This window comes from Mycobacterium sp. TY815 (genome assembly GCF_030755135.1).
Taxonomy (GTDB): Bacteria; Actinomycetota; Actinomycetes; order Mycobacteriales; family Mycobacteriaceae; genus Mycobacterium.
Genome location: NZ_JAUFRX010000003.1, coordinates 686981 through 743495, shown reverse-complemented (window position 1 = coordinate 743495; position 56515 = coordinate 686981). Strand labels below are relative to the sequence as shown.

Sequence of the window (56515 nt, the reverse complement as noted above, 5' to 3'; positions counted from 1 at the left end):
GTGTCGGGCGCGTCGGCGGCACCGAAGCGGAGCTGGTCCATGACCGCGACCGGCCGGGCACCCATGGCCATGATGTCGCGGACGATGCCGCCGACGCCGGTGGCCGCGCCCTGGTAGGGCTCCACGTAGGACGGGTGGTTGTGCGATTCGACCTTGAAGGTGACCGCCCAGCCGTCGCCGATGTCGACGACGCCCGCGTTCTCGCCGATGCCGGCCAGCATGCCGGTGCGCATCTCCTCGGTGGTGGTCTCACCGAAATAGCGCAGGTGGACCTTGGAAGACTTGTAGGAGCAGTGCTCGCTCCACATCACCGAGTACATCGCGAGCTCGGTGTCGGTGGGCCGGCGGCCGAGAATCTCGCGGATCCGCTGGTACTCGTCGTCTTTGAGGCCCAGTTCGTGGAACGGTTGCGGCTGGTCGGGGCTGGTTGCGGCGTGCTCGACGGTGTCAGTCACGTGGGGGCTCGTCACCCCGACAGTCTAGGTTCCCGCCTCAGGTGCCGGCGACGCAGAACTGGTTGCCCTCCGGATCGGCGAGCACCACCCAGTGGAAGTTGTCGCCGAAGCTGTGCCGCTCGACCTCGCTGGCGCCGGCGGCGGTCAGTCGGGCGACTTCGGCGTCCATATCCTCGGCGCCGAAATCCAGATGGACCCGGTTCTTCCCGGGGGTCGGTTCGGCCACCTTCTGAAAGGCGAGCCGCGGCCCCTCCGGACGTATCACGGCGATGAACTCACCGGGCATCAACTCGTGCGTCTTTCCGCCGAAGTGCTCGGCCCACCAGCCGGCCAGCGTCACCGGATCGGCGCAGTCGAAAGTGACCATCTCCACATTGAGTGCCATGCAGCCGACTTTATGCCTCGGGCGCCAGAAATGCCTGCAGTGCAGCCGCATACGCACCGACATCGTGCGCGCCCATCAACTCCCGCGCCGAGTGCATGGCCAACTGGGCGGCGCCGACGTCCACCGTCGGAATACCGGTTTGCGCCGAAGCCATCGGTCCGATCGTCGATCCGCACGGCAGGTCCGCCCGGTGCTCGTAGCGTTGTAGGGGTACCCCCGCCTGCTCGCAGGCAATGGCGAATGCCGCGGCGGTGCGGCTGTCGGTGGCATAGCGCAGGTTCGGGTGCACCTTCAGCACCGGGCCCGCGTTGACCGCGATCTGGTGTCCCGGCTCGTGGCGCTCCGGGTAGTTGGGGTGCGTCGCGTGCGCCATGTCGGCGGACGCCAGCATCGAGGCGGTCAGTAACCGCAGGAAGTCTTCGCGGTTGCCGCCGGCGGCCAGCACGATTCGTTCCAGGACGGTGCTCAACAGGTTGGACTGTGCGCCGTGGTCGGACGTCGAGCCCACCTCTTCGTGGTCGAAGAGCACCAGCACCGGGCAGAACGCGTCCGGCGTCTGGGCCAGCAGGGCTTCCAGTCCCGCATAACAGCTGGCCTGGTTGTCCAGCCGCGGTGCGCTGAGCAGGCTGCCGTCGGCGCCGACCACGGTCGACGGTGTCAGGTCATGGGTCATCAGGTCCGCGGACAACACCTCGTCCGGATCCACTCCGGCCTGCTCAGCGACATACCTGACGAACGACGCGTCACCGACGCCCCACACCGCGTTGAGGTGCCGCTGCGGGTCCAGCGTCACCGACTTGCGGTCCTCAGCCAGGTGGATGGCCAGCTGGGGAACCCGCAGAATCGGCTCGTCGATCCGGACCAGGCGGTGGCTGACCCCGCTGCCGTCGCGCACCGACAACCGCCCACTGATGCCGAGGTCGCGGTCCAGCCAGGAGTTCAGCCACGCACCGCCGTAGGGCTCCAGCGCCACGACCTTCCAGCCGGCCACGCTGCGGTCAGGGTGCTGCTTGACCCGGAGGTTCGGGCTGTCCGTGTGGGCGCCGACGATCCGGAACGGCATCAGACTCGCGGGCGCACACCAGGCGATCAGCGAGCCGGCCCGCACGGTGAAGTAGCGGCCCGGCTGATCGGGCCAGCGATCCACCTCGCTGAGTTCGGTGTATCCGGCGTCGATCAACCGGGCGGCCGCCGTGGCGCACGCGTGGAACGGCGACGGGGACGCATCGATGAATTCACCCAGACCCGAGGCGGTGGCCACCATACAGCCAGGTTAAGCACCGCTCCTCGCGCAAGGGCGTTAGGGTCTTGCCTGTGCCCGCCGTGCAGCCGCAGCCCATACTGGCTCCGTTGACGCCAGCCGCGATATTTCTGGTAGCCACCATCAACGACGGCGGCGAGGAGGCGGTACACGATGCGCTGCCCGACATCTCCGGGTTGGTGCGGGCGATAGGGTTTCGCGACCCGACCAAGAGACTGTCGGCGATCACCTCGATCGGCTCCGACGCCTGGGACCGGTTGTTCTCCGGCCCACGTCCCGCCGAGTTGCATCCCTTCACCGAATTGACGGGGCCGCGCCACACCGCGCCAGCCACCCCCGGCGATCTGTTGTTCCATCTCCGCGCGGAGTCCATGGATGTGTGCTTCGAACTGGCCGGGCGCATCCTCAAGGGGATGGCCGGCGCCGTGACGGTGGTCGACGAGGTCCACGGCTTCCGGTTCTTCGACAACCGCGACCTCCTCGGGTTCGTGGACGGCACCGAGAATCCCGACGGCCCGATCGCCGTCAGCTCGACCACCGTCGGAGACGAGGACCCCGATTTCACCGGCTCGTGCTACGTGCACGTGCAGAAGTACGTCCACGACATGACGTCCTGGGATTCGCTCTCGGTGACCGAGCAGGAGCGGGTGATCGGACGCACCAAGCTGGAAGACATCGAGTTGGGTGACGACGTCAAACCCGCCAACTCCCACATCGCGCTCAACGTGATCACCGACGAGGACGGCACCGAACTGAAGATCGTGCGGCACAACATGCCCTTCGGTGAGGTGGGCAAGAGTGAGTACGGCACCTACTTCATCGGATATTCGCGTACCCCGTCGGTCACCGAACGTCTGCTGCGCAACATGTTCCTCGGTGATCCACCCGGCAACACCGACCGCGTCCTGGATTTCTCCACCGCGGTGACCGGCGGGCTGTTCTTCTCCCCCACCGTCGACTTCCTCGACGATCCGCCGCCCCTGCCGCAAACCCCGGCCCCGGCCCCGGCCGCGACTCCGGCCTCACATGACGGCTCACTTTCGATCGGCAGCCTGAAAGGACCCTCTCGATGAACAACCTGTACCGCGACCTGGCGCCGATCACTGAAGCCGCCTGGGCGGAGATCGAAGTAGAGGCAGCACGGACATTCAAGCGGCACATCGCCGGCCGGCGCGTGGTGGACGTCAGCGAGCCCGGCGGCCCGGTGACGGCAGCCGTCAGCACCGGCCGCCTGATCGACCTGGAATCGCCTACCGACGGCGTGATCGCGCACCTGCGCGACAGCCGCCCGCTGGTCCGGCTACGGGTCCCGTTCACCTTGTCTCGCAACGAGATCGACGACGTCGAGCGCGGCTCCAACGACTCGGATTGGGAGCCGGTGAAGGTGGCCGCCAAGAAGCTGGCGTTCGTGGAGGACCGCGGCATCTTCGAGGGCTACGCCCCGGCGTCGATCCAGGGCATCCGCAGTGCCAGCTCCAACCCGCCCCTGACCCTGCCAAACGACCCGCGCCATATCCCGGACGTGATCACCCAGGCGCTGACCGAACTCCGGCTGGCCGGCGTCGACGGACCGTATGCGGTGCTGCTGTCGGCCGAGGCATACACGAAGGTGAGCGAGACCACCGAACACGGATATCCGATCCTCGAGCACTTGAACCGGCTGGTCGACGGCGACATCATCTGGGCGCCGGCCATCGACGGCGCCTTCGTGTTGACCACTCGCGGTGGTGATTTCGATCTGCAGCTGGGCACCGACGTGTCGATCGGCTACCTCAGTCACGACGCCGACACCGTGCAGCTCTACCTGCAGGAGACGCTGACCTTCCTGTGCTACACGGCCGAGGCATCGGTCGCGCTCACCGCGCCCCGAGACTGAACCCCGTGACCTCGTTCGGCGGCTACCGGGCCCTGGTCACCGGCGCCACGTCCGGAATCGGCCGGGCCATAGCGCTGCAGCTCGCGCAGCGTGGGGCCGAGGTGGTGGTGCATGGGCGCAGTGCGGAGCGTGGCGACGAGGTGGTGCGGCAGATCGAAAGCGGCGGCGCTACCGCACGTTTCGTCGCCGCTGAGCTCAGCGATGCCGCCCAGGTGCGTCGACTGGCGGCCGAAGCCGGTCCCGTCGACATTCTGATCAACAACGCCGGCGTCTTCATTTTCGGGGACACGGTCGACACCGATGACGACGTCTTCGACGAGCACGTCAACGTCAACATGCGCGCCCCGTACATCCTGGTGCAGGAATTGGCGCCGGGCATGGCCGATCGGGGCCGCGGTGCCATCGTCAACATCAGCACCCTCGCCGCCTAGGCACCCAAGCGCAAAGGCGGAATTTATGGCGCCACGAAGGCCGCCCTGGAGCTGCTGACCAAGGTGTGGGCCGACGAGTTCGGCGAATCGGGCGTTCGGGTCAACGCCGTGGCAGCCGGCCCCACCGACACTCCCGGAACGGAGGCCACTCCGGGCCTCCTGGAGAAGCTGGCCGGGGTGACCGCATTGCGCCGTATCGCCGACGCCGACGAAATCGCCAGTGCGGTGGTCTTTCTCGTCTCGCCGGACGCCAGCTACGTCAACGGCTCGATCTTCAATGTCACCGGCGGCGAGACCTCGTTCGCGCGGTAGTTACAGGTCCAGCACCAGGTCGCTCGCCGGGGCGGCCGAGCAGACCAGCACCTCGCCGGGTCCGGGCGACTCCAAGGGAGGCTGGATATACGTCGTCGTGCCCGCGACCACGCTGGTGACGCAGACGTGGCATACCCCGCTGCGGCACGAAAAACGCGTTGGCACGTCACATGCTTCGGCGATCTCCAGGATCGAGCCGTACCGCGCTGACCAGTTGACCGTCAACCCGCTGCGGGCGAAGGTGATGGCCGGCCCGGCGCCGGGTTCGCCGGCCGGTTGGTGCGGCGGCCGGCCCGCCGCATCGACCACGCCAGGGCTGATCGGCGTCCGGGCGCCGAACAGTTCGCTGTGGATATTGCCCGGTGCGAACCCGGTCGCTATCAGCGCAGCCCGCATATCGGCCATGAACGATGCCGGCCCACAGAGATATGCGGTGCCGTCGAGCGGCAAGTCCAGCTCGGCGAGCGCCCGCGCGTCGAGCCGCTGCCGCGTTTCGGTGTAAAACACCCGATAAGACGCGTTCGGCAGCCCGTCGATCAGGTTCGCGACTTCCGCCGCGAACGCCTCGGTCGCTCGATTCCTTGTGGTGTGCAGCCACCAGAGGCGGGCGCCGCTGCCAGACAGCGCATGCAGCATGGCCAGGACCGGAGTCGCGCCGATGCCGGCAGAGATCAACAGCACCGGCTTGTCATCGGCAATGAGGCAGAATTCGCCCCGGGGCGCGGCGACTTCGAGGACAACACCCGGCTCGACGTGACTGTGCAACCATCGGCTCACCGCTCCGTGTTCCTCGCGTTTGACGCTGATGCGGTAATCGGCGGCGCCCGGGTCACCGGACAGGGAGTAGTTGCGCACCTGCGGTGTCTCACCGGGTATACGCACGGTCAGATACTGACCCGGAAGCGCAGGGGGAAGCGGAGTTCCGTCCTCGGCGGTCAACCGAATCGAGAGGACGGAAGACGTTTCCCGTCTTGTGGCAGTGACTTTCAGTCGGCGGAAACCACCCGGCGCGGCCTTCGCCACGGAGCTTGCACCGTCTTGCGCAGCCAGCATCTCGGCGAAGGATTGTTGCCATCCGGGACTCAGCTCAGGGACGTCGACGGCGTTGCGCAAGTGCTCGATGTTGCGGTTCGGCAGGTAGAGCAGCGCATCGACGTCGGCCACACTGAGCCGGTGGCGGCCGCGACGGGTCAGCACGATGTCATCGCCGGCCTGCACGTCGCCTTCTGTGATGACCCGGCAGTAGAAGCCCGGACGACGCTGTGCGACGAGAAGATTCGGAATTCGCTCGTCACCCAGTCGAATGCCCACCCGGAAACAGGTGACGCGCGGCTGGGTAACCTCGAATTCCGCATGCCCGATGCGGTAGCGGTCACCGATGCACACCTCGTGGTCGGCGAGGCCGGAGACCGTGAGGTTTTCACCGAAGTGGCCCGGCCGCAAGTCATCTCGGGCCAGATAGTCCGCCCAGTAGTCGTACGACTCGGTCTGGTACACGAGTACGGCGCGCTGCTCGCCGCCGTGACCACCGAGATCACCCTGGCCGTCGCCGTCGAGATTGAGACGGCGCGCCATCACCGGCCCGGCGACCGGACTCTTCCAGATACCGGTGTGAACGGTTTTGTCGTTCCACTGCACATCGCGGGGCATGCCGACGTTGACAGACACCAGCTTGCCCATCCGTGCCTCCTCGTGGCCTCAGCGCGGCATCAAAGAGTGGGTTGATCAACCCATAATAGGGGTTACCTAGCCGCGCGATCAATGGTTGCATCTGAGATCCGCAGGTGCATAATGGGTTATATAACCCAAAACTGCTTCAGGGAGCGCGCCATGCCGACCGTTCACCACCGTTACCGCACCGTCGACGGTCACCGTCTGTTCTACCGCGAGGCCGGCGACCCGGATCAGCCCACAGTTGTTCTGCTGCATGGCTTTCCGACCAGCTCGTACATGTTCCGCAATCTCATCCCGGAACTTGCCGACCGCTTCCACGTGGTGGCACCGGACCATCTGGGCTTCGGACTGTCCGACGCGCCCGCCGTCGACGAGTTCGACTACACCTTCGACGCCCTCGCCGATCTCACCGAAGGACTGCTGCACACCCTGGGTATCGACCGATACGCCATGTACGTGCAGGACTACGGCGCACCGATCGGGTGGCGCCTGGCACTGCGCAATCCGTCCGCGATCACAGCGATCATCAGCCAGAACGGCAACGGCTACGACGCGGGTTTCGTCGAGAGCTTCTGGCGGACGGTCTGGGCGTATCAAGAGGACCCGAATCCGGACAACGAGGCGGCGGTGCGGCAGTTTCTCACCCTGGAAGCCACCCGTTGGCAGTACCTGACCGGGGTGCCTGACGAGACGCTGGTGGATCCCGAATCGTGGCATCACGATTTCGCGCTGATCTCCCGGCCGGGCAACGATCTGGTGCAGCTCAAGCTTTTCCGCGACTATGCGACCAACGCACCGATGTACCCGCGCCTGCACGAGTACTTCCGCGCCTCGGGTGTTCCGCTGCTCGCGGTGTGGGGGCGCGGGGATGAGATATTCGGGCCGGCGGGCGCAACGGCCTTCACCACGGATCTGCCGCACGCCGAAGTCCACCTGCTCGACGGCGGCCACTTCCTGCTCGAGTCGGCGCAAGCCGAGGTTGCCGAACTGATCCAGACGTTCCTGTCCGGACACCGCATGGCCGCGTGAGGCGATCAATGGGCTGAATATCCCATAACCGTCACCTGTTGCGGGTTAGCCTGTCGCGATGGCCGATCCGGACGTCGAACAGCGGTTGACCGCCAAGGGCCGCGCCACCCGCGACCGGATCGTCCTGGCGACGGCCGAGTTGATCGTCGCGGAGGGCCTGGCGGCATTCAACATGGACAACGTGCGCAAGGCCGCCTCGGTGAGCGGTTCCCAACTGGCGCACTACTTCACCGACAAGCGTGCGTTGATCCGGGCCGTGATCAGCCGGCAGATCGGCGTCGTGCTCGACTTCCACCGCCAACCCAAGCTCGGGGACCTGGACACGTTCGACGATTACGAGCGCTGGCTGGATCTCAACATGCGCTACCTGCGCCGTATCGAGTACACCGGCACGCCTACGTATCACGCTCTCGCCGCACAACTGGCCAAGTCCGACGACGCCACGCGCGCGGCCCTGGCCGACGGATACCGGCAGTGGATCGCGCTCTTCGAGCAGGCCATCGCGCGCATGAAGGACAACCGCCTCCTGGTCCGCGGAGCCGAACCCCACGCGCTGGCAGCGGTGATGGTCTGCGCTCATCAGGGCGGCGGCACGCTGGCCTTTACATATCGAGCGGAGTGGCCGCACGCCGATGCGACGCGATTCGCCGTCAACTATCTACGGATGTTCGCCACCGATCCCGCCGAACGCGCACTCCGGCCGCCCCGGCGGGTGCGCACCCGGCGCATGTCCCCGCCGACCGGCGACGCACAGGCGCCACGGTTGACACAGAAGGGTCTGGCCACCCGAAGCCGCATCGTCGACACGGCGGCCGCTGTCGTCTTCGAACGCGGAGTGGCCAATGCCAGCATCGACGAGGTGCGCACCCGCGCCGAAGTGAGCGGATCGCAGATCACCCACTATTTCCACGACAAGCGCGATCTCATCCGCCAGGTCATCGCCAGTCGTCGTCGCGACGTGCGAACGTTTCACACCCAGGCCCGCATGGGCGCGCTCGACAGCGTCGATGCCCTGCATGCATGGGCCGATGCGTGCCTGGACGACATCGACACCGTCTACCGACTCGGCGGGTGCGTCTACGGCTCGCTGGCCGGGGAACTGATCGACGCCGACAGCGAGATTCATGACGACGTCGCCCGCGGTTACGACGAGTGGATCGAGATCTTCACCGATGGACTGACTTCCATGCGCCGGCGGGGTGCGCTGCGTTCCGACGCCGACCCGCGGCACTTGGCGGCGTCTCTGGTCATCGCCCACCAGGGCGGCGCCATGATCACCCACGCCACGGGCGAACCGGAGCCGATGCGCGCCGCGCTGACTGCCGCGGTCGAGTATGTCGCCGCGTTCGTCCCGAAGGGGCGACGCGGGTCCGCGCGGCCCCAGTCCACAGCCTGACCCCCCGCCACACTGGACATCTCTGGGATGCGTAGCCCATAATAGTGGGATATACAACCCATTCAGCCTGGGAGGGGACGCCGTGGATACCATCGCGAGGGACGTCGGCAAGATACCTAGCGCCCCGGCCGTGGTGCGCGAGACGGCTGGCGAAAACACGATGCGCGCAATCATTTTGCAGCGATTCGGGGGACTCGACAGCTTGGTCTACACCGATATCCCCAAGCCGGTGCCCAGAGACGGCGAGGTGGTGATCCGGGTCAAGGGATTCGGCATCAACCACGCCGAAATGCACATGCGGCGGGGTGAATGGGCGGAGGCCGCCGAAGTCAGCGGCATCGAGTGCGTCGGCATCGTCGATGCCTGCCCCGGCGGGGAATTTCCGGTCGGCGCCAAGGTTGCCGCGCTGATGGGCGGCCTGGGACGGACGATCAACGGCAGCTATGCCGAATTCACCCGCGTACGCGCGGCCAACGTCGCGCTGATCGAGTCCGGCCTGCCCTGGTCGCAGTTGGCGGCTCTGCCCGAGACGTACGCGACGGCCTGGACATGCCTGTTCCGCAACCTCGCCCTGGCGTCAGGGCAGACCTTGCTGATCCGCGGTGCGACATCGTCTTTCGGGCAGGCAGCGCTGAAGATGGCGGTGGCGGACGGAGCGCGTGTCATCGCGACGACGCGCAGCCGCGGACGTATCCCCATGCTGGAGGCACTCGGTGCCGACCGCGTCGAGCTGGAAAGAACCGACCTGGCCGCCCGCCTACCGGAAGCCAAACAGCTGGACGCCGTCCTCGATCTGGTGGGCAACAGCACCATCCTCGACTCCCTCGACATGCTGCGCCGCGGTGGCACCGCGTGCCTGGCGGGATGGCTGGGGGGCCTGGATCCCATCGGGGATTTCAACCCGCTGCTGCGGATGGCCAGCGGCGTGAACTTGAACTTCTTCGGCAGCTTTGTGTTCGGCACGCCCGGCTTCCCGGTGGCAGACGTGCCTCTGCAGGCCATCGCACAACAGGTTGCCGACGGCACGCTGGACGCGAGGCCGTCCCGCATCTTTTCCTTCGATCAGATTCGCGAGGCCCACCGGGTGATGGAGGCCGGGCAGGCCGGCGGCAAGATGGTGGTGGTCATGGATCGCGAATGACGTGGGGAGGCTGATCAGTGGCCATACCGTCCGTGCTGGTCTTCGATGTCAACGAGACTCTGATCGATATCGAATCGCTGGCGCCGTTGTTCGGGGAGCTTTTCGGCGACCGGCGGGTCCTGCGGGAGTGGTTCAACCAGCTCGTCATGTATTCGATGGCCGCGACGTTGTCCGACGACTACGTCGACTTCGCCCAACTCGCCGCCGGGGTGCTGCGGATGCTCGCCGACATCCACCGGGTGCGCGTGACCGACGACGACGCCCGGCGCCTCACCGCGGGCATGCGACGCATGCCCGCCTACCCCGACAGCGCCGACGGGCTTGCGCAGTTGCGTGACAACGGCTTTCGACTCGTCACCCTGACCAATTCGCCGCATCCGCCCGGTGCGCCTACTGCCCTCGAAAACGCCGGCCTGGCAGGCTTTTTCGAGCACCGGTTCACCGTCGACAGCTGCCGGGCGTTCAAGCCGGCACCATCGGTCTACCAGTACGTGTGCGACGAGATCGAGGTGGCACCCGCCGAATGCATGATGGTCGCCTCGCACGTGTGGGACCTGCTGGGCGCCCACAACGCCGGCTTCGGCACGGCGCTCATCACCCGGCCAGGCAATGCACCGCTGCCCGTCGACGCCCTACCACAACCAGATTTGCTCGCCGGCAGCCTGATTGACCTCGCCCGGCAGCTGCGACCCACAACGAAGGGAACGGATTGACCATGCCAATAACAGAATTCGACGTCGTGGTGCTCGGCGCCGGACCGGTCGGACAGAACGCCGCCGACCGGGCCCGGGCCGCGGGGCTGTCCGTCGCGGTCGTCGAACGCGAACTCGTCGGTGGTGAATGCTCGTACTGGGCCTGCGTCCCGAGCAAGGCGCTACTGCGCCCCGTCCTGGCGGTCGCCGACGCCCGTCGAGTGGACGGCGCCCGCCAGGCGATCGGCGGTTCGCTCGATCCCGCCGGTGTGTTCGGCCGCCGCAACCACTACGTAAGCGACTGGGACGATTCGGGCCAGGCCGACTGGGTGGACGGCATCGGCGCCACGCTGATCCGCGGACACGGGCGACTGGATGGTCCGCGACGGGTAGTGGTCACGCCGTCCGGCGGTGATCAGGTCACGCTGACAGCGCGGCACGCGATCGTCATCTGCACCGGCAGCCGCCCGGCACTGCCCGACCTGCCCGGAATCCGCGAAGCAAAGCCGTGGACCAACCGCCAGGCCACCGACAGCAGCGCGGTCCCGGGCCGACTCGCGGTCGTCGGCGCCGGCGGCGTGGGTGTCGAGATGGCCACGGCCTGGCAAGGTCTGGGCTCGGCGGTGACCCTGCTGGTCAGGGGCTCGCGGTTGCTGCCGCGAATGGAGCCCTTCGTCGGCGAATTCCTCCGGCGTGGACTCGACGAGGGCGGAGTCGACGTCCGCACCGGGGTGTCGGTGCGGACGCTGCACCGGCCGGACCCGGACGGCCCGGTCCGCCTGACCCTCGACGACGAAAGCGAACTGGAGGTCGACGAGATCCTGTTTGCGACCGGGCGCGCACCCCTCACCGATGACATCGGCTTGGAGACAATCGGATTGACGCCGGGCAGCTGGCTCGACGTCGACGACACCTGCCTCGTGCAGGGCGTCGACGGCGGCTGGCTCTACGCCGCCGGCGACGTCAACCACCGCGCGCTGCTGACCCACCAGGGCAAGTACCAGGCGCGCATCGCCGGCGCCGCCATCGGCGCCCGTGCCGCGGGACGACCGCTCGACACGGCGCCGTGGGGCGAACACGCCACCACAGCCGACCATCACGCCGTACCGCAGGCATTCTTCACCGACCCCGAGGTGGCCGCCGTCGGACTGACCGCCGAACAGGCCGCGCAGGCCAATCATCGCGCCAAAATCATCGACGTCGAGATCGGCGAGGTCGTGACGGGTGCGAAATTGTTCGCCGACGGCTACACCGGCCGGGCCCGGATGGTGGTCGACGTCGATACCCGCCGCGTGCTCGGCGTGACCATGGCGGGGCCGGGGGTGACCGAACTGCTGCACGCGGCCACCATCGCCGTAGCCGGCCAGGTTCCGGTCGAGCGGCTGTGGCACGCCGTGCCGTGCTTTCCTACCATCAGTGAACTGTGGTTGAGACTGCTTGAAGCCTATCGCGATTCGTTCAGCGTGGTCGTCTGAACCGTGGCTGCCTGAAAGGAGCACTGATGGACGGATTTCACCCAGACTTCGACGCGAACGACGTCGATGTGCGCCGCACGCGCGTTCATCACATCCGGGCGTCCGAACTGGACTCCGGCACCGCCCAGACCGAGGGGCTGCAACGGTTCGCCGCGATCAGCGGCAAGTCCGTCGGCGCGCAGCAACTCTGGATGGGTGAGACATACATCGAGCCCGATACGGCATCGGGCAATCATCATCACGGGGACTCCGAGACGGCGATCTATGTGCGCAGTGGCAACCCGGAATTCGTCTTTCATGACGGCGTGCAAGAGGTGCGGATCAAGACCGAACCCGGTGACTACATCTTCGTCCCGCCGTTCGTGCCCCACCGTGAGGAGAACCCGGATCCGACGACGCCGGCCGAGGTGGTCATCGCCCGCAACAGCCAGGAGGCGATCGTGGTGAACCTGCCGGAGCTGTATCCGCTCTGAAAGACGATCAGTAGACGGCGATTTCGATCAGATTGCCGTCGAGGTCGCGGCAGTAGTGGGATGTCATCGGGCCCAGCGCGCCCGTTCGCGTCACCGGTCCGGCGACGATCTCGACCCCGCACGCCATCAGGTGCGCGCGCACCTCGCCCGGGGTCGCCCGGGTGATCAGGCACAGGTCCTCGGACCCGGCCGCTTCGACCGAACCGGTGGCCCACTCCGGGTCATCGGCGAGCGCGCCAATCGGGCGCAGGTTGATCTTCTGCTCCCCGAAACGCAGCGCGGTTCTGTTGGACTCCCCGAACGTCTCGCGCGTCATGCCCAATACCCGCTCGTACCAGTCCGCAGTGGCGTCGACGTCGCGGCAGTTGATCACCACATGGTCGAAGCGTTCGACGGTCAGGCCCACTCTGCCATTACACCACTTGACGCGAACCGGCATAAGACGTTTTAATACGTCCTATGACCTCTGGCGTCCCCGAGCTCGACTTGGATGCCGCTGAACTGCGGATATCGCGGGGCAGCGTGCCGGCTACTACTCAGCTCGCCGAAGCACTGAAGGCACAGATCGTCGCTCAAGGCCTACCGGAGGGCGGACGACTGCCCAGCGAGAAGGCGTTGATGGACCGAACCGGGTTGAGCCGGGTGACGGTGCGGGCGGCGGTCGGCATGCTCGAAAGCCAGGGGTGGCTGGTGCGGCGGCAGGGCCTGGGCACCTTCGTTGCCGAACCCGTCAGGCAGGAACTCACCTCCGGCGTCCGCACCATCACCGAGGTGCTGCTGGAATCCGGCATCACACCCGAGGTGGATGTGCTGTCACACGAGACAACCACCGCACCACAACACATTTCCAGGGTTCTGGGCATCTCCGACGTGCTGTGCATACGTCGGCGCTTCCGCGCCGGAGAGGAACCGCTCGCCCTCGTCACCGCATACCTCCCGGCGGGATTGGGTCCGGCCGTCGAGCCTCTGCTCACGGGCACGCCGGCCACCGCAACCACCTACACCATGTGGGAACAGGGCATGGGCGTGCGGATCGGGCGGGCCACCTACGAAATTCGTGCGGACAGCGCTACCCCCGACGTCGCCGGCGACCTCGGTCTCACCGCCGGTGCACCGGTGTTGATCGTCGAGCGGATCAGCTACACCGACGACGACAAACCTCTCGAGGTGGTGGTGTTCCACCATCGGCCGGAGCGATACAAGTTCTCCGTCACACTGCCCCGCACAGTCGCCGGGCCGGGCGTCGGACTCACTGAAAGTGGTTCATAGACAATGAATTCCGATGCCCGATTCGGCCTCATCCTGGCACTCACCGTCAACGGCCTGGCGGTGAGCGCGTATCGCGACATGGTCGCCGTCTCACAGAAGGCGGAGCAGTACGGCTTCGACTCGGTGTGGCTGTGCGACCACTTCCTGACAATCAGCCCCGACGACTACGTCAAAGACGCCGGCATCGCCGCCGAATCAGGCGGAACCGGCTCCGCTGCGCCGCCCTCCTCGCTTCCCTTGCTGGAGTGCTGGACGGCGCTCAGCGCGCTGGCACGGGACACCACCCGGCTGCGCCTGGGCACCAGCGTGCTGTGCAATTCCTACCGCCACCCCTCGGTGCTGGCGAAGATGGCCGCCACGCTCGATGTCATCTCGGAGGGACGCCTCGATCTGGGAATGGGAGCCGGCTGGTTCCAACGCGAGTTCGACGCCTACGGGATTCCTTTCCCTCCGGTTCGCGAACGGGTTTCGGCGCTGGCCGAGTCGCTGGAGGTGATGAAGGCGGTCTGGACCGAGCCGAACCCCACCTACCGGGGCGAGTTCTACACCCTGGACGGCGCGATCTGTGATCCGCCACCGGTGCAGCGGCCACACCCGCCGTTGTGGATCGGCGGCGAAGGCGACCGGGTGCAACGGATCGCCGCCAGGTCCGCCCAGGGGCTCAACGTGCGCTGGTGGTCGCCGCAGCAGGTCACGCAGCGTCGCGACTTCCTCAACCGCGCGTGCGAGTCGGCCGGCCGCGATCCGGAGTCGCTGCGGCTGTCGGTCACGGTCCTGCTCGCGCCCACCGACTCCGCTGATCAGGAGGCCGCGATCCGCGCCGAGTTCGCGTCCATCCCTGAGCCGGGGTTGATCGTCGGATCACCCGCGCGCTGCGTGGAGCGGATCCGGGAGTACCAGCGTTGCGGTGTCGACCAGTTCCTGTTCACGATTCCCCACCTCGCCCGGTCGGAGTACCTCGATATCGTTGGACGCGAGATCATTCCATCGTTCGGCGGGGCCTGACGCTCAGCAAATTCTCAACTGATTCTTTGCAATCCCTGGCCCTGGCTCAAGGGTCCGCTCACGCACGTACCGGAGCATGGCCTTATGTCTGAGCGCGTGGGCGAACCGTTGAGCACAAATCTGATCGAACGCTACCTGTGCACCAGGGCGCGGCGATACTTTCGCGGCCGGCACGACGGCGAGTTCTTCTTCGTCCTCAACACCGCCCACCGCCTGCACGTGCACCTCGAGATTCCCCCTATGCACCCCGACGTGTTCACGATCCGCATCACCCCGGCATGCTTCTTTCCGGCCTCTGACCAGGCCCGATTGACGGCGCTGGCCACCGCGTGGAACGAGCAGCATCGCGACGTCACGGCGATCGTGCATGGCTCGTCCGACCCGCAACGCATCGGGGTCATGGCCGAGCAGTCCCGCTGGATCGGCGACCGGGTCCGCTTCGACGATCTCGCGGCTTTCGCCGACCGCGCCACCGCCGCCGCCATCGACCTGTTCAGCCGCCTGACGCCGGCCGCCGAACTGTCGCCACCGTTGCTGCTTGACGCGAGCTGATCCGGGCGGCGGGCCGGCGCTGACGGACGACCGGACTTTCGGCGAACTACGCAGTGCGCCAGCGCCTTACGTCGGCCCGACGGCTCAGACGGCCAGGACCGCGTCTAGCGCGGAATAGAACAGGCCCAGCCCGTCGTCGGAAGGGCCGGTTAATGCCTCGATGGCATGCTCGGGGTGCGGCATCAAGCCCACGACGCGTCCGTTGGCGGAGCTGACGCCGGCGATGTCATGCTGTGAGCCGTTGATGTTGTCGCGGTAGCGGAACACCACCCGGCCCTCGCCTTCGAGCTGTTCGAGCACCTCCTTGGGCGCCACGTAGCGGCCTTCGCCCGACTTCAGCGGGATCAGCAGGTCGGCATCGGACTCGAATCGCGAGGTCCAGGCCGTCGATGTGGAGGTGACCCGCAGCCACACGTCGCGACAGATGAAATGCAGCCCGATATTGCGGGTCAGGGCGCCAGGCAGCAGACCGGCCTCGCAGAGCACCTGAAAGCCGTTGCAGATTCCTAGCACCGGCATGCCCCGACCGGCCGCCGCAACCACTTCACCCATGACCGGCGCGAACCTGGCGATCGCGCCTGCCCGCAGGTAGTCACCGTAGGAGAAGCCGCCCGGGACCACCACGGCATCCACGCCCTTGAGGTCGGCGTCGGCGTGCCACAGGCTGACCGCTTCGGCGCCCACCATGCGTGCCGCGCGTGCGGCATCGACGTCGTCGAGGGTGCCCGGGAAGGTGATGACGCCGATCCGTGCTGTCACTGCGAGTCCCGGCTGATGGTCCAGTCCTCGATCACGGTGTTCGCCAGCAACGATTCCGCGATCTCGGCGAGCTGGGCATCGTCAACCGTGTCGTCGACCTCCAACTCAAATCTCTTGCCCTGACGGACATCTGAGATTCCGGGATGGCCCAGCCGCCCCAGGGCGCCGACAATCGCCTGGCCCTGCGGGTCAAGAATCTCGGCTTTAGGCATCACATGCACGACCACGCGGGCCACTGCGTTCCTCCTCAGCTATGACAGACCGCGCCAACTCTACCGACCCCGGCAGCGACTAGGCGACCAGAACCAATCCGTCGCCGCCCAGCTCGGCGAGGCGACGCTGCGCGTCCCCGCCCGGGTCCAGGGCGGCGTCGCTCAGAGCGGTCCACGCGTTGACCTCGAAAGGGCGTCCGGCCAGTTCAGACGCGGCACGTGCAGCACGGGCCGCGGCGATGAACTCACTGATCCGGGGGTGGTTCAGCGCAATGTTCATGGCGTCGCAGCGGGTCCCGGCGATCCTGGCCAGCCCCAGGCTGTTGACGCCGAGCAGCGTCGGCGGCCGGGGTGAGGGGTGCGGGAAACCCGCCCAATGGTCCGCTCGCTCCGGGTCCCACTGCGCGTCGCAGAGGTCCAGGACGTGAATCAGGCGCCGATGACGCTCCCGTATCGAGTCACGAAGCGGAATGTTCAGCAGATCGTGTTCGCGAGACCAGGAGCTGCCCGGTGCCGCGCCGGCGCCGAGGCCGAACACGAAGCGCCCGCCGCTGATCTCCTGCACCGACGCGGCCGCCGCGACCGCCACCCCGGGCGGCCGGTTGGCCGCGTTGACCACCAGGGTGCCGATGCCGATGGTGGACGTGGCGGCGGCCAGCGCGCCGGCCAGCGTGAAGCACTCCAGCATCCGCGTACCGGATAGCATCGCCCCGGACAGGTGATCGAAAACCCATGCTCGGCCGAAACCGTCGGCTTCAGCCCGCAACACGTGGTCACGGAGCTGCGGCCAGGGGTGGTTGGCGGCGCTGTAGAGGACGTCGAGTCTCATTGTCTCCCCGTGCTTTTCGACTAAGGGCACGAGGCTATGTAGGCCTCGCACAGTGGGGCGATCAGCGCGTCCAGGACGTCGGTATCGCTGAGCGACGGCCACGAAATCTCCGGGGGCGCGGCGGCCCACAGCGTGAGTTCGCTGATCGTGCTGCTCGCCACATGCGCGACGAGGTAGGTGTGCACCACGATCGGGCCGCTGATCACGGCCGCCATCCGGGTCGGTTCGTCGTCGGTGACCGAGGGGGACTGCGCGGGGGCGCCCAGCTGGCATCCCCGCAGGGCGGCGACGGCGGTGCCGAACACCGAGGCGGCAAGTGCGCCGCCGCGGGCGGTATCCCCTCGCCAGTGCACGATCTGGGCCTGCAGCTGCCACTGCCCGTCCGGGTGGGCCACCAACGCCCGTGCCGCCACCGCCGAGTTGCGGCTGTCCTGCGGGAACGTCATGGTGTTGCACACCTGCTCGAACTTGAACCGGGGAGTTGCGCCGCCCGTCAGCGCAATGCTGATGCCCGCCGGCGCCGGCCAGTTGTACACCGAATGCAGAGGTATCGACCGCGGGGCGATCCACGCGGCGCCCGGGATCTGATCGCACACCGGCGGGCAGGTTTCCGGTTCGGCCAGCCCGGGAGCTGCGGCGACGAGCGCGATCGCGAAGCTACCCGCGACCATCATCGTCGCCAGAAACACTCTCAGCTGCACGGCCCGCATCAAGGCACAATCGTAGACATGCAACTGACGCATTTCGGACATTCCTGTTTACTCGCCGAGTTCGGTCAGACCAGGATCCTTTTCGATCCCGGGACTTTCGCCCACGGCTTCGAGGGAATTACCGGGCTGTCGGCAATTCTGATCACGCACCAACACCCCGACCACATCGATGTGACGCGGCTACCCGCGCTGCTCGAGGGAAACTCGGAGGCGGTGCTGTATGCCGACCCGCAGACCACCGGGCAACTCGGTGAACCCTGCCGAGCGGTGCACGTCGGCGACGAACTCGAAGTCGGGCAGCTCACCATTCGGGCGGTGGGCGGACGCCACGCGGTCATTCATCCGGAAATCCCTGTGATCGAGAACATTTCGTTCCTGGTGGGCGATGGTGAGCACCGCGCCCGGTTGATGCATCCCGGTGACGCGTTGTTCGTTCCCGAGGAGCCGGTGGACGTGCTGGCCACGCCGGCCGCCGCTCCGTGGATGAAGATCTCGGAGGCCGTCGACTATCTGCGGGCCGTGGCGCCGCAACGGGCGGTACCTATCCATCAGGGTGTAGTGGCGCCGGAGGCGCGGGGAATCTATTACGGCCGCCTCACCGAAATGACCACCACCGATTTCCAGGTGTTGCCGGAGGAGGACGCGGTCACCTTCTAGCGCGGGCCGTGCCGGCTGGCGAGCGGACGCCAAATCGCACGATTTGGTGCCAGAGCGTGCGATTTGGCGTCTGCTCGCGCCACGGCCCGTCAGGTGATGTCGGCGGCGACACCGCGGCCGGCCGCGCGCCCGGAGAAGATGCAGCCGCCCAGAAAAGTTCCCTCCAGCGCCCGGTAGCCATGCACCCCGCCGCCACCGAAACCAGCGGCCTCACCTGCCGCGTACAACCCGGTGATCGGAGTGCCGTCGGACTTCAGCACCCGCGAATCCAGGTCGGTCTCGATGCCGCCCAACGTCTTTCGAGTCAGAATGTGCAGCTTGACGGCAATCAGCGGTCCGGCCTTCGGATCAACGAGCCGGTGCGGCGCCACCACTCGGCCCAGCCGGTCGCCGAGGTAGCCGCGGGCGGCCCGGATTGCGGTGATCTGACCGTCCTTGGTGAACTTGTTGGCCACCTCACGGTCGCGCGAGGTGACCGCGGCCTCCACGGTTTCGTAGTCCAAGGGCTCCACGTCGGGCAGCCCGTTCATCGCCTCCACCAGTTCCGGCAACGTCTCGGCGGTGACGAAGTCCGCGCCGCGGTCGATGAACGCCTGCACCGGACCCGGTGGACCCGACCGGGTCCGGGCGCGCACCAGCCGGCGCACGCTCTGCCCCGTCAGATCCGGATTCTGCTCCTGCCCGGACAGGGCGAACTCCTTCTCAATGATCCTGGCGTTCAACACAAACCAGGTGTAGTCATAGCCGCTGGCCGCGATGTACTCCAACGTGCCCAAGGTGTCGAAACCGGGAAACAAGGGCACCGGCAACCGGTTTCCCGCGCCATCCAGCCACAGCGACGAGGGGCCGGGGATGATCCGGATTCCGTGCTGCGGCCAGATCGGGTCGTAATTGGTGATGCCTTCGGTGTAGTGCCACATCCGGTCGGGGTTGATCACCCGCGCTCCGGCCTTCTGGGCGATACCGATCATCCTGCCGTCGACGTGTGCCGGCACACCGCTGAGCAACTGCTTGGGGGCGCGGCCCATCCGGCGCGGCCAGTTCTTGCGCACCAGGTCGTGGTTACCACCGATGCCGCCGCTCGTCACCACTATCGCCGAGGCGCGAAATTCGAACTTGCCCAACGCCTTCCGCGAAGAAGGCATGCCCCGCAGCTCATCCGAGGGTTCCAGGACGGTGCCCCGCACCCCGGTCACCGCATCGCCCTCCACGATCAGCCGGTCGACCTGGTGGCGGTGCACGAACCGCACGTTCGGCCGGTCACGCAGCTGCCGCGCGAAGATCTCCACCAACGCGGGCCCGGTTCCCCAGGTGATGTGGAAACGCGGCACCGAATTGCCGTGCCCCTGCGCGTCGTAACCGCCACGCTCGGCCCATCCGACCAGCGGGAAGATTTTGAGTCCGCGCGCCCGCAGCCAACTGCGCTTCTCCCCCGCCGCAAAATCGACGTAGGCGTGCGCCCACTGCTCGGGCCAGTAGTCCTCGGGACGGTCGAAGGCCGCGGTTCCCAGCCAATCCTGCAGGGCAAGTTCGTGACTGTCGCGGATTCCGAGCCGGCGCTGCTCGGGGCTGTCGACGAAGAACAGGCCGCCGAAGGACCAGTAGGCCTGACCGCCGACGTTCGCGCTGTTCTCCTGGTCGAGGATGAGCACGCGTAAGCCCCGGTCCACCAGCTCACAGGCCGCCACCAGCCCGGCCAGCCCGGCCCCGACGATGATCGCGTCAGCTGTGAAGTCGTCGGAAGCCGAATCCGCGTCGCTCATGTCGAAACAGGGTAATGCCCGCCACCGATGGGCATCGGTCGAGCGTTAAGCGGCGTCGAGCACCGCTTTGCCGGATTGCCAGCTGTACACGGTCGGCGTGCACTCCTGCAGCAGGGCCAGGTCGACGGCATCCAGCATGGCCTGCCGCGGGCCGGGCTTGCGCAGGTGCCGGGCGGCGACGGCGATGCGGACCACGCCGCCGCGCCGCGCGATCCGGTCGGCGGACAACACCACCATCCGGCACCACCAGGGCTCGGCCAGATACCCTTCGCCGATGCCGAGTACGCGGGCCCGCACGGTTTCCTTGCGGACCAGGTCGGTCATGCCGTAGGCGTCCGCGAGCAGCCGAAAACCGTTGTTCGGCAGTGCCTTCACCACGCCCGGGGAGACGAGCCAGCCCGGTGCGGCGAACAGCCGGGTGCGCAGCCCGAGATGTTCCAGCACCCGGTCGGCGGCCTTGATGCGCAGGTTGGCCTCGTGCGCGTGCAGCGTCGCGAACTCCCCACGACGCTTCTTGGTGGCGGCTTCGTTGTAGCCGTGCAGCACCAGGGCGTCGCCGCGGGCGCGCCGCTCGCTCAGCCAGTCCACGGTGCGCGGGTCGCGGTCGAGTCGATAGTCATTGCCCAGGCGCGGGGCTGCGAGCAGCGACACCGGGATCGAACGGGCATCCATCTGCGCGCAGAAGTCGGCCACGTCAGCCAGCGTTTGCTCGCCGATCCCAGAAACGGAGACGATCAGTTTTCCAGTCACGCTTGTCAGTTTGCCGACCGCAGGTGTCGAGGCGGTGAAGGACACACGGACGGCAGACGTATATCCGGCCGTGTGATCAGGTCGGACGGGCGTCCCCGTGAGGCATTGGTCACAATCGGTTAGATATGCTCAGCAACGCCATGGATAAGGCGCCCTCCGCACCGGCCGACGCCGCGCTGCCCGCCACCCCCACGGGAAAGTCGGCGCCGCACGACTTCCCCGACAAGCTCGATGCCGCGACGCTGAGGGTCGCCGGGGTCTGCATCCTGGCTTCGGTGATGTTGTCGGTGGACACCACAGTCGTCAGCGTCGCGCAGCGCACCTTCATCGTCCAGTTCGAATCGACGCAGTCCGTCGTCGGCTGGACCATGACCGGGTACACGCTCGCGCTGGCCACGGTGATCCCGCTGGCCGGTTGGGCGGCCGACCGCTTCGGCACCAAACGACTGTGGATGGGGTCGGTGGTGGCGTTCATGGCCGGCTCGCTGCTGTGCGCGATCGCGCCGAGCATCCTGCTGCTGAACGTCTTTCGGGCCGTGCAGGGCATGTGTGGCGGCATGCTGATGCCGCTGGGGTTCACCATCCTGACCCGGGTCGCCGGCCCGAAGCGCCTGGGCCGCCTGATGTCGGTCCTGGGCATCCCGATGCTGCTCGGGCCGATCGGCGGCCCGATCGTGGGCGGCTGGCTGATCAACGCGTTCAGTTGGCCCTGGATCTTCTTGATCAACCTGCCGATCGGGCTGTGCGCGTTCATCCTCGCCAAATTCGTGTTCCCGCGGGATGAACCGGCGCCCTCGGAGACGTTCGACGCGGTCGGCGTGCTGCTGCTGTCCCCCGGGCTGGCCACTTTCCTGTTCGGGGTGTCCTCCATCCCCGGGCGCGGCACGCTCGCCGATCGCCACGTGCTGATACCGGCGGTCATCGGCCTGGCGCTGATCGTCGCGTTCGTGCTGCATGCCTGGCTGCGGGCGGATCACCCGCTGATCGACCTGCGATTGTTCCGCATCCCGGTGGTCACCCACGCCAACATCACGGCGTTCATCTTCTCGATCGCCTTCTTCGGTTCGCTGTTGCTGCTGCCGAGCTACCTCCAGCAGGTGCTGCGGCAGACTCCGATGCAATCCGGGTTGCACCTGATTCCCCAGGGGCTCGGCGCCATGCTGACCATGCCATGGGCCGGAGTCTTCATGGACCGCAAAGGCCCGGGTAAATCGGTGTTATTCGGCATCTCGCTGATCACGGTGGGCCTGGCGATCTTCACCTTCGGCGTCGCCCGCCAGGCTGCCTTCTCACCGGTGCTGCTGATCGGGCTGGGCATCCTCGGTATGGGGATGGGCTGCACCATGATGCCGCTGTCCGGGGCGTCGGTGCAGTCGCTGAGTCCCCACGACATCGCCCGCGGTTCGACGCTGATCAGCGTCAACTTCCAGGTGGGCGGGTCGATCGGCACCGCGCTGATGTCGATGGTGCTGACCAGTCAGTTCAATCGCAGCGAGAACATCTCCGCGGCAAACGAACTCGCCCGCCGCCAGCAGGAAGCCGCGCGGCACGGGGTGCCGCTGGATCCGTCTGCAATACCGCCGCAGACCCTGGGACCCGACTACACCGCCAGCCTGCTGCATGACCTGTCGCACGCCTACACCGTGGTGTTGGTCATCGCTGTAGCGCTGGTCGCGAGCACGCTGGTCCCGGCGTCATTCCTGCCCCGCAAACCCGCCGCTTAACCCGCCCCCTGGTTGCCCTGGGCGGTCGCCAGCAACCACGAGTACTGGAACGCGGTTTCCTTCCAGCGTTCGTAGCGGCCGCTGATCCCCCCGTGGCCGGCATTCATCTGGGTCTTCAACAGCACCGGGCTTCCGTCGGTGTTGGCGTGCCGTAACGCGGCCACCCACTTGGCGGGTTCGACGTAGTAGACCCTCGTGTCGTTCAGCGACGTCATCGCCAGGATCGCCGGATACTTCTTGGCCTCGACGTTCTCGTACGGCGAATAGGACTTCATATATGCGTAGACGTCGCTGTCGGCCAACGGGTTTCCCCATTCATCCCATTCGGTGACGGTCAGCGGCAGCGACGGATCCAGGATCGTGGTCAACGGGTCGACGAACGGCACCTGCGCCAGGATTCCGGCGAAGAGGTCCGGCGCCATGTTGGCCACCGCACCCATCAACAGGCCGCCGGCGCTGCCCCCCAGCGCCACCAGTTGCTGCGGGCTGGTCAGACCGGTGTCGACGAGATGCTGTGCGACCGCGATGAAGTCGGTGAAAGTGTTCTTCTTCTGCAGCAGCTTGCCGTGCTCGTACCACAACCGGCCCATCTCCCCGCCGCCGCGGACATGGGCGATCACGAAAACCATGCCGCGGTCCAGCAACGACAGCCGCGCGATGGAGAACCGCGGATCTTCGCAGATCTCGTAGGCGCCGTAACCGTAAACCAATGCTGGAGCGGGGAATTCGGTGCCGGCCCGATAGACTATCGAGATCGGCACCCGGGTGCCGTCGGCGGTCTGCGCCCAGTCGCGCCGCTCCACGTAGTCCTCACGCCGGTAGTCGCCCAGCACCGGCTGCTCCTTGAGCAGGGTGCGTTCGCCGGTGGCCAGGTCGAGATCGTAGATCCGCACCGGCGTAACGAACGATCCGGCACCCACCCGCAGCTTCGGCGAGCTCCAGTTGGGGTTGGCACCCAAACCGGCCGACATCAGTTCGGAGTCGAAGGCGATCTCCTGCGGCTCACCGTAGCCGCCATCAGAACCGAACGGCCACAGTTGGATTCGCGGGAGCGCCGCCCGCCGATAACTGACCACGAGGTGATCGGCGAAGGCGTCCACGCCGTCGAGGCGAACGTCGTCGCGATGCTCGATCAGCGTGCGTTGCCGCGCAGGGTCCTCGACCGGCGCCTCCACCAGGGTGAAGTTGACCGCGCCGTCGTTGTGCAGGATGAGGAACCGCTCCTGCCCACCCACCGTGGCATGCTCCACCGAGTACTCGACACCCTCGCGGCGCGGCAGCACGACGGTGAACTCGGCCTCGGAGTCGGCGGCGTCGGCGTAGCGCACCTCCGAGGTCACCGACGATCCGGCCGCAATCAGGATGTAGGCGTTACTGCGGGTGCGGCCCACGCCGAGCCAGAACCGTTCGTCGGGTTCGTGATACACCCGCTCCGGCGACCCGCCGGAGCCCAGCCGGTAGCGCCACACCGTATCGGGACGCCACGCCTCGTCGACGGTGCTGTAGTAGACGGTGCGGTTATCGGCCGCCCAGGTGGCGCCGGCGCCGATATCTTTGATCTCGTCGGGATAACGCTCGCCGGTGCGTAAGTCCTTGAATCGCAGTGTGTATCGCTCGTCGCCCTTGACGTCGACGGAGTAGGCCAGCAGATTGGCGTCGAGGCTCACGCTGGCCGCACCCAGGGCGAAGAAGTCATGGCCTTCGGCTTCGACGTTCTCGTCGAGCAGGATCTGCTCACCCGGGATCTCGGTGTGCTCGTCGAGTTGCGGCGGGTCCCAGTCCTGCGGATCGGCGACCGGGCAACGACAGTGGACCCCGTACTGTTTGCCCTCGAAAGTGCGGGCGTAGTACCACCAGTCGCCGCGCCGGGTCGGCACCGAAAGATCGGTCTCCTTGGTGCGCGACTTGATCTCGTCGAAGATCTGCTGCCGCAACGACTCCAGGTGTGCGGTGCTGTGATCGGCGTAATCGTTCTCGGCCTCGAGGTACCCGATGACCTCGGGACTTTCCTTGTCCCGCAGCCACTCGTAGGGGTCGACGAAGACGTCGCTGTGGAATTCCCGGCGGGTCTCCACCCGCTTGGCGGCCGGCGGCACCACTGCGTCGGTCATGCACTGATCCAGTCGTCGAAGCGCAGGCCCGAGATCCGCTCGTAGGCATCGATGTACCGTGCGCGGGTGGCGTCGATGACGTCCTGCGGAAGTGGTGGCGGCGGCTCGGTACCGTGCCGGTCCCATCCGGATTCGGGGCTGGTGAGCCAGTTTCGGACGAACTGCTTGTCGAAGCTGTTCTGCACCACGCCGGGCCGGTATTCGTCGGCGGGCCAGTAGCGCGACGAGTCGGGGGTGAAAATCTCGTCGGCCAGCAACAGATTGCCCTCCCGGTCGGTCCCGAATTCGAATTTGGTGTCGGCGATGATGATTCCTTTGGTGAGGGCGTGGTCGGCGGCCTGCACGTAGATCTGCAGGGTGCGGTCGCGCAGCTGGTTGGCTGTCACCGCGCCGACCAGTTCGACGACCCGCTCGAACGAGATGTTCTCGTCGTGACTGCCGAGCTCCGCTTTGGTCGCCGGGGTGAACAACGGCTCGGCGAACTTGCTGGCCTCGACCAGCCCCGGCGGCAACGCGATACCGCAGACCTTCCCGGTCGCCTGGTAGTCCAGCAGGCCCGAGCCGGTCAGGTAGCCGCGCGCGACACACTCCACCTCGAGCATCTGCAGCCGGTGCACGACGAGCGCACGACCGAGTACCTCCTGCGGAATCCGTGGGTCGTCCGGTGGTCCGGCCAGGTGATTGGGTGCGTCGACGAGTCCGAAGAAGAACACGCTCATGGCGGTCAGAATGCGGCCCTTGTCCGGGATCACACTGTCGAGAATGAAGTCGTATGCGGAGATGCGGTCGCTGGCGACCAACAGCAGGTGGTCGTCGTCGACGCGGTAGATCTCGCGAACCTTGCCGCTGGCGACGTGCTGGTAATCGGACAATGGGGGTCGCATCGCGTCAGCCTATCGGGCGAGCCGGCACCATTCCGTGGCGAGCTGTGCTGGTATCGGGGTATGACGAGGTACCTGCCGTACTCCACCCGACCCTTCCGCCTGTTCGGTCAGCTGATCAGCGACATCACCATTTCGCTGTGGACGGTGATCTGGGTGTTCGTCGGTATGGCCGTGCACGATGCGATCGCGACGATCGCCGAGGCCGGCCGTCAAGTGGAAAGCGGCTCGAAAGACCTGGCCGGGAACCTGGCCTCGGCGGGCAACGGTGCGCACAACGTGCCGTTGCTGGGCGACGCGCTCGGCAAGCCGCTGGATGCCGCCAGCCGGGCGGCACTGGACGTGGCCGGCGCGGGGCACAGCCTCGATTACACGGCTAGCTGGCTGGCCTGGGTGCTGGCGCTGGCGGTCGCCTCGCCGCCGATCCTGGCGGTGACCGTGCCGTGGCTGTTGCTGCGGTGGCGGTTCTTTCGGCGCAAATGGGTGGTGACGGCGCTGGCCGCCACCGCGGCCGGGCAGCAACTGCTGGCGCTGCGGGCGCTGGCCAACCGGTCGCCGGCCAAGCTGGCCGCGGTCAGCGCCGACCCGGTCGGCGGGTGGCGACAGGAGGATCCGATGGTCATCCGCGGGCTGGCCGCGCTGGAACTGCGGGCGGCGGGAATCAGGTTGCGCATGCCCTGAGCGGCGGCCGCACTAGTCCTCGCGCAGTTCCACGACCAAATGCCGGATGCCGGTGTGCCGGTTGCTGCGCGTCCACTCCGGTGGCTCCACCACACGCACGGCGCCGAACCGAGAGAACAGCTCCTCGTAGAGCACCCGCAGTTCCAGCCGGGCCAGGTTCGCGCCCAGGCAGTAGTGCACACCCTGGCCGAAGCCCAAGTGCGGATTGGGTTTACGGGTGATGTCGAACTCTGACGCGCGTTCGAAGACAGCTTCGTCGCGATTGGCCGAGCCCTCCCAGATCTGCACCTTCTGCCCGGCCTCGATCGGCTGTCCCCCCAGGGTGACATCGCGGGTGGCGGTGCGGCGCTTGGACGGCGACGGCGAAGTCCAGCGGATGATCTCCTCGACCGCCGTCGGCAGCAACTCGAAATCAGCGCGGAGCGAACGCAATTGCTCGGGATGTTCGGCCAGCGCCAGCAGCCCGCCCGCGACCGCGTTGCGCGTCGTCTCCGCCCCGGCGCTGAACAGCAGACTGAAGAACAGGTACACCTCGAGATCGGACAAAGCCTGGGATGCTTCGTCTTCCACCATCGCGTTGGCAACCACCGAAAGCATGTCGTCGGTCGGCTGTGCGCGCTTGGCGGCGATCAGCTCCTGCCCGTAGGCATACATCCGCGACCCGGCCTCTTCGATCGACAGCTGCGACAGCGCCGCTTTGCGCGAGCCGCCGAAGTCGAACTGCGGCTCGATGGCCTCGAACAGCCAATGCCGTTCGGATTCAGGAACTCCCAACAGGATGCAGATCATCTGCATGGGCAGTTCGGCGGCAATGTCGATGAGGAAGTCGAACGGCCGCCCCGGCACCACATCATCGATCAGGCGCCGGGCCCTGCCCCGCAGATCGTCCTCGACCCGGCGGATCATCCGGGGCGTGAGGCCGGAACTGACCAGTCGCCGGATCTGTGAGTGCCGGGGGTCGTCCATCATGTTAAGCACCTGACCCGCGATGGCCAGATCCTGCAACAGGGTGCCGCCGAACGGCCGGGTACCGCCGGTGACCGAGGAGTACGTCCCCGGATCACGCAGCACCTCAAGGGTTTCGGCGTGGGTGGCCACCGACCAGAAGCCTTCGCCGTCGGGGGTGTTGTCGGTGGGCTCGTGCCAGAACACGGGCGCCTCGCGGCGGTGGAGGGCGAACAACTCGTGCGGGAACCCGTTGGCGAAGTTGTCCAGATCGGTGAAGTCGATGCTGGTGACAGCGGTGGTCACAGGATGGCCCCGGGCGTGTACTTGGCCGCCTCCGGATGGCGGCTCACCAGTTCGTCCACCTGGGCGGCCACCTCGTCGACCTGGTCGCCGGACGCACCGACGAAGGCCTCCTTGTCGGCCAGCGCGGCGTCGAGCGCCGCCCGGTCCAGCGGCAGCCGGTCGTCGGCGGCCAACCGGTCCAACAGATCCGGCTCGGCGCCGCGTTCCCGCATCGCCAGCGCCGTGGCCACCGCGTGTTCGCGGATCACGTGGTGCGCGGATTCGCGGCCCATCCCCGCCCGCACGGCGGCGATCAGCACCTTGGTGGTGGCCAGGAACGGCAGGTAGCGGTCCAGCTCGCGCTGGATCACCGCCGGGTAGGCGCCGAACTCGTCGAGCACCGTCAGGAACGTCTCGATCTGTCCGTCGATAGCGAAAAAGCTGTCCGGCAACGCAACTCGGCGTACCACCGAGCAGAAGACGTCGCCTTCGTTCCACTGCGCCCCGGCCAGTTCCGCGGCCATCGAGGCGTAACCGCGCAGCACCACCTGCAGCCCGTTGACCCGTTCGCAACTGCGGGTGTTCATCTTGTGCGGCATCGCCGACGAGCCGACCTGACCTTCGGCGAATCCCTCGGTGACCAGCTCGTGCCCGGCCATCAACCGGATGGTGTGCGCCAGCGACGAGGGTCCGGCGCCCAGCTGGACCAGCGCGGAGATCACGTCGTGGTCCAGCGAACGCGGATACACCTGTCCGACGCTGTGCAATACCGCTGCAAATCCCAGGAATTCGGCCACCTGTTGCTCGAGCGCCGCCAGTTTGGCCGCATCGCCCCCGAGCAGGTCGAGCATGTCCTGCGCGGTGCCCATCGGCCCCTTGATGCCGCGCAGCGGGTAGCGGTCGATCAGCTCCCGCAACCTGGTCAGCGCGATCAGCGTCTCTTGCGCGGCCGAAGCGAATCGCTTGCCCAGGGTGGTGGCCTGGGCAGCGACGTTGTGGCTGCGACCGGCCATCACCAGGTCGCGGTAGGCCACCGCGCGCTCGGCGAGGCGTGCGGCCACCGCGACGCCGTGCGCGAACACCAACTCGAGGGACTGGCGGATCTGCAGCTGCTCGACGTTTTCTGTCAGGTCGCGGCTGGTCATGCCCTTGTGCACGTGCTCGTGGCCGGCGAGTGCATTGAATTCCTCGATGCGGGCCTTGACGTCGTGGCGCAGCACCCGCTCGCGCGCCGCGATCGAGGCCAGATCGACGTTGTCCAGCACCCGCTCGTAGTCGGCGACCGCGCCTTCCGGCACATCCACCCCGAGGCCCATCTGCGCCCGCAGCACCGCCAACCACAGCCGCCGCTCGGCCACCACCTTGGCCTCGGGCGACCAGATCGCCACCATCTCGGCACTTGCATACCGGCTGGCCAGCACATTCGGAATACTCACGAACACACAGCTTACGGTCGGCGGCAGGACGGACCCAGCGCGCGCCGAGGCGGGCAGGAGGAGCCGCATTTCCGGCGAAGCTCCGCCTCGCGGAAGTGACAGAATGCCGCCATGTACTTCGCCGGCGTCGACCTCGCCTGGGCGGGCCGCAACCCGACCGGGGTCGCGGTGGTCGATGACGGCGGCGCCCTGGTCAGTGTCGGCGCCGTCCGCAGCGACGACGACGTGCTGGCCGCGTTGCGGCCCTGGGTGCGGGCAGAGTGCGTAGTAGGTTTCGACGCCCCGTTGGTAGTGACCAATCCGACGGGTCAACGCCCGGCCGAGACCGCGCTCAACCGGGATTTTCGCAGGTTCGAGGCGGGGGCTCACCCGTCCAACACCGGAAAAGCCGAATTCGCCGACGGGCCCCGGGCCGCGCGGCTGGCCGGCGCGCTGAACCTGGACCTCGACCCCTGTTCATCTGCCCCGGGACGCGCCCTCGAGGTGTATCCGCATGCCGCGACGGTGGCCCTGTTCCGGCTGCCCCGCACGCTGAAGTACAAAGCCAAGCCGGGTCGCGACCTGCAGCAGCTCCGGTCGGAGCTGCTACGGCTGATGGACCTTGTCGAGACCCTGGCCGCGGCGCCGGTACCGCTACACGTGCGCAGCTCACCCGAATGGGCCCGGTTACGCAACGCCGTGCTGACCGCGCAGCGCAAAAGCGAGCTGCGGCGCGCCGAAGATCCCGTCGATGCGGTGATCTGCGCCTATGTGGCGCTCTACGCGCAGCGTCGTCCCGACGACATCACCCTCTACGGCGACGCGGCGACCGGCTATATCGCGACGCCGTCGTTGCCCAACGATGTGCTGATGACGCGCACCGGGGGCTGATCGACCGGCGCCAGCACCTCGATCAGGTCGATGACCGTGGACATCGCCGCGGCGCGCGGATCGCGTCCTTCGACCAGCGCGGAGACCACCGAACCGTCGACGGCGCAGATCAGGGTGCACACCAGCTCGATCTGGACCGATCTCCCCGACCTCTCGATGGCCTCGGCGACCGCCTCCGCGCGCTGGCGCAGGCTGCGTCGCATGCTTTCCCGCAACGCGGGAAGCCGGGTACAGGCGATATGACGCTCGTACCGCGATATCAGCTGCTCGGCGAGCCCCGGCCCGGATACGTCCCCCACCAGCAGATCGACCAGCACGTCAGCGGTGGTCTCGGGCCCCCGGCGCCGCCGGGACAGGGCGTTGACCCGGGCACGCAACTGCGCCACCTCGATCATCCCGATGTGTTCGACCGCACGTGCGATCAAATCGTCGAGCGACGAGAAATAGTAGGTAGTAGAAGCCAGTGGCAGGCCGGCTCGCCGAGCGACCGCCCGGTGGCGCACCGCTTCGAACCCGCCTTCGCCGAGCAGCTCGGCGGCAGCGCTCACCAACGCATACCGCCGACGTTCTCCTTTTGGAGTAACTGCTGCTGCTGTCACGCCCACCCATGCTGCCAGTCAAAGTGGTACTGCATTGCCATTTTCGCGAAACGAACATGGCATGATGACCCGCATGCCAGACATCAGCCGCCGCGCCGTACTGCGCCTCGGTGCCGCCGCCGCATGCGGCGCGGGCGGCGCATATGCGCTCGACGTGCTGTTTCAGCCCCGGACGTCGCGCGCCGCCCCGGTTTCCTGGACTGGGACAAACGTTCCATTGGCGCCGGCACGGCCGCTGGATCCGGCACCCCCCGCGCAGGCGGCCCCGACCATGGTGACGGGCTCGTTCGTCTCGGCCGCCCGGGGCGGGATATCGACAAACTGGGCGATCGCGCGCCCGCCGGGCCAGACCAAACCGCTGCGGCCCGTCATCGCGCTGCACGGCAAGGGTAACGATGCCGCGGCCGTCATGGCAGGCGGTGTGGAGCAGGGCCTGGCGCAGGCCGTCAACGCCGGATTGCCGCCGTTCGCGGTGGTTGCCGTCGACGGCGGCGGTGGCTACTGGCACAGACGGGCCGACGGTGACGACGCCGGGTCGATGGTGCTCAACGAGCTGATCCCGATGCTGGACAGCCACGGCCTCGACACGTCACGGGTGGGATTTCTGGGTTGGTCGATGGGCGGCTACGGAGCGCTGCTGCTCGGTGGCCGGCTCGGCCCGGGCCGCACCGCGGCGATCTGCGCCGTGAGTCCAGCGCTGTGGACGTCTGCCGGTGCCGCCGCCCCCGGAGCCTTCGACGGGCCCGAGGACTATGCGGCGAATTCGGTGTGGGGGATGCCGGCGCTGGGTTCCATCCCGATCCGCATCGACTGCGGTGACAGCGACCCCTTCTATTCGGCGACCAAGCAGTTCATCGCCCAGCTCCCGACCCCTCCCGCCGGCGGTTTCTCGCCGGGAGGTCACGACGGCAGCTTCTGGAGCTCTCAGTTGCCGGCCGAGATGACGTGGATGGCGCCGATACTGACGGCGTAGGCCGCCACGGATACCGTCGTCGTGTGAGCGCACCGTTCGGCTGGACCAATCCGTACGCCTGGCCCCGCACGCCCATCCTGGGCGGCAATGTGGTGTGTACGTCCCAACCGCTGGCCGCTCAGGCCGGGCTATCGATGCTGGCCGCCGGCGGGAACGCGGTCGACGCGGCCATCGCCACCGCGATCACGCTGACGATCGTCGAACCGGTGTCCAACGGTATCGGGTCGGACGCGTTCGCGATCGTCTGGGACGGCACGCATCTGCACGGCCTCAACGCGTCGGGACGCTCGCCCGCTGCGTGGACACCGGAATACTTTGACGGCCAGAACGTTCCGGTCGTCGGCTGGAATTCGGTGACGGTTCCCGGAGCCGTGTCCGGGTGGGCGCAGCTGCACCGTCGATTCGGGCGGCTCCCGTTCGAGCAGCTGTTCGCACCTGCTATCTCTTACGGCCGCAACGGCTTTCTGGTCTCTCCTATGGTCGCCTCGCAATGGCACGCTCAGGTTCCGGTCTTCGCATCCCAGCCCGGCTTCGCCGCAGCCTTCCTGCCGGGTGGGCGTGCGCCCAGGGCCGGGGAGTTGTTCACCTTCCCGGACCATGCGGCCACCCTGGAGGCGATCGCGGCATCCGGCGGCGAGGCCTTCTACCGCGGCGAGTTGGCCGCCCGGCTCGAGGCACACTCGGCGGCACACGGCGGCGCGATGCGGGCAGATGACCTGGCGGCTCACCGGGCCGACTGGGTCGACACGATCAGTCGCGACTACCGCGGCTACACCGTTCACGAGATACCACCCAACGGTCAGGGCATCGTCGCGCTGATCGCCCTGGGCATCCTCGAAGAATTCGACATGTCCTCGCTGCCAGTCGATTCCGCAGACAGCGTGCACCTGCAGATCGAGGCACTGAAGCTGGCGTTCGCCGACGCGCACGCGTGCGTCGGCGATATCGACCACATGACCGTGAGCACCGAACAACTCCTCGACCGTGAGTATCTGAGGCAACGGGCGACGCTCATCGACCCACGTCGCGCCAAGCAGGTTTCGGCCGGAGTGCCCACGGGCGGAACGGTCTATCTGACCGCCGCCGACGCCTCCGGGATGATGGTGTCGATGATCCAGTCGAACTACCTGGGATTCGGCTCCGGTGTGGTGGTGCCGGGCACCGGGATATCATTGCAAAACCGTGGCGCGAATTTTGTTGTCACGCAAGGACACCCAAATCAGATCGGCCCGGGTAAGCGCCCCTTTCACACCATCGTCCCGGGCTTTGTCACCAAAGACGGGGAACCGGTGATGAGTTTCGGGGTGATGGGAGGTCCGATGCAGCCACAGGGCCACGTGCAGGTTCTGGTGCGCATCGCCGACTACGGACAGAATCCGCAGGCGGCCTGCGACGGCCCGCGCTTCCGCTGGGTGGACGGCGTACAAGTGGCCTGCGAGAAGGGATTCCCGCCCGCAACGCTCGACGAGTTGCGGCAGCGCGGGCACGACCTGCTCGCCGTGGACGACTACAACGCGTTCGGCAGTTGCCAGGCGATCTGGCGACTGAAGCAGGGATACCTCGCCGCCAGCGACCCGCGCCGCGATGGGCAGGCAGTCGCGTTCTGAGCCGGTGACGCTTGTCGGCCCCGGCACGAATTAACGGCAATCTCACAGGAAATCACGAGCCGTCTCCCGGTAGTGAGCTGGTTAATATCGGGCGAGCAACTGCGGGCAGGCGCCCGAGGCCATGCCCGCCTTCTCGTTACGGATGGTGCGATGGCTGACTCAACTGATCGAGGCGGCGCCTGCATTCTGAATGCCGGAGATGTGTTCGCCGGCTATGCAATCGACCGGCTATTGGGTACCGGCGGGATGGGTGAGGTTTACGGGGCCCGCCATCCACGCCTGCCACGCCGCGAGGCACTGAAGATCCTGAACGATGACATCTCAGCAGACGAGGCATATCGGCAGCGCTTCATCCGAGAAGCGGATCTGGCTGCCGTGCTGTGGCATCCGAATATCGTGCGCATCAACGACCGCGGCGATTTCGACGGCCGGCTATGGATTTCCATGGACTTCGTCGACGGAACCGACGCGGCGAGCCTTTTGCGCGACCATTATCCGGCCGGCATGCCGGCAGATCAGGTCGCGACAATCGTCGAGGCGATCGCGTGCGCCCTCGATTACGCACATGGGGAGCACGACGTGCTGCACCGCGATGTCAGTCCCGCGAATATCCTGATCTGCGGCGCGGGCAGCGCTGAACAGCGAATCTTGTTGAGTGACTTTGGTATCGCGCGAACCATCGGCGACACCCCCGGCCTCACCGCGACGAACATGATGATCGGCACCTTCCCCTACGCCGCGCCCGAACAACTGACGGACGAACCGATCGACGAGCATGCAGACCAATACGCGCTGGCCGCCACCGCTTACCATTTACTGACCGGCTCGACGTTGTTCCCCCACACCAACCCGGCCGTCGTGATCAGCCGCCACCTGAGCGCACCTCCGCCGAGACTCGAGGACACCCGCCCGGCGCTCAAAGCCCTCGACCCGGTGTTCGCAGTGGCACTGGCCAAAGAACCCGGTGAACGATTCCATCGATGTAGCGACTTCGCCGACGCATTCGCCCGCGCGATCGACTCTGCCGGAGCGGCACCGAGTTCGGTCTGCACCATGCCCCGAGCGGTGGCAATCCGGCCGAAAGCGCATGCGACCCGCGGGAGGGCGCACCGCGGCCGCGGGCGGGTCCTCGCGGCCGCGGCACTGGCGGTCGCCTTTACCGGGTTGGGTGCCGCCGACTACGTCATCGCGGACAAGTCCTCCGTCAGCCCACCCGCCGCAGCCACCGGCAAGCCGCAACCGCAACTCGTGGCGAAACCGGCAACACCGTCTGCGGAGCCGCACAGCGCGGCCCCGCCGAGCGACATTCCGCCACCGCCGTCCGCTGCGCGCGCGCCGGCCCCCACCACGGCCGCGCCACCCACTGCCGCCCTGGCTTCCCCTGTTGTTGCCGCGCCTCCCTCTCCCGCGCCGGCCGCGCTGCGGCCGAAAGCGCCGCCGCCACCCCAGCGACCGCCAGACCAGGACCAGACCTTCATCAACACGTTGTCCGGCATTCCGGGGCTCACCGTCACGGACCCGGCAACGGCCGCCGCGACGGGTCGCGCCATCTGCAAAGGACTGCAGAACGGTGCGACCCCCGACGATTCCGTCCAGGCGACGGTGAAGAGTAACTCCTCCCTCAGCCCCGCCCAGGCTGCCGCAGGCGTCAATGCCGCGATCGCCACCTACTGCCCGCAGTATCAGCATTAGGCGCGCCGACGGTGCCTACGATCGTCGATGACGTTGCGCAGCCCGGCATCTCACGGTGCGCGGCCGGCGTGCGGTGCCGCTTCGACATGACTGACCGGGCGGTCGCACGCTGAGCGCAAGGTGAACTAAAGGTAAACTCATAGGAAACTATGAGTGACTTGTCGATGAAGCGCTGGGTAATATCGAGTGAGCAAGTACGGCTGGCGCCGAGGTGCGCTCGGCATTCCTGTTACGGACGGTGCGATGATTGGCTCACTTCACCGAGAACCCGGCGTTGGTTTGAATACCGGAGATGTGTTCGCCGGGTACACGATTGACCGTTTGTTGGGACGCGGCGGAATGGGCGAGGTCTACCTCGCGCAGCATCCGCGGCTGCCACGACGCGAGGCGCTGAAGATCCTGAACGACGACATATCCGCCGATGACGCCTATCGTCAGCGCTTCATCCGCGAGGCGGACCTGGCCGCCGCTCTGTGGCACCCGAACATCGTGCGCATCAACGACCGCGGCGAGTTCGACGGGCAACTCTGGATTTCAATGGACTACGTCGACGGAACCGATGCGGCGAGCCTGTTGCAGGACCAGTACCCGGCCGGCATGCCGGCAGACAAGGCGGCAGCCATCGTCGAGGCGATCGCCACCGCGCTGGACTACGCACATCTGCACCACGACGTACTGCACCGGGACGTGGGTCCGGCCAACATCCTGCTCGCCGATCCGGGAACCAGCGAGCAGCGAATCCTGCTGGGCGACTTCGGTATAGCGCGGGCCATCGGCGACATCGGCGGTCTGACCGCGACGAATATGATGATCGGCACGTTCCCCTATGCCGCGCCTGAGCAACTGACGGACGAACCGATCGACGGGCGGGCCGACCAGTACGCTCTGGCCGCCACCGCGTTTCATCTGCTGACGGGAACAACACTGTTCCCGCACACCAACCCCGCCGTGGTGATCAGCCGCCACCTCAGTGCGCCGCCACCGAAACTGGCGGAGATCCGCCCGGCGCTCCAGGCCTTCGACCCGGTGTTCGCCATTGCGCTTGCCAAGGATCCAAGCGAACGATTCGCCCGGTGTACCCATTTCGCCGAGGCCTTCACGCGCGCGATGCACTCCACCGGACAACCGACGAATTCGGTATGGACCATGCCCAGGCCGATTGCGGTTCGGACGCCGGCGCCGGCGGCCCCGAAGGCCACGGAGACCGCTGAGCCACAACGCCGGCGGCGTCGCATCTTCGCGGCCGCAGCGACCGCGATCGCGCTCGCCGGCGTCGGCGCCAGTAGCTACCAGAGCGACGACGCCGCCGCACCCGTTGCGTCGCCGGCTGGGGTCCAGCCTCAGGTTGCCGCGGAGCCGGCACCCGCGCAGCCAGAAGCGGCACCCGCGCAGCCACAAGCGGCACCCGCGCAGCCGGTCACGGCGCCCGCGCCGCCCAATGACGCACCGCCGCCGCCCGCCCCGGTCGCACCTCGTGCGTCCACACCGGCCGCGGCACCGGCGGCCCAGGTCCCGAAAGCGCCTGCCCCGCAGGCGCCTGTCCCGAAGGTGCCACCCCCTCCGCAACGCCCGCCGGACCCCGACCAGGCCTTCGTCAACATGGTGTCCGGTATCCCGGGTCTCACCGTCACCGACCCTGCCACCGCCGCCGCGACCGGCCGCGCCGTGTGCACGAGCCTGCAGAATGGCGGGACCCCCAATGATTCCGTTCAGGCGACGGTGAACGGAAACAACACCGTCACCCCGGCACAGGCCGCCGCCGGCATCAATGCGGCAATCACGGTCTACTGCCCGCAGTTTCAGCAGTAGGCAGCGCCGGCGGCTAAAGGCGAATCTTTCCCTCTGCCGCACGCTGTCCGATGTCGGTGCGGAAGTGGCTGCCGGGCAACCGAATCGAGTCGAGTATCTGGTAGGCGCGGGTGCGCGCCTCGGACAGGTCAGCGCCCGTGCCGACGACCGACAGCACCCTGCCGCCGGAGGAGACGATCGCTCCGTCGTCGCGCCGGGTGGTTCCGGCGTGCAGGACCCCCTCGGCTTCGGAACCGGTGATGACGTCGCCGACCCGGGGCCGGCCGGGATAATTCTCGGCCGCCAGCACCACCGTCACCGCCGAGCCGTCGCGCCAGCGCAACGGCTCGAAGTCGGCGAGCGTCCCACTACCGGCGGCATGCAGTAGCTGGCCCAACGGCGACTCCAGCAGGGCAAGGACGGCCTGCGTCTCCGGATCGCCGAAGCGGCAATTGAATTCGACCACCGCCGGCCCCTTCGACGTGATTGCCAGGCCGGCGTAGAGCAAGCCGTTGAATGGGCATCCCCGCCGAACCAATTCGGCGGCAACTGGTTCCACGATCCGGCTGACGATCTCGCGGTAGACGTCGTCGGGCAGCCAGGGCAACGGCGCGTAGGCACCCATACCCCCGGTGTTCGGGCCGGCATCGCCGTCACCGACCCGTTTGAAGTCCTGCGCCGGCAGCAGCGGCACCACGGTCGCGCCGTCGAGCACGCAGAACAGCGAAACCTCGGGTCCGTCCAGGAACGACTCCAGCAGCACGGGATGACCCGATTCCAGCAGATTCGCGGCGTGCGCGCGGGCCTCGTCGCGATCCGCGGTCACCACCACACCTTTTCCGGCAGCCAGCGAGTCGTCCTTGACCACCCAGGCCGGGTCTCCGGCCGGCGGTCCGAAGCGTTCGAGTGCCGCGTCCAGATGCGCCGGGTTGTCCACGATCTCACTGGACGCGGTACGAACCCCGGCCGCGGCCATGACCTCCTTGGCGAAGGCTTTCGACCCCTCGATGCGCGCCGCATCCTTGCCGGGTCCGAAGCAGACGATTCCGGCAGCACGCAGCGCATCGGCCACTCCCAGCACCAGCGGCACTTCCGGACCGATCACCACCAGGTCGGCCTCGACCTTGCGGGCCAGGGCGACGACCTGGTCGGCCGAGGTGACGTCGACGTCGTGCTGCTCGGCCAGCCGGGCGGTACCGGCGTTGCCAGGGGCCACGATCAAGCCCGTGACCTGCGGGTCTGCGCTGAGCGCCAGTAGCAGGGCATGTTCACGGGCACCAGAGCCGATCACCAGGACGCGCACGACAGGTCAGACTAGCCGCAAGCCGCTACAGAATCTTTTCCAGCAGGTCCCTCACCCCTACCAGTGGCGGGCTACTCGCCCGAGTTCATCTTGAGCGCACGCTCGACGTTCGCCTTCTTGTCCTCCGCGGCGCCCTTGGCCGCGGCCTTCTTCCGCCGCGCCACCACGGTGTCGACGGCGCCGTTGAGCGCCGAACCCAGCGGGAAACCGAGGTAGTGCGTCAGGAACAGCGCCATCTCCTTCAGATCGGACTCGCTGAGCTCCTCGTTCAGCAGCGCGGCGTTGATCTGGATCTCGGCCAGGTCGCGATTCCCGATGGCGGTGACCGCGGTCAGCGTCATGATGCGTTTGTCCCGCATGGACAATCCCGGCCGGGCCCAGATGGAACCGAACAGGTGGTCGACCGTCAGGTCGAAGTAGGGGTCGCCCTCGATGTTGGGCATCTCCCAGCCATAGACCTCGTTCATCTTCTCGAGGCCCTTGCGGCGCAGTTCGTCCATCACGCGTCCTTCTGCTCGTCGTGCGGTACCCCGAGGCCGGCAGCCAGCCGCTGCAGAGCCAGTTCGGCCATCGGCAGGTCGACCGAGACCGATTCTCCCAGCGCTAAAGCCAGGCTCAGATCCTTCTCACCCAGCCCCCGGGTGTGCAGGAACGGCTGGTACAGGAAGTTGTCCGGATCGAGGTCCCTGGTGTCCTCGCGCACCATAATCGCGCCGGGACCACCGGTGAGCGCGTCGGTGTGACGCACCACCCGGCCCAGCGCCTGCAGGTCCAGCCCGGCCGCCTCGGCCAGCTTCATGGCCTCACACGCGGCAGCGTAGGAGGTGAACGTCAACATGTTGCGGGCCAGCTTCATCCGTGTTCCGGCGCCCGGCTCACCGGCGTGGATGACCATCGCAGCCCAGTGTTTGAAGGCCGGCTTGATCCGCTCGTACACCTCGCGCTCGGCCCCGACCATGGTGGCGAGCTCGCCCTTGGCCGCCGCCGCGGCACCGCCACTCACCGGCGCGTCGACGATATGGATTCCCTGCGGTTTGAGTTCGGCCGCGAGCGCCACTGCCGTGGTGTCGCTGATGGTGGAGTGGATCGCGATGACCGTGCCGGCCTTCGCGGTTGCGGCCAGTTCGCCGACCACTTCGCGCACCTGGGCGTCGTTGAGCACGGTGATATGGACGATGTCGGCAGCGGCGATGTCGGCCACACTGGCGGCCCCGTTGGCGCCCTTTTCCAGCAGCGGCGCCATCGCCTCGGCTCGGATGTCGTAAACCGTCACGCCGCCAGGCCATTCGGTCATCTTGGTGGCCATCGGGGCGCCCATATTGCCCAGCCCGATGTAGCCCAGCTTGAGATCAGGGCTCATGACCGGATGATCTGTCCGCCGTCGACGTTGAAGATCTGCCCGGTGATCCAGCGGGCCTGATCGCTCAACAGGAACAGGCACATGCCCACCAGGTCATCCGGAGTTCCCATGCGCGACAACGGCAGTCCCTTGACGATGTCGTCGACGATCTCCTTGGGGGTGGTGGTCCGGTTGGCCTCGGTGTCGATGGGCCCCGGTGCGATCGCGTTGATCCGGATGTTCTGGCCGCCCAGTTCCCGCGAAAGTTGTTGGGTGAGGCCGTTGATGCCGACCTTGGCCAGGCCGTAGAAGTTGGCATACAGCCAGGCCGCGGTGGACGACTGGTTGACGATCGCGCCGCCGCCGCGCTTTGCCATCTTCTTGTACACCGCGCGGGTGCACCACAACGCGCCGTCGAGGTTCACGCTCATGAATCTCTTGTAGTACTCCGGGTCCACGGTGAGCAGGAAGTCCAGCTTCATCCCGCCGAAGATCGCGGCGTTGTTCACCAGGTAGTCGATGCCGCCGAATTCGGCCAGAGTGCGGTCGGCCATCGCTTTGGCCGACGCCGGATCCGACACGTCCACCGGGATACTGATGGCGGTTCCCCCGTCGGCGACGATCTGCTTGGCCACCCCCTCGGCCGCCTCGGCGTTGATGTCGGCCACCACCACCGCGGCGCCTTCGCGGGCCAGTGCCTCCACGTACGCCTGACCGATGCCGCCGCCGGACCCGGTGACGATGGCTACCTTGTTCTCGAACTGCACGCTGCGCTCCTCTAATTCACTGCCGTTGCAATGGTTTTGATTTCCAGGTACTCCTCGAACCCGGCCACGCCCATCTCGCGGCCGTTGCCCGACTGCTTGTATCCGCCGAACGGCGCGTCCGCGGAGTACCAGACGCCGCCGTTGACGTTGACGGTGCCCACTCGCATCCGCGAGGCAAACCGGGCGGCCCGGTCCGGGTCCGCGCTGAAAACTGTGCCGGACAAGCCATATGGCGAGTCGTTGGCGATCCGCAGCGCGTCGTCGTCACCGTCATGGGCGATCACAGTCAGCACCGGCCCGAAAATCTCCTCCCGCGCCACCCGGGCATCGTTGCCCAGACCGGCGATCACGGTGGGTTCGATGAAATAGCCGACGTCGCGGCCCGCCGGCCGACCGCCCCCGCAGGCGAAGGTGCCGCCCTCCGCGACCGCCGAATCCAGATAACTCTGCACGCGGTCGCGCTGACGCGCCGAAATAACCGGGCCGCAGACGGTTCCGGGATCGTTGGGATCACCCGGCTTGATGCCGGACATGGTCCCCGCCGCCGCCGCGACGGCGTCGTCGTAGTGCGCCCGCGGCACCACCAACCGGGTGGTGATCGCACAGCCCTGCCCGGCATGCATCGAGGCGGTGAACGCCGCCATCGCACACGCACCGGCCAGATCGGCGTCATCGAGCACCACGAACGCCGACTTTCCGCCCAACTCCAGGAATACCTTCTTGATAGTCGCGGCCGCATCGCTCATCACACTGCGGCCGGTTGCGGTCGATCCGGTGAACGAAATCATGTCCACCCGAGGGTCTTTGGCGAGCAGTGCGCCCACACTGTGATCGCTGGAGGTGACGATGTTGACCACACCTGGCGGAAAGTCGGTGTGCTCGGCGATGAGTTCCCCGAGTACCGCCGCGCACCAGGGTGTGTCAGGCGCCGGCTTCAGCACGACGGTGTTGCCTGCCGCCAGCGCCGGGCCCAGCTTGGCGAGATTGATCTGGTGCGGAAAGTTCCACGGGGTGACGGCGCCGACGACACCGACCGGCTCGCGAGCGATGGTGCGCCGGGTCGGAATCCCCATCGGCGCCGCCTGCCCCAGATCCTGGTGCCAGAGATAACTTTCGGCCGTGTCCGCTGCGAACGCCAAGTCGTTGACCGGACCCTCCAGCTGGGCCATCGAGGTCAGCATCCGCGGCGCACCGACTTCGGCGATCGTCAGTTCGCGCAGTTCCTCGGTGTGCTTCTGCATCGCTTCCCGCAACTGCCGCACGCAGCGCACCCGCAGGTCGGCGTCGCGCGACCAATCGGTGTCGTCGAAGGCCCGTCGCGCCGCCTCGATCGCACGGCCCATGTCCTGCGCGTCGGCATCCGCGGCAACGCCCAGCACCTCCTCGGTGGCCGGATTCGCCGTCGGGAAGGTGCCCGCCGCGCCTTCGGAGAACTTGCCGTCGATGAACAGTGCACTCACGCCGTCGGCCAACAGGGCCATCTACCACTCCCACCACACGCGCTCAGCTATCCGAAGCCGAGGATTGATCTGAATGGACAACTGTCCGATATCGTTCTTCCGAACCATAACGCCGGAGACTGGGCGGGAGCAAGGGCCGATCCCGCACGCGGCCCTGAGTATTCGCCTATTACGGCATTGACGTGTGCGTTTAGTTTGCGCACTTGATTCACGGCGCCGCTATCCTCTAGTTTGGACATGTGTCCAGCGATGCCGCGGTTTCGGTAACCGACCAGGCTCAGCAGCCGGGCGGGCGAACCCCGCGCAACCGCCGCCAGGAGGAGACCTTCCGCAAGGTGCTGGCCGCCGGCATGGAGACCATGCGCGAGAGCACCTACGCAGATCTGACCGTCCGCATGGTGGCGGCCAAGGCGAAGGTGGCGCCGGCTACCGCCTACACGTACTTCTCCTCCAAGAACCACCTGATCGCGGAGGTCTACCTCGATCTGGTGCGCCAGGTGCCCTACTTCACCGACGTCAACGTCGCCATGCACACCCGGGTGGATCAGGCGCTGCGGCATCTGGCACTGGTCGTCGCGGACGAACCCGAAGTGGGCGCGGCGTGCACGGCGGCGCTGATGGGCGGCGGTACCGATCCCGCGGTGCGCGCCGTGCGTGACCGGATCGGTGCGGAGATCCACCGCCGCATCGCCTCGGCCATCGGGCCGGGGGCCGACGCCGGCACCGTCGCCGCTCTGCAAATGGCCTTCTACGGAGCCCTGGTCCAAGCCGGCAGCGGCGAGTTCACCTACCACGACATTGCCGACCGGCTGGCCGACGTGGTGAGCCTCATTCTGACCGGAGCCGAAAAGGGCGGTGACGCATGACGATCCATGTCGGGGATCCGGAATTGATCTTGGACCCCTACGATTACGACTTCCACGAGGACCCGTACCCGTACTACCGGCGATTGCGCGACGAAGCCCCGCTCTATCACAACGAGGCGCTCGGCTTCTGGGCGGTGTCGCGGCACAGCGATGTGCATCAGGGATTTCGCAACAGCACCACACTCTCGAACCGCGACGGCGTGTCCCTGGACCCGGTCTCCCGGGGCCCGCACGCGTCGAAGACGATGTCGTTCCTGGCCATGGACGACCCGGCGCATCTGCGGCTGCGGACCCTGGTGTCGAAAGGGTTCACCCCCCGCCGGATTCGCGAACTCGAGCCGCGGGTCACCGAACTCGCCGTGCAGCACCTCGACGTCATGCTGGACAAGGCCGCAACCGGCGGCACCGTGGACTACGTCGCCGAGTTCGCGGGCAAGCTCCCCATGGACGTGATCTCGGAACTGATGGGTGTGCCGGTAGCCGACCGTGATGGCATCCGAGCCTGGGCCGACGGCGTCATGCACCGTGAGGACGGTGTGACCGACGTGCCGGCGTCCGCGATCGAAGCCTCGATCAACCTGATCGTCTACTACCAGGGCATGATCGCCGAACGCCGCAAGAAGCTGACCGACGACCTCACCTCGGCCCTGCTCGAGGCCGAGATCGACGGCGACCGGCTCACCGACGAGGAAGTCCTCGGGTTCATGTTCCTGATGGTGATCGCCGGGAATGAGACCACCACCAAACTTCTCGCCAATGCCGCATTCTGGGGACACAAGAATCCCGATCAGCTGACCCCGCTCTACGCCGATTCCTCGCAGATCCCGCTGTGGGTCGAGGAGACGCTGCGATACGACACGTCCAGCCAGATCCTGGCGCGCACCGTCTCCGGTCCGCTTGAGCTGTACGGCACCACGATTCCCGAAGGCGACGTGCTGTTGCTGCTGCCCGGTTCGGCGCATCGCGACGAGCGGGTGTTCGACCACCCCGATGATTTCCTGATCGGCCGTGACATCGGCTCCAAGCTCTTGAGTTTCGGCAGTGGCGCGCACTTCTGCCTCGGGGCCCACCTGGCCCGGATGGAGGCGCGGGTGGCACTGACCGAGTTGTTCAAGCGAATCCGCGGATATGAGGTGGACGAGGCCAACGCCGTCCGCGTCCACTCCAGCAACGTCCGCGGGTTCGCTCACCTACCCGTTACCGTGGAGGTTCGCTGATGCCCCGCTTTGAGCCGCATCCCGCTCGCCGGCCCGCCATCGTCGCCGGCGCGTCATCGGGCATCGGCGCCGCGACCGCGGTTGAGCTTGCGGCTCATGGTTTTCCGGTGGCGTTGGGGGCGCGACGGGTGGAGAAGTGCCAGGAGCTCGTCGACAAGATCCGCGCCGACGGTGGTGAGGCGGTGGCACTCCCGCTCGATGTCACCGACCCGGAGTCGGTCAAAGACTTTGTGCGCCAGGCCACCGAACAGCTCGGTGACATCGAGGTGCTGGTCGCCGGCGCGGGCGACACCTACTTCGGCAAGCTGCACGAGATCGACAGCGAGGCGTTCGAGCAGCAGCTGCAGATTCATCTGATCGGCGCGAACCGACTTGCCACCGCGGTACTTCCGGGCATGGTGCAGCGGCAGCGCGGCGACCTGATCTTCGTGGGTTCCGACGTCGCGTTGCGGCAGCGGCCACACATGGGCGCCTACGGGGCGGCGAAGGCCGGGCTGATCGCGATGGTCACCAACCTGCAGATGGAGCTGGAGGGCACCGGTGTGCGGGCCTCGATCGTCCACCCCGGGCCGACCAAGACCGGGATGGGCTGGAGCCTGCCGGCCGAACTCATCGGCCCGGCACTGGAGGACTGGGCCAAATGGGGCCAGGCCCGCCACGACTACTTCCTGCGGGCATCCGATCTGGCCCGGGCGATCACCTTCGTCGCCGAGACCCCGCGTGGCGGGTTCATCGTCAACATGGAGCTTCAGCCCGAAGCGCCGTTGACCACCACCCGAGACCGCCAGCAATTGAAAGTCGATGAGAAAGCACTGAATTCATGACCAGCACGACGATGGTGCCGCGGGTGTCCGGCGGCGAAGAAGAACACGGCCATCTCGAGGAGTTCCGCACCGACCCGATCGGACTGATGCAGCGGGTACGTGACGAATGCGGTGATGTCGGCTGGTTCCAGCTGGCCGGCAAGCACGTCATCCTGCTCACCGGTGCGGGCGCCAACGAGTTCTTCTTCCGCTCCGCCGACGAAGATCTGGACCAGGCCGAGGCCTACCCGTTCATGACGCCGATTTTCGGCAAGGGCGTGGTGTTCGACGCCAGCCCCGAGCGGCGCAAAGAGATGCTGCACAACTCGGCGCTGCGCGGCGAGCACATGAAGGGCCATGCCGTCACCATCGAGGGCGAAGTGCGAAAGATGGTGGCCGACTGGGGCGATGAAGGTGAGATCGACCTGCTCGACTTCTTCGCCGAACTGACCATCTACACCTCGACCGCGTGCCTGATCGGGCTGAAGTTCCGCAACCAGTTGGACTCCCGGTTCGCGCACTTCTATCACCAGCTGGAGCGGGGCACCGACCCGCTGTGTTACGTCGACCCCTACCTGCCCATCGAGAGCTTCCGCATCCGCGACGAAGCTCGCGTCGGCCTGGTCGCGCTGGTCCAGGAGATCATGGATCAGCGAATCGCCAACCCGCCCAAGGACAAGACCGACCGCGACATGCTTGACGTGCTGGTGTCGATCAACGACGAGGACGGCAACCCGCGGTTCTCCGCCGACGAGGTCACCGGCATGTTCATCTCGCTGATGTTCGCCGGCCACCACACCAGTTCCGGCACCTCGGCGTGGACGCTGATCGAACTGATGCGCCATCCCGAGGCCTACGCGGATGTCGTCAAGGAACTCGACGAGCTCTACGCCGACGGCCAGGAGGTGAGTTTCCACGCGCTGCGCCAGATTCCGAAGCTGGAGAACGTCCTCAAGGAGACGCTGCGGCTGCACCCGCCGTTGATCATCCTGATGCGGGTGGCCCAGGGCGAATTCGAGGTGGAGGGATACCCGATTCACAAGGGCGACTTCGTCGCCGCGTCTCCGGCTATCTCCAACCGGATACCGGAGGACTTTCCCGATCCCGATTCATTCGACCCGGACCGCTACGAAAAGCCGAGGCAGGAAGACCTGGTCAACCGCTGGACCTGGATTCCGTTCGGCGCCGGCCGGCACCGCTGCGTCGGCGCCGCGTTCGCCCAGATGCAGATCAAGGCGATTTTCTCGGTTCTGTTGCGCGAGTACGAGTTCGAGATGGCGCAGCCGGCCGACAGCTACCACAACGACCATTCCAAGATGGTGGTGCAGCTGGCCCGGCCGGCCAAGGTCCGCTACCGCAAGCGCGCCCAGGGATAACCGCCATGGGATTTCGAATCGAGGCGGATCTGGACCTCTGCCAGGGGCATGCCATGTGTGAGCTGGAGGCTCCCGACTATTTCCGGGTGCCCAAGCGCGGCAAGGTCGAGATCATCGACGCCGAGCCGCCAGAGGAAGCCCGCGACGAGGTCGAGCGGGCCGTCGAGTCGTGTCCTACCCAAGCCCTGTTCATCAAAGAGAAGGAAAGCTGATGGCGTCACATCCCCGCGAGGTGCTGGAAGACTGGGTCGAGCGCTGGCTCGAGGTGAACCGGGAGGCCGAGCGGAACGGCGACTGGAAGCCGCTGGCCGACTTCTACGCCGATGACGCGACCTACGGCTGGAACATCGGCCCCAAAGAGGACGTGATGTGCGTCGGCATCGACGAGATCCGCGACATCGCCCTGGGGCTGGAGATGGAGGGGCTGGAGAACTGGCAGTACCCGTACCAGAAGGTCCTCATCGACGACAAGCAGGGCGAGATCGTCGGGTTCTGGAAGCAGGTCGCCATCGACTCCGACGGCGGCCGCTCCGAGATCTACGGCATCGGCGGCAGCTGGTTCCGGCTCAACGCCGACGCCAAGATCGAGTGGCAACGGGACTTCTTCGACTTCGGCCACGTCCAGGCGCTCTACCTGGACTTGATGAAGGCCGGGAAGCTGTCCGCAGGCATGCAGAAGCGGATCGAGCGCAGCCTGGCCGGCGAGAAGCTACCCGGTTACTACCCGCTGGGCTCGGCGCCAGTACCACTCTGGTGAGTCGGCGTCGCGGTCAGCCACCACCCAACCAAGCATTTGATTGCTTGACGCGCTATGCTGACCGTCAGGAGTGCCCTGTGGCACTCGTCACTACCGTGCCGGGCATGATGGGGCCAGGCACTCTCAATTCAAAGGCGAAATGGGGTCAGGTCCACCGTGAAGACAAAAGGCGCACTGATCTGGGAATTCAACCAGCCGTGGTCCATCGAGGAAATCGAAATTGGCGACCCTGCCAAGGACGAGGTCAAGATCCAGATGGAAGCGGCCGGCATGTGCCACTCGGACCACCATCTGGTGACCGGCGGCATCCCGATGGCGGGCTTCCCCGTGCTCGGCGGCCACGAGGGCGCCGGCATCGTCACCGAGGTGGGCCCCGGCGTGGAGGACATCGCCCCGGGTGACCACGTGGTGCTGTCCTTCATCCCGTCCTGTGGGCAGTGCCCGACCTGTCAGGCCGGCATGCGCAACCTGTGCGACCTGGGCGCCGGGCTGCTCGCCGGCGCCGCCGTCAGCGACGGCACCTTCCGCATCCAGGCTCGCGGCCAGAACGTGTTCCCGATGACCTTGCTCGGGACCTTCTCGCCGTACATGGTCGTGCACCGCAGCTCGGTGGTGAAGATCGACCCGTCCGTGCCGTTCGAGGTGGCTGCGCTAGTCGGCTGCGGCGTCACCACCGGCTACGGCTCGGCCGTCCGCACCGCTGACATCCGCCCAGGCCAGGACGTCGCGATCGTCGGCGTCGGCGGCGTCGGCATGGCGGCCCTGCAGGGCGCGGTCGCCGCCGGGGCCCGCTACATCTTCGCGATCGACCCGGTGGAGTGGAAGCGTGACCAGGCGCTGAAGTTCGGCGCCACCCACGTCTACCCGGACATCAACGCCGCGCTGATGGGCATCATGGAGGTCACCTACGGGCTGATGGCCCACAAGGTGGTCGTCACCGTCGGTGAGCTGCACGGCGCCGACATCGACAACTACCTCAACATCACCCAGAAGGGCGGCACCTGCGTCCTGACCGCCATCGGCAGCCTGCTCGACACCAACGTCAACCTCAATCTCGCGATGCTGACGCTGATGCAGAAGAACCTGCAGGGCACCATCTTCGGCGGCGGCAACCCGCAGTACGACATCCCACAGCTGCTCGCGATGTACAAGGCCGGCAAGCTGAACCTGGACGACATGGTCACCACCCAGTACCGCCTCGAGCAGATCAACGAGGGTTACCAGGACATGCTGGAAGGCAAGAACATTCGCGGCGTCATCCGCTACACGGACGCTGATCGGTAACCCTGGTCCTGAGTGACCGGCTTTCCGCACCTGTTGGCGCCGGGGCGAATCGGCGCCATGGCGGTGCGCAACCGGATCGTCATGTCTCCGATGGAGACGATGTACGGCACCCCGGACGGATTGCCGTCCCAGCGCACCCGTGACTACTTCGCCGCCCGTGCCAACGGCGGCGTCGGTCTGATCACGCTGGGCGCTACCGGAGTTGACGCGCAGCATCCCGAGACTCCGGGCGGACTGCACCTGGGCACCGACGCCGCGGTGGCGGCGCACCGGGCGCTCGTCGACGACGTGCACGAACACGGCGCCAAGATCCAGCCGCAAATCGTGCACGCCGGGCCCGACGGGCTGGGGCCGGAGATGTTCGGGGCGACGTCGCTGGGGCCGTCGGTGATCCCGTCCTACCTGACCGGCCGTCCGTCGGTGGAGATCAGCAACGCCCAGCTGACCGAGGTGCTCGACCTGTTCAAAGCCGCCGCGCGCCGGACCGTCGAGGCGGGCTACGACGGAATCGAACTGCACGCCGCGCACGGGTATATGTTGCTGGGTTCCTTCCTTGCGCCCCAACGCAATCGGCGCACCGACTGCTACAGCGGCCACACCGCACACGGCAGACTGCGCGTAGTGCTGGACACGCTGGCGGCCATCCGCTCCGAAATCGGCGACGCGCTGCCGATCACCTTGCGCATCTCTGGATACGAGCGCGTCGCCGGCGGGCGGCCCATCTACGAAACCGCGCGGATGGCCCCCGAACTCGTCGCCGCCGGAGTCGATGCGTTCCATGTCAGCGGCGGCGTGATCGACCGACTGGTCACCGGGATGGTCAACGGCGCCGACGACGGTGACGAGGTGAACGTCGGCGCGGCCAGCGCGGTCAAGCAGGTGGTCGACGTGCCGGTGATCGCCGTCGGCCGCATCCACGACCCCGTCCGGGCCGAACGGATCCTCGCCGACGGCCGCGCCGACTTCATCGCCATGGGCCGTCCGTTGCTCGCCGATCCCGACCTGCCGCGCAAGCTTGCCGCTGGACAGGCGAGCCGGGTGCGCAGGTGCATCTCCTGTGAAAACTGCATCGACGCAATGGAACAGCGCTTCTCGGTCGACTGCGCCGTCAATCCCCGCACGGGCCGGGAACGCGCACTGGCAGCGCCCCTCGTTGCCCGCGCCAAACGGGTGGCGGTGATCGGTGGCGGGCCGGCAGGGCTGGAGGCGGCGCGGGTCGCCTCCGAACGCGGGCACCGTGTCACACTTTTCGAGCGAGGCCGGCAATTGGGCGGCGCGCTGCGCTGGGCGAGCATGCTGCATTCCGAGAATCGGCCGTTCTTACGGTATCTGCGGCAGGAGATCGATCGCAGCACGACGGAAGTGCATCTCGGACATGTCGTTTCGGCCCAAGACGTACTGGCTGCGGCGCCGGATGCCGTAGTGGTGGCCACCGGGGGCCGGGTCGCGGTGCCGGCGATACCGGGCGCCCACCTGCCGCACGTGCACACCGGACCCGGTCTGCGGAAGATGCTGGAGGACAGGCGGTTTGTGCGCCCGGGCGCGGTGCGGATGGCCAGCCGCGCCTGGATGCCGTTCGGCCGCCGGGTTACCGTCATCGGCGGCGATCTGGTGGCGCTGGAACTGGCCGAATTCCTCGCGGCGCGTGGCCGACTCGTCTCGATCCTCGAGGGCGGCAAGGACATCGCCCCCGAGATCGGGAACAAGCGCAAGACCGAACACACCGACCGACTGGACCGGCTGGGCGTCACCGTGCACGTCCGCGCCGAGGTCGAGCGGATCACCTCCGGCGCGGTGGTGTTCACCCCGGCCGGTGGCGTCCGCCGCGAACTGGCCGCCGACAGCGTCGTCATCGCGGGCACCGTCGAGCCCGATACAGGCCTGTTCGACACCCTGGTCGACGCGCTGCCCGGCACCCCGATTCACGCCGCCGGCGACTGCACCGGCTTGGGCCTGATCCGCAAAGCCACCGAAGACGGCGCCCGCGCCGCGTGTGCAATCTAGAGAAGGAGAACCGCAATGACTCAGACCGCCCAATCCCCGGCACTGACCGCGTCGCAATCATCGTGGCGCTGCGTGCAAGCCCATGACCGCGAAGGATGGCTGGCGCTGATGGCCGACGACGTGGTCGTCGAGGACCCGATCGGCAAGTCCGTCACCAACCCCGACGGAACCGGCGTGAAAGGCAAGGAAGGGGTGGCCACCTTCTACGACACCAACATCGCCGCCAACCAGCTGACGATCACCTGCGAAGAGACCTTCCCGTCCAGCTCACCCAACGAGGTCGCCCATATCCTGGTGCTGCACAGCAGGTTCGAGGGCGGGTTCACCAGCGAGGTTCGCGGCGTGTTCACCTATCGCGTCAACGACGAGGGACTGATCAACAGCATGCGCGGGTACTGGAACCTGGAGATGATGAAGTTCGGGCAGGAGTAACCCCGGCCGCGCGCTAGCCGATGCGACCGATTCCGGTGATGTTGCCCTGCATGATCTTTCCACCCATCAGCACCATGCACGCCGTCTGAATTGGGTCGGTGAGCAGGGTGGCCGATTTGGGTTGCTGGTGCATCAACCGGCCGGTGGTCGGGTCGATCACCGAATAGGCGAAGACGTCCACCGGGGTGGTCTGGTCGAGCCCGATGCGGGTGATGGTGTAGATCAGTCCGTCGCCGGTGGACAGGTGCGGCAGCGCGGCGCTGCGAACCTTGCTCTCCCACACCGTATGACAGCCTGGGCCCGGACTGTCCATGTCCACGCGGGTCATCCCGCCGACGAACGGCGCCGTCGGCGGCACCGCCGGACCCGCTCCCGGCGGCACCGCCGGATAGGGATAGCCGTACGTGCTGGCGATGAACATCGAGTTGCCCGCCCCGATGGGCGAGTTCTCACTGCCCGGTCCGCCCTGCGTCAACACGGTCTGCTGGCAGAGCACGTTGCCGGTGCCTGACTGGTAGACCATCGCGTGCACCTGCGGCTCGGCGTTGTCGACGATCGTCACGTAGTCGGCGCCGGTAGGTCCGAAATATGTTGGCGTGGAACCGGTTCCCCAGCTCAACTGCCCCGGCTTGCGGGCTGGGCCGCGGTCGTAGTTCTGACTCCACATGACCTGCGGGTTGCCGCCGCCGTTGAGGTTGATCTCGTAGATCGCGAACGTCGTGGCGACCGCGATGCGGTTCAGGGGCGACGCCGAGATGCTGTTGGCCACTTGCTGCCCGGCAGGGAGCTGCAAACTCGCAACGCCCCCAGCGGCTTTCGCGACCCCGACCACTCCGCCCGCGGTGGCGAACCAGACGTTGCCCTGATAGTCCGGGACCACACCGACCGAGCTGTCGCCCGGGGGTATGACGCTGGACAGGTCTGTCGACTGGGTGACGACCAACTGCCAGCGGCCCCGCTCGTTCTTCACATGCGCGATGCGCAGCAGGTGGTTGACGCCGTCGATCAGCACCATCTGGTTGTTGTTGTCCAGATACGCGTAGACGCCGCCGAGCAGGCCGCCTTTGGTGATGTCCAGGCTGGCCAATGGGATGATTTGCGGGAGAATGCCGTTGGGATCAATGAGGTGCAGCACTGGGGCTTGTTGGGTGATGGTGGTGCACAGTGCCAGCACCAAGCCGTCAGTGCCCTGGGTGATGGTCGGACAGGCGGCCAGCAGCGGGAAAGCGAAGACGGGAACCAGGCGTGCGCCGGGGCCGGGGAGCGGTCCGGCGTCGGCCGATCCGGCGTCGTTGTGCATCGACGCCAGGCCGTTGGGCGCCATGTACGGGTTGGGCGGCCCGAGTGGACCGTACGCGTCGGCGGCCCGGGCCGGGGTGAGTGCGGGAACGAGCGACACCGCGCATGCGGTGAGCACTGCCACCGGAATCGCCAGCAGCGCTTTGGGAAAACGCACCAAGGTCGCCTCCCGTGAATTGGGTCATGTGGGATTCTGGCGATCGTTGAGAACGACACGGCAACGGTGCGTTAACGATTCGGCCGCACCGGCTCGCGGCCTACGCCGGGTCCGGTAGATACACCCCGGTCCCCTGGGCCGTCTTCGCCAGGGTCTCATAGGACATCCACATGAATCCCCGCTCGCCCCAGCGCTTTCCGAAGCTGTTCTGAATCCGCACCGCGCCGGTGTTGTCGTCGTAGCCGGTGATGACCATGACGTGCCCGGCCTTGCGGCCAGAGGCGTTGATCATCCACTGACCGTTGCCGACGTACGGCGACGGGGTGCCGCGATAGTGCGGGAAGTCGCTGTAGAGATTGATGCCGAAGGCGACGGGGTTGCCTCCGGCGATGACGCTCTTCAGATTGTTCATGCCGTCTGCGCCGGTGATTCTGATCAGTTTGTGCCCGGGGATACCGAATAGCGGGTCCGGGGCGATGGTGCGCGGACCATAGTCGGCCCAGTTGGCTTCACACGATGTGGTGGATGTGCGCCGGCCGATGTTGGGTGCTGCCGCCAGCGACGGCGTGCCGCCGTTGGCCTGTAACCAGTTCAGGCACTTGACCATTTGGCCGCCTTTACAGGTGTTTTCGGTGAGCTTGTTGGCCAGCTGGTACCGGATGTAGGCGTAGTCGGGCCCGGCCCGGCGCGCCGGGGTGCTGGGCGGGGTGTTGGTTGTGCGGGCGGCATGGAAGGTGGCCAGGCCGTACACGGTGGCCCACACAAAACAATTCGGCATCGTCTGCCGGCCCACCGGCGGCAACCAGTCCGTGTTCACCGACGACTTGGCCGGAAGGGCTCCGGCAGGCTTGGGCCCCTCGGGGGTTCCGGGCTCGGTGACGTCGGAGTCGTAGCCGTAGGAGGTCAGCTCGTAGGGCTCGTCGTCATCAGACCCGCAGGCCGGCAGCGCGGCGCTCAGCGCGCCGGCGCCGGCGAGCGCCAGCAGGGTGCGTCGCGCGATCCGTACCTGCACGCGGATGACCCTATTGCCCATGGCGCACATATGCTGACGTAATGGCGTCGATCTTCACCAAGATCATCAACCGTGAAATCCCCGGCCGCTTCGTTTACGAGGACGACGACGTCGTCGCGTTTCTGACGATCGAGCCGATGACGCAGGGGCACACTCTGGTGGTGCCGCGCGCGGAGATCGATCAGTGGCAGAACGTGGACCCGCCGGTTTTCGCCCGCGTCATGGAGGTGAGCCAGCTGATCGGCAAGGCCGTGACGAAAGCCTTCGCGGCGGACCGCGCGGGTGTGATCATCGCCGGACTGGAGGTGCCGCACTTGCACGTCCACGTTTTCCCCGCGCGCAACCTCAGCGACTTCGGCTTCGCTCACGTCGACCGCAGTCCGTCGCCGGAGTCGCTGGACGAGGCACAGGCCAAGATCAAGGCGGCATTGGCCGAGTTGTCTTCGCGCTGAGCCTGCGTCCACGGCGCGGTGGCGCGGCGTGTCGTCTCCCTCAGCGCAGGCTCAACGCAGCAGCCCTGCTAGCCAACCGGCGCGGGCACGTCGCTGACCCGGGGCAGTGCCACGCGGAAGCAGCACCCCTCCCCCGGTGCCGTCGTCACGCTGACGGTGCCGCCGTGCGCCTTCACCAACGAGTCGACGATCGACAGCCCCAGTCCAGTGCCGCCGCTGGCCCGGGCCCGCGACGAATCGGTGCGGTAGAAGCGTTCGAAGATCCGGTCCGCGTCCTCCTGGGCCATGCCGGGTCCCTTGTCGGCAATCTCGAGCACCGCGTCGCCGCCGGCGGTGCCGACCCGGATGGTGACGTCAGCGGTCACCGGCGTGTGCTGGATCGCGTTCGCGATGAGGTTGCTCAGCACCTGGCGAAGTCGCGGCTCGTCGCCCAGCACCTCCGGGGTACCGGGGCCGTCGAATACCTCCATGGTGATGGTGCGCTTGGGGTCGATGGCGCGCCCGTCGTGCACGGCGTCGCTGGCCAGCGCCAACAGGTCCACCCGGTGGTGTTCCAGCGGCCGCTGCACATCCAGGCGTGCCAGCAGCAGCAGATCGTCGACCAGCAATCCCATCCGGCTGGCCTCGCTCTCGATCCGGGAGAGCAGCATCGCGACATCACGTGCGGCGCCCTGGCGGTACAACTCGGCGAACCCGCGGATGGTGGTCAACGGGGTGCGCAGTTCGTGGCTGGCGTCGGTGATGAACCGCCGCATCCGTTCCTCGGAATCGCGAGCGGTTTCCGCCGACGCTTCCGAGGCCGCGACGGCCTGCTGGATCTGCGACAGCATTCCGTTGAGCGCCAGGGACAGACGGCCCACTTCGGTGCGCGGGTCGCGCTCGGTGACGCGCCGGTCGAGCTGTCCCCCGGCGATCGCCGCGGCCGTCTGCTCGACTTCGGTGAGCGGCCGCAGACTGCGATGCACCACTACGAAGCTGGCAATGCCGACCACCACCAGCACCGCCGTGCCGATGCCCGCCTGCAACCACACCAGCGCGCGGACCGTGTGGTCGACGTCGGACAGGTCGATGGCCACCGTCGTGATCCCGCCCTGCGGCCCGCGCACCGTCACCGCGCGCCACTGGATGTCGGAGTCGCTGACGGAGGGCAGCGTCGTCGGGTTCGGGCCCACGTCATTGTTGGCGGGCAGCGCGGGCTCGGCGTTGCGGTCGTTGATCGCGGTCATGGGGTGGCCATCAGGGCTGATCGCCCGTACGTAGAACTTCGACGGCGGCCGGGCCGGGTCGAAACCCTGCCCGTTGGAGGTGGTGTGCTTCCACGGCGCCTGCGCCCAGGTGCGGGTGGCGTCCATCAGGGTCGAGTCGATGCGGCTGACCAGGCTGTGGCGCAGTATTGACGTCACCGCCACCCCCGAGGCCAGCAGCCCGCACAAAACCAGCACCAGGGTTGCTGCCACCAGACCTACCCGTAAGGGCACGCCGCGGCGGTACCGGCCGGTCATCTCAACGCGGTTCGCGCAGCACGTAGCCCACCCCACGCAGGGTATGCAGTAGCCGCTTCTCCCCCGTGTCGATCTTGCGGCGCAGATACGACACATAGGACTCCACCACGTTCACGTCGCCGCCGAAGTCGTAGCGCCAGACATGGTCGAGAATCTTCGGCTTGCTCAGCACGGTGCCGGCGTTGATGACGAAGTAACGCAGCAGCGTGAACTCGGTGGGCGACAGGGACACCGGCTGGCCGGCTTTCCAGACTTCGTGAGTCTCTTCGTCGAGTTCGATGTCGGCGAACGTGAGCCGGGCATTGCGAGGTTCGTTGCTGGTGCCCTTGCCGGCGCGCCGCAGGATGACCCGCAGGCGGGCCACCACCTCCTCGAGACTGAACGGCTTCGTCACGTAGTCGTCGCCACCGAGGGTCAGACCGGCGATCTTGTCCTGCAGCGAGTCACGGGCCGTCAAGAACAGCGCGGGGGCGTCGATGCCGTCGGCGCGCAGCCGTCGCAGCACTCCGAATCCGTCCATTCCGGGCATCATCACGTCCAGAATCACCGCGTCGGGCTTGCCTTCGCGGGCCCGGTCCAGGGCCTGGGCGCCGTTGGTCGCGGTGATGACCTCGAATCCCTGAAATTTCAGGCTCACTGAGAGCAGTTCGACGATGTTGGCCTCGTCGTCGACGACGAGGATGCGAGCCTCTGGTTTCGTGTTCTCGCCGCCGGGGTGTCCCAATGTCACGTCAGTCTCCCAACCCGAACTTGAGTACTAGCTGCAAAGTCATTGAAAACTTCCTGAAAGGTCGGTGCAAGTAATCTGCTAGCAGTCTGCCAGGAGTTTCAATGAAGGCAGGACAGCGCGCGTTGTTGTCCGGTGCTGCGTCGCGAATAGACTCGGAGAATGAACCTCAGCAAAACGCTGGTGGCGCTGGCCATCGCACCCGCGCGCACCGGTCTCGCGGCCGCGGAGGCGAGCCTGAACTTCGCCGGCGCGGCGGTGGGCCTGGCCAAGCAGGCATTGGGTGACACCAGCGGCCCGAGCGGTTCCAATGCGATGGCCAACATGCTGGGCATCGACGATGCACTGGCCCGGGCCAACCGGCTGGCGCGCCTACTCGACGACGACATGCCGCTGGGGCGCGCGGTGGCTCCCAACGGTCCGATGGACCGGATGCTGCGCCCGGGCGGCGTGGTCGATCTCCTCACCGCAGAGGGCGGGCTGATCGACCGCCTGACCGCCGAGGGCGGCGGCCTGCAGCGCGCGCTGCAACCCGGAGGTCTGGCCGACCAACTGCTGGCGGCCGACGGCATGATCGAGCGGGTGCTGGCCGAGGACGGGCTGGCCGACAAGCTGCTGTCCGAGGGCGGTCTGGTCGACAAGCTCACCGCCAAGAACGGCCCGCTGGAGCAGCTGGCCGATGTGGCCGACACGCTGGCACGCCTCGCCCCCGGTATGGAGGCACTGGAACCCGCGATCGCCACCCTGCAGGATGCCGTCATCTCGCTGACCATGGTGGTCAACCCGCTGTCCAGCATCGCCGACCGCATCCCGCTGCCGGGGCGGCGGCCACGGCCTTCGTCACGGCCGGTGCGTTCGCAACGCATCGTCGACGGCGAGCCGTGACCAGTTAGGCTGGCACCGGTTTTACCGGCCTCCTTAGCTCAGTGGTAGAGCACTCGCCTTGTAAGCGAGCGGTCGTCAGTTCAATCCTGACAGGGGGCTCCAAATTTCTGCGCGTGCCCACCCCCGCGTCGTCGCGGTCCGTGTCGACTCGTCGCCGAGTCAGATCTGACAGAGG

General features: G+C 67.1%; 55 protein-coding genes, 1 tRNA gene and 1 pseudogene (1 of these 57 only partly in view). 32 read left to right on the top strand and 25 right to left on the bottom strand.

All coding sequences use genetic code 11. The features are described from left to right. The 3 genes in view from purL to QXK92_RS29145 are tightly spaced (at most 37 nt apart) and all read right to left on the bottom strand, a layout consistent with a single transcriptional unit that may run on beyond the window. A protein-coding gene (purL, locus tag QXK92_RS29155) for a phosphoribosylformylglycinamidine synthase subunit PurL (protein ID WP_306248011.1) crosses the window boundary here: on the bottom strand, positions 1–455 show its start. 1822 nt of this gene lie to the left of the window's left edge; the window shows 455 of its 2277 coding nt (coding positions 1–455); the start codon lies at positions 453–455; its stop codon lies beyond the left edge, outside the window. A gap of 37 nt (positions 456–492) precedes the next feature. After that, positions 493–840 (bottom strand): VOC family protein, encoded by a 348-nt coding sequence (locus QXK92_RS29150; protein ID WP_306247647.1) that lies wholly within the window; start codon positions 838–840, stop codon positions 493–495. 10 nt (positions 841–850) lie between these two features. Next, on the bottom strand, positions 851–2104 hold the full coding sequence (locus QXK92_RS29145; RefSeq protein WP_306247645.1) for a M18 family aminopeptidase: 1254 nt from the start codon (positions 2102–2104) through the stop codon (positions 851–853). A gap of 44 nt (positions 2105–2148) precedes the next feature. Between QXK92_RS29145 and QXK92_RS29140 the strand changes: the two genes are divergently transcribed. From QXK92_RS29140 to QXK92_RS29130, 3 genes and pseudogenes are all read left to right on the top strand, one after another. Continuing rightward, positions 2149–3174, top strand: a complete 1026-nt coding sequence (locus QXK92_RS29140) for a Dyp-type peroxidase (protein WP_306247643.1) — start codon at positions 2149–2151, stop codon at positions 3172–3174. Continuing rightward, a complete protein-coding gene (locus QXK92_RS29135) occupies positions 3171–3977 on the top strand; it encodes a family 1 encapsulin nanocompartment shell protein (protein ID WP_306247641.1) in 807 nt (268 codons plus the stop codon). The genes QXK92_RS29140 and QXK92_RS29135 overlap by 4 nt, the downstream gene beginning before the upstream one ends. Continuing rightward, positions 3929–4720: pseudogene (locus QXK92_RS29130) on the top strand (SDR family NAD(P)-dependent oxidoreductase). Before QXK92_RS29135 ends, QXK92_RS29130 begins: the two are co-directional and overlap by 49 nt. Here the strand turns inward: QXK92_RS29130 and QXK92_RS29125 are convergent. Further along, positions 4721–6400, bottom strand: a complete 1680-nt coding sequence (locus tag QXK92_RS29125) for an MOSC and FAD-binding oxidoreductase domain-containing protein (RefSeq protein ID WP_306247639.1) — start codon at positions 6398–6400, stop codon at positions 4721–4723. 150 nt (positions 6401–6550) lie between these two features. On the opposite strand from QXK92_RS29125, the gene QXK92_RS29120 reads away from it, so the two are divergent. From QXK92_RS29120 to QXK92_RS29095, 6 genes are all read left to right on the top strand, one after another. Further along, positions 6551–7423 (top strand): alpha/beta fold hydrolase, encoded by an 873-nt coding sequence (locus tag QXK92_RS29120; protein WP_306247638.1) that lies wholly within the window; start codon positions 6551–6553, stop codon positions 7421–7423. 58 nt (positions 7424–7481) lie between these two features. Beyond that, complete coding sequence (locus QXK92_RS29115) at positions 7482–8819, top strand: TetR/AcrR family transcriptional regulator (RefSeq protein ID WP_306247636.1); 1338 nt, start codon at positions 7482–7484, stop codon at positions 8817–8819. 160 nt (positions 8820–8979) lie between these two features. Continuing rightward, positions 8980–9960: a zinc-binding alcohol dehydrogenase family protein gene (locus QXK92_RS29110; RefSeq protein ID WP_306248009.1), complete on the top strand. Its 981-nt coding sequence runs from the start codon at positions 8980–8982 to the stop codon at positions 9958–9960. Between the two features lie 17 nt (positions 9961–9977). Next, positions 9978–10673, top strand: a complete 696-nt coding sequence (locus QXK92_RS29105; RefSeq protein WP_306247634.1) for a haloacid dehalogenase type II — start codon at positions 9978–9980, stop codon at positions 10671–10673. Positions 10674–10675: 2 nt separating this feature from the next. Then, entirely contained in the window at positions 10676–12127 is a 1452-nt protein-coding gene (locus QXK92_RS29100; RefSeq protein WP_306247632.1) for an NAD(P)/FAD-dependent oxidoreductase, read from the top strand. 26 nt (positions 12128–12153) lie between these two features. Further along, complete coding sequence (locus QXK92_RS29095; protein WP_306247631.1) at positions 12154–12600, top strand: cupin domain-containing protein; 447 nt, start codon at positions 12154–12156, stop codon at positions 12598–12600. Between the two features lie 7 nt (positions 12601–12607). Here QXK92_RS29095 and QXK92_RS29090 read toward each other — a convergent pair whose 3' ends face one another. Beyond that, positions 12608–13039, bottom strand: coding sequence for a VOC family protein (locus QXK92_RS29090; RefSeq protein WP_306247629.1), 432 nt, complete (start codon positions 13037–13039; stop codon positions 12608–12610). Between the two features lie 20 nt (positions 13040–13059). Here QXK92_RS29090 and QXK92_RS29085 point away from each other — a divergent pair, with 20 nt between their 5' ends. From QXK92_RS29085 to QXK92_RS29075, 3 genes are all read left to right on the top strand, one after another. Further along, positions 13060–13869, top strand: a complete 810-nt coding sequence (locus tag QXK92_RS29085; RefSeq protein ID WP_306247627.1) for a GntR family transcriptional regulator — start codon at positions 13060–13062, stop codon at positions 13867–13869. A 3-nt stretch (positions 13870–13872) separates the two neighbouring features. Beyond that, positions 13873–14874, top strand: coding sequence for a TIGR03619 family F420-dependent LLM class oxidoreductase (locus tag QXK92_RS29080; RefSeq protein WP_306247625.1), 1002 nt, complete (start codon positions 13873–13875; stop codon positions 14872–14874). Between the two features lie 84 nt (positions 14875–14958). Further along, a complete protein-coding gene (locus QXK92_RS29075; RefSeq protein WP_306247623.1) occupies positions 14959–15426 on the top strand; it encodes a hypothetical protein in 468 nt (155 codons plus the stop codon). An 84-nt stretch (positions 15427–15510) separates the two neighbouring features. Here QXK92_RS29075 and purQ read toward each other — a convergent pair whose 3' ends face one another. From purQ to QXK92_RS29055, 4 genes are read right to left on the bottom strand one after another with little or no spacing between them, the layout of a single operon-like run. After that, a complete protein-coding gene (gene purQ / locus QXK92_RS29070; RefSeq protein WP_306247622.1) occupies positions 15511–16185 on the bottom strand; it encodes a phosphoribosylformylglycinamidine synthase subunit PurQ in 675 nt (224 codons plus the stop codon). Next, positions 16182–16421, bottom strand: coding sequence for a phosphoribosylformylglycinamidine synthase subunit PurS (gene purS / locus QXK92_RS29065; protein WP_306247620.1), 240 nt, complete (start codon positions 16419–16421; stop codon positions 16182–16184). Before purS ends, purQ begins: the two co-directional genes overlap by 4 nt. A 55-nt stretch (positions 16422–16476) precedes the next feature. Continuing rightward, positions 16477–17226, bottom strand: a complete 750-nt coding sequence (locus QXK92_RS29060; protein ID WP_306247618.1) for an LLM class flavin-dependent oxidoreductase — start codon at positions 17224–17226, stop codon at positions 16477–16479. Positions 17227–17246: 20 nt separating this feature from the next. Further along, the gene (locus QXK92_RS29055; protein ID WP_306247616.1) at positions 17247–17978 is read right to left on the bottom strand and encodes an ATPase; all 732 of its coding nucleotides are present in this window, start codon (positions 17976–17978) and stop codon (positions 17247–17249) included. Between QXK92_RS29055 and QXK92_RS29050 the strand changes: the two genes are divergently transcribed. After that, positions 17955–18593 (top strand): MBL fold metallo-hydrolase, encoded by a 639-nt coding sequence (locus QXK92_RS29050; RefSeq protein ID WP_306247614.1) that lies wholly within the window; start codon positions 17955–17957, stop codon positions 18591–18593. The two genes, QXK92_RS29055 and QXK92_RS29050, sit on opposite strands and share 24 nt — an antisense overlap. An 89-nt stretch (positions 18594–18682) precedes the next feature. On the opposite strand, the gene QXK92_RS29045 is transcribed toward QXK92_RS29050, so the two are convergent. Together QXK92_RS29045 and QXK92_RS29040 are read right to left on the bottom strand one after the other, a co-directional pair. Then, the gene (locus QXK92_RS29045) at positions 18683–20356 is read right to left on the bottom strand and encodes an FAD-binding dehydrogenase (RefSeq protein WP_306247612.1); all 1674 of its coding nucleotides are present in this window, start codon (positions 20354–20356) and stop codon (positions 18683–18685) included. A gap of 45 nt (positions 20357–20401) precedes the next feature. Beyond that, a complete protein-coding gene (locus tag QXK92_RS29040) occupies positions 20402–21106 on the bottom strand; it encodes a DUF2334 domain-containing protein (RefSeq protein ID WP_306248008.1) in 705 nt (234 codons plus the stop codon). A 125-nt stretch (positions 21107–21231) separates the two neighbouring features. Between QXK92_RS29040 and QXK92_RS29035 the strand changes: the two genes are divergently transcribed. Beyond that, positions 21232–22830 (top strand): DHA2 family efflux MFS transporter permease subunit, encoded by a 1599-nt coding sequence (locus QXK92_RS29035; protein WP_306247609.1) that lies wholly within the window; start codon positions 21232–21234, stop codon positions 22828–22830. On the opposite strand, the gene QXK92_RS29030 is transcribed toward QXK92_RS29035, so the two are convergent. Both QXK92_RS29030 and QXK92_RS29025 read right to left on the bottom strand, forming a co-directional pair. Then, a complete protein-coding gene (locus QXK92_RS29030; protein ID WP_306247605.1) occupies positions 22827–24941 on the bottom strand; it encodes a S9 family peptidase in 2115 nt (704 codons plus the stop codon). The two genes, QXK92_RS29035 and QXK92_RS29030, sit on opposite strands and share 4 nt — an antisense overlap. Continuing rightward, the gene (locus QXK92_RS29025) at positions 24938–25825 is read right to left on the bottom strand and encodes a phosphoribosylaminoimidazolesuccinocarboxamide synthase (RefSeq protein WP_306247603.1); all 888 of its coding nucleotides are present in this window, start codon (positions 25823–25825) and stop codon (positions 24938–24940) included. Before QXK92_RS29025 ends, QXK92_RS29030 begins: the two co-directional genes overlap by 4 nt. A gap of 60 nt (positions 25826–25885) precedes the next feature. Between QXK92_RS29025 and QXK92_RS29020 the strand changes: the two genes are divergently transcribed. Further along, entirely contained in the window at positions 25886–26503 is a 618-nt protein-coding gene (locus QXK92_RS29020) for a hypothetical protein (protein ID WP_306247602.1), read from the top strand. Between the two features lie 12 nt (positions 26504–26515). Here the strand turns inward: QXK92_RS29020 and QXK92_RS29015 are convergent, their stop codons facing one another. Both QXK92_RS29015 and purB read right to left on the bottom strand, forming a co-directional pair. Next, entirely contained in the window at positions 26516–27754 is a 1239-nt protein-coding gene (locus QXK92_RS29015) for a cytochrome P450 (protein WP_306247600.1), read from the bottom strand. Continuing rightward, positions 27751–29169, bottom strand: a complete 1419-nt coding sequence (gene purB, locus QXK92_RS29010) for an adenylosuccinate lyase (protein ID WP_306247598.1) — start codon at positions 29167–29169, stop codon at positions 27751–27753. Before purB ends, QXK92_RS29015 begins: the two co-directional genes overlap by 4 nt. A gap of 111 nt (positions 29170–29280) precedes the next feature. Here purB and QXK92_RS29005 point away from each other — a divergent pair, with 111 nt between their 5' ends. Further along, entirely contained in the window at positions 29281–30039 is a 759-nt protein-coding gene (locus QXK92_RS29005) for a DUF429 domain-containing protein (protein ID WP_306247596.1), read from the top strand. Here QXK92_RS29005 and QXK92_RS29000 read toward each other — a convergent pair. Further along, the gene (locus QXK92_RS29000; RefSeq protein ID WP_306247594.1) at positions 29982–30644 is read right to left on the bottom strand and encodes a TetR/AcrR family transcriptional regulator; all 663 of its coding nucleotides are present in this window, start codon (positions 30642–30644) and stop codon (positions 29982–29984) included. The two genes, QXK92_RS29005 and QXK92_RS29000, sit on opposite strands and share 58 nt — an antisense overlap. A 55-nt stretch (positions 30645–30699) precedes the next feature. Between QXK92_RS29000 and QXK92_RS28995 the strand changes: the two genes are divergently transcribed. The 4 genes from QXK92_RS28995 to QXK92_RS28980 all read left to right on the top strand — a co-directional run bounded on the left by QXK92_RS28995 (position 30700) and on the right by QXK92_RS28980 (position 36719). Next, positions 30700–31611, top strand: a complete 912-nt coding sequence (locus QXK92_RS28995) for an alpha/beta hydrolase-fold protein (RefSeq protein ID WP_306247591.1) — start codon at positions 30700–30702, stop codon at positions 31609–31611. Positions 31612–31634: 23 nt separating this feature from the next. Then, the gene (ggt, locus tag QXK92_RS28990; protein ID WP_306247589.1) at positions 31635–33218 is read left to right on the top strand and encodes a gamma-glutamyltransferase; all 1584 of its coding nucleotides are present in this window, start codon (positions 31635–31637) and stop codon (positions 33216–33218) included. 150 nt (positions 33219–33368) lie between these two features. Further along, positions 33369–34910 (top strand): serine/threonine-protein kinase, encoded by a 1542-nt coding sequence (locus QXK92_RS28985; RefSeq protein ID WP_306247587.1) that lies wholly within the window; start codon positions 33369–33371, stop codon positions 34908–34910. Positions 34911–35231: 321 nt separating this feature from the next. Beyond that, a complete protein-coding gene (locus QXK92_RS28980) occupies positions 35232–36719 on the top strand; it encodes a serine/threonine-protein kinase (RefSeq protein ID WP_371934610.1) in 1488 nt (495 codons plus the stop codon). A 13-nt stretch (positions 36720–36732) separates the two neighbouring features. Here QXK92_RS28980 and purD read toward each other — a convergent pair whose 3' ends face one another. The 5 genes from purD to QXK92_RS28955 all read right to left on the bottom strand — a co-directional run bounded on the left by purD (position 36733) and on the right by QXK92_RS28955 (position 41588). Further along, entirely contained in the window at positions 36733–38001 is a 1269-nt protein-coding gene (purD, locus tag QXK92_RS28975) for a phosphoribosylamine--glycine ligase (RefSeq protein WP_306247583.1), read from the bottom strand. 71 nt (positions 38002–38072) lie between these two features. Beyond that, a complete protein-coding gene (locus tag QXK92_RS28970; RefSeq protein WP_306247580.1) occupies positions 38073–38501 on the bottom strand; it encodes a carboxymuconolactone decarboxylase family protein in 429 nt (142 codons plus the stop codon). Continuing rightward, a complete protein-coding gene (locus tag QXK92_RS28965; protein WP_306247578.1) occupies positions 38501–39361 on the bottom strand; it encodes an NAD(P)-dependent oxidoreductase in 861 nt (286 codons plus the stop codon). The genes QXK92_RS28970 and QXK92_RS28965 overlap by 1 nt, the downstream gene beginning before the upstream one ends. After that, positions 39358–40107 carry an SDR family oxidoreductase gene (locus QXK92_RS28960; RefSeq protein WP_065050202.1) on the bottom strand — a complete coding sequence of 250 codons (750 nt, stop codon included), beginning with the start codon at positions 40105–40107 and terminating at the stop codon, positions 39358–39360. Before QXK92_RS28960 ends, QXK92_RS28965 begins: the two co-directional genes overlap by 4 nt. An 11-nt stretch (positions 40108–40118) precedes the next feature. Then, positions 40119–41588, bottom strand: coding sequence for an aldehyde dehydrogenase (locus tag QXK92_RS28955; RefSeq protein WP_306247575.1), 1470 nt, complete (start codon positions 41586–41588; stop codon positions 40119–40121). A gap of 218 nt (positions 41589–41806) precedes the next feature. Between QXK92_RS28955 and QXK92_RS28950 the strand changes: the two genes are divergently transcribed. The 9 genes from QXK92_RS28950 to QXK92_RS28910 all read left to right on the top strand — a co-directional run bounded on the left by QXK92_RS28950 (position 41807) and on the right by QXK92_RS28910 (position 50306). Next, a complete protein-coding gene (locus tag QXK92_RS28950) occupies positions 41807–42433 on the top strand; it encodes a TetR/AcrR family transcriptional regulator (RefSeq protein WP_306247573.1) in 627 nt (208 codons plus the stop codon). Next, a complete protein-coding gene (locus tag QXK92_RS28945; RefSeq protein ID WP_306247571.1) occupies positions 42430–43650 on the top strand; it encodes a cytochrome P450 in 1221 nt (406 codons plus the stop codon). Before QXK92_RS28950 ends, QXK92_RS28945 begins: the two co-directional genes overlap by 4 nt. After that, on the top strand, positions 43650–44474 hold the full coding sequence (locus QXK92_RS28940; protein ID WP_306247569.1) for an SDR family oxidoreductase: 825 nt from the start codon (positions 43650–43652) through the stop codon (positions 44472–44474). Before QXK92_RS28945 ends, QXK92_RS28940 begins: the two co-directional genes overlap by 1 nt. Beyond that, on the top strand, positions 44471–45829 hold the full coding sequence (locus QXK92_RS28935; RefSeq protein WP_306247568.1) for a cytochrome P450: 1359 nt from the start codon (positions 44471–44473) through the stop codon (positions 45827–45829). Before QXK92_RS28940 ends, QXK92_RS28935 begins: the two co-directional genes overlap by 4 nt. 5 nt (positions 45830–45834) lie before the next feature. Continuing rightward, complete coding sequence (locus QXK92_RS28930; RefSeq protein WP_306247566.1) at positions 45835–46041, top strand: ferredoxin; 207 nt, start codon at positions 45835–45837, stop codon at positions 46039–46041. Then, positions 46041–46586 carry a nuclear transport factor 2 family protein gene (locus tag QXK92_RS28925; RefSeq protein ID WP_306247564.1) on the top strand — a complete coding sequence of 182 codons (546 nt, stop codon included), beginning with the start codon at positions 46041–46043 and terminating at the stop codon, positions 46584–46586. Before QXK92_RS28930 ends, QXK92_RS28925 begins: the two co-directional genes overlap by 1 nt. Positions 46587–46742: 156 nt before the next feature. Further along, positions 46743–47870 (top strand): NDMA-dependent alcohol dehydrogenase, encoded by a 1128-nt coding sequence (locus QXK92_RS28920; protein ID WP_306247563.1) that lies wholly within the window; start codon positions 46743–46745, stop codon positions 47868–47870. Between the two features lie 12 nt (positions 47871–47882). Then, positions 47883–49874: an FAD-dependent oxidoreductase gene (locus tag QXK92_RS28915; RefSeq protein ID WP_306247561.1), complete on the top strand. Its 1992-nt coding sequence runs from the start codon at positions 47883–47885 to the stop codon at positions 49872–49874. 15 nt (positions 49875–49889) lie between these two features. Then, positions 49890–50306 carry a ketosteroid isomerase family protein gene (locus QXK92_RS28910; RefSeq protein ID WP_306247559.1) on the top strand — a complete coding sequence of 139 codons (417 nt, stop codon included), beginning with the start codon at positions 49890–49892 and terminating at the stop codon, positions 50304–50306. A 13-nt stretch (positions 50307–50319) separates the two neighbouring features. Here QXK92_RS28910 and QXK92_RS28905 read toward each other — a convergent pair whose 3' ends face one another. Together QXK92_RS28905 and QXK92_RS28900 are read right to left on the bottom strand one after the other, a co-directional pair. Beyond that, a complete protein-coding gene (locus tag QXK92_RS28905) occupies positions 50320–51762 on the bottom strand; it encodes a hypothetical protein (protein WP_306247557.1) in 1443 nt (480 codons plus the stop codon). Positions 51763–51862: 100 nt separating this feature from the next. Beyond that, positions 51863–52774 (bottom strand): C1 family peptidase, encoded by a 912-nt coding sequence (locus tag QXK92_RS28900; RefSeq protein ID WP_306247555.1) that lies wholly within the window; start codon positions 52772–52774, stop codon positions 51863–51865. Positions 52775–52815: 41 nt separating this feature from the next. Between QXK92_RS28900 and QXK92_RS28895 the strand changes: the two genes are divergently transcribed. After that, positions 52816–53226, top strand: coding sequence for an HIT family protein (locus tag QXK92_RS28895; RefSeq protein WP_306247553.1), 411 nt, complete (start codon positions 52816–52818; stop codon positions 53224–53226). 68 nt (positions 53227–53294) lie between these two features. On the opposite strand, the gene QXK92_RS28890 is transcribed toward QXK92_RS28895, so the two are convergent. Together QXK92_RS28890 and phoP are read right to left on the bottom strand one after the other, a co-directional pair. Then, entirely contained in the window at positions 53295–54728 is a 1434-nt protein-coding gene (locus tag QXK92_RS28890) for a HAMP domain-containing sensor histidine kinase (RefSeq protein ID WP_306247549.1), read from the bottom strand. A gap of 1 nt (position 54729) precedes the next feature. After that, positions 54730–55458 (bottom strand): two-component system response regulator PhoP, encoded by a 729-nt coding sequence (gene phoP, locus QXK92_RS28885; protein ID WP_306247547.1) that lies wholly within the window; start codon positions 55456–55458, stop codon positions 54730–54732. 159 nt (positions 55459–55617) lie between these two features. Here phoP and QXK92_RS28880 point away from each other — a divergent pair, with 159 nt between their 5' ends. After that, positions 55618–56340 (top strand): hypothetical protein, encoded by a 723-nt coding sequence (locus QXK92_RS28880; protein WP_306247545.1) that lies wholly within the window; start codon positions 55618–55620, stop codon positions 56338–56340. A 27-nt stretch (positions 56341–56367) separates the two neighbouring features. Continuing rightward, positions 56368–56442: transfer RNA gene (locus QXK92_RS28875), tRNA-Thr, on the top strand. Positions 56443–56515: the final 73 nt, after the last annotated feature.

Bases quoted from the DNA above. Each gene is read 5' to 3' on its own strand.
- QXK92_RS28985 (WP_306247587.1), top strand. From the start codon at position 33,369: ATGGCTGACTCAACTGATCGAGGCGGCGCCTGCATTCTGAATGCCGGA.
- QXK92_RS28965 (WP_306247578.1), bottom strand. From the start codon at position 39,361: ATGAGCCCTGATCTCAAGCTGGGCTACATCGGGCTGGGCAATATGGGC.
- QXK92_RS29060 (WP_306247618.1), bottom strand. From the start codon at position 17,226: ATGAGACTCGACGTCCTCTACAGCGCCGCCAACCACCCCTGGCCGCAG.
- QXK92_RS29120 (WP_306247638.1), top strand. From the start codon at position 6,551: ATGCCGACCGTTCACCACCGTTACCGCACCGTCGACGGTCACCGTCTG.
- QXK92_RS29150 (WP_306247647.1), bottom strand. From the start codon at position 840: ATGGCACTCAATGTGGAGATGGTCACTTTCGACTGCGCCGATCCGGTG.
- QXK92_RS28930 (WP_306247566.1), top strand. From the start codon at position 45,835: ATGGGATTTCGAATCGAGGCGGATCTGGACCTCTGCCAGGGGCATGCC.
- QXK92_RS29020 (WP_306247602.1), top strand. From the start codon at position 25,886: ATGACGAGGTACCTGCCGTACTCCACCCGACCCTTCCGCCTGTTCGGT.
- QXK92_RS29050 (WP_306247614.1), top strand. From the start codon at position 17,955: ATGCAACTGACGCATTTCGGACATTCCTGTTTACTCGCCGAGTTCGGT.
- QXK92_RS28995 (WP_306247591.1), top strand. From the start codon at position 30,700: ATGATGACCCGCATGCCAGACATCAGCCGCCGCGCCGTACTGCGCCTC.
- QXK92_RS29110 (WP_306248009.1), top strand. From the start codon at position 8,980: ATGCGCGCAATCATTTTGCAGCGATTCGGGGGACTCGACAGCTTGGTC.
- QXK92_RS29005 (WP_306247596.1), top strand. From the start codon at position 29,281: ATGTACTTCGCCGGCGTCGACCTCGCCTGGGCGGGCCGCAACCCGACC.
- QXK92_RS28940 (WP_306247569.1), top strand. From the start codon at position 43,650: ATGCCCCGCTTTGAGCCGCATCCCGCTCGCCGGCCCGCCATCGTCGCC.
- QXK92_RS28890 (WP_306247549.1), bottom strand. From the start codon at position 54,728: ATGACCGGCCGGTACCGCCGCGGCGTGCCCTTACGGGTAGGTCTGGTG.
- QXK92_RS29075 (WP_306247623.1), top strand. From the start codon at position 14,959: ATGTCTGAGCGCGTGGGCGAACCGTTGAGCACAAATCTGATCGAACGC.
- QXK92_RS29095 (WP_306247631.1), top strand. From the start codon at position 12,154: ATGGACGGATTTCACCCAGACTTCGACGCGAACGACGTCGATGTGCGC.
- QXK92_RS29090 (WP_306247629.1), bottom strand. From the start codon at position 13,039: ATGCCGGTTCGCGTCAAGTGGTGTAATGGCAGAGTGGGCCTGACCGTC.
- QXK92_RS29125 (WP_306247639.1), bottom strand. From the start codon at position 6,400: ATGGGCAAGCTGGTGTCTGTCAACGTCGGCATGCCCCGCGATGTGCAG.
- QXK92_RS28970 (WP_306247580.1), bottom strand. From the start codon at position 38,501: ATGGACGAACTGCGCCGCAAGGGCCTCGAGAAGATGAACGAGGTCTAT.
- QXK92_RS28925 (WP_306247564.1), top strand. From the start codon at position 46,041: ATGGCGTCACATCCCCGCGAGGTGCTGGAAGACTGGGTCGAGCGCTGG.
- QXK92_RS29135 (WP_306247641.1), top strand. From the start codon at position 3,171: ATGAACAACCTGTACCGCGACCTGGCGCCGATCACTGAAGCCGCCTGG.
- QXK92_RS28880 (WP_306247545.1), top strand. From the start codon at position 55,618: ATGAACCTCAGCAAAACGCTGGTGGCGCTGGCCATCGCACCCGCGCGC.
- QXK92_RS28945 (WP_306247571.1), top strand. From the start codon at position 42,430: ATGACGATCCATGTCGGGGATCCGGAATTGATCTTGGACCCCTACGAT.
- QXK92_RS28955 (WP_306247575.1), bottom strand. From the start codon at position 41,588: ATGGCCCTGTTGGCCGACGGCGTGAGTGCACTGTTCATCGACGGCAAG.
- QXK92_RS29085 (WP_306247627.1), top strand. From the start codon at position 13,060: ATGACCTCTGGCGTCCCCGAGCTCGACTTGGATGCCGCTGAACTGCGG.
- QXK92_RS28910 (WP_306247559.1), top strand. From the start codon at position 49,890: ATGACTCAGACCGCCCAATCCCCGGCACTGACCGCGTCGCAATCATCG.
- QXK92_RS28935 (WP_306247568.1), top strand. From the start codon at position 44,471: ATGACCAGCACGACGATGGTGCCGCGGGTGTCCGGCGGCGAAGAAGAA.
- QXK92_RS28895 (WP_306247553.1), top strand. From the start codon at position 52,816: ATGGCGTCGATCTTCACCAAGATCATCAACCGTGAAATCCCCGGCCGC.
- QXK92_RS29115 (WP_306247636.1), top strand. From the start codon at position 7,482: ATGGCCGATCCGGACGTCGAACAGCGGTTGACCGCCAAGGGCCGCGCC.
- QXK92_RS29100 (WP_306247632.1), top strand. From the start codon at position 10,676: ATGCCAATAACAGAATTCGACGTCGTGGTGCTCGGCGCCGGACCGGTC.
- QXK92_RS29045 (WP_306247612.1), bottom strand. From the start codon at position 20,356: ATGAGCGACGCGGATTCGGCTTCCGACGACTTCACAGCTGACGCGATC.
- QXK92_RS29030 (WP_306247605.1), bottom strand. From the start codon at position 24,941: ATGACCGACGCAGTGGTGCCGCCGGCCGCCAAGCGGGTGGAGACCCGC.
- QXK92_RS29035 (WP_306247609.1), top strand. From the start codon at position 21,232: ATGCTCAGCAACGCCATGGATAAGGCGCCCTCCGCACCGGCCGACGCC.
- QXK92_RS29055 (WP_306247616.1), bottom strand. From the start codon at position 17,978: ATGTCCGAAATGCGTCAGTTGCATGTCTACGATTGTGCCTTGATGCGG.
- QXK92_RS29025 (WP_306247603.1), bottom strand. From the start codon at position 25,825: ATGCGACCCCCATTGTCCGATTACCAGCACGTCGCCAGCGGCAAGGTT.
- QXK92_RS29080 (WP_306247625.1), top strand. From the start codon at position 13,873: ATGAATTCCGATGCCCGATTCGGCCTCATCCTGGCACTCACCGTCAAC.
- QXK92_RS29145 (WP_306247645.1), bottom strand. From the start codon at position 2,104: ATGGTGGCCACCGCCTCGGGTCTGGGTGAATTCATCGATGCGTCCCCG.